Origin of the sequence: Celeribacter ethanolicus (assembly GCF_001550095.1) — a bacterium.
In the GTDB taxonomy this organism is placed as follows: domain Bacteria; phylum Pseudomonadota; class Alphaproteobacteria; order Rhodobacterales; family Rhodobacteraceae; genus Celeribacter; species Celeribacter ethanolicus.
Genome location: NZ_LRUC01000010.1, coordinates 165,982 through 222,033, shown reverse-complemented (window position 1 = coordinate 222,033; position 56,052 = coordinate 165,982). Strand labels below are relative to the sequence as shown.

Sequence of the window (56,052 nt, the reverse complement as noted above, 5' to 3'; positions counted from 1 at the left end):
GGATCGACGGCGGCCTGGATGGTGCGGCTTCTGGGCGATATGGTGCGCGAGGAAGGGCTCAACATCATCGGTGTGCCGACCTCGTCGCGCACGGCGGAACTGGCCCGGCAACAGGGTATCCGGGTGGTGTCTCTCGACGAGGCGAAATGGCTCGATCTGACGATCGACGGCGCCGACGAATTCGACCCGGAACTGAACCTGATCAAGGGCGGCGGCGGCGCGCTTTTGCAGGAAAAGATTGTCGCCACGGCGTCGGATCAGATGATCGTCATCTCGGACGTGTCGAAACGGGTGGAGACGCTCGGGCATTTCCCGCTTCCGGTCGAGGTGATCCCGTTTGGCTGGCAAACCACCAAGGCGCTGGTGGAGGAAACGCTGGTGGCGATGGATGTGCTGGGCCAGCAATCGACGCTTCGGATGAGCGGCGATGCGGCCTATGTGAGCGACGAGGGCAATCACATCATCGACTTGCACCTCCAGCGCATCGGCAACGCGCGGCAGCTCGCACTTGTGCTCAATCAAATCCCTGGCGTGGTGGAAAACGGGCTGTTCATCGACATTTGCGACAAGGTGATCATCGGCCATGGCGACGGACGGGTGACGGTGCGCGATATTATCTCCGGCGAGGAGAGCGAGGATCAGGTCGAATTTGAGGAGAGCGAAAACATTTTCGCCGATCTGGACTGAACCTGCCGTTCCTGTGATTTTGCAAAGACCCCGTGCAGCTTGCGCGGGGTTTTCCTTTGGCTCCAAAGCCCCTACATCTACCCACGACTTTAGAATTCTTCCAAAAAGGCGGGACAGATGGATTTCGACTATGATCTCTTCGTGATCGGTGGTGGCTCGGGCGGGGTGCGGGCGGCGCGTCTGACGGCGGCTGGCGGGCAGAAGGTCGCCATGGCGGAGGAATTCCGCATGGGCGGCACCTGTGTCATTCGCGGCTGTGTCCCGAAAAAGCTGATGGTCTTCGCCTCGCAATATGCCGCCGCCGCCGATGAGGCCGGGAAATACGGCTGGGACATCAAGCTCGGCAAGTTCGACTGGAAGAGCTTTCAGGCAAAGCTCAAGGCCGAACTGTCCCGTCTCGAAGGCATCTACACCAGGAACGCGGATGCGGCGGGTGTCGAGATTCTGCATCAGCGTGCCACCGTCAAGGATGCGCATACGGTCACTTTGGCCGATGGCACCGAGAAAACGGCGAAACATATCCTCGTGGCCGTGGGCGGTACGCCCTTCGTGCCGGAGCAGACGCCGGGGATCGAGCATGCGATCACCTCGAACGAGATTTTCGACATTCCCGAGTTGCCGAAGAAGATCCTGATCGTCGGAGGCGGTTATATCGCCTGTGAATTCGCATGTATTTTCAACGGTCTGGGCTCCGAAGTGACGCAGGTCTATCGCGGCGCGCAAATTCTGCGGGGCTTCGACGACGAGGCGCGCGGCCATATTGCCGAGTTGATCTCGGGGCAGGGGATCAACCTGCATGTCGGAACCGATATCGAGCGGCTTGAAAAGCGCAAGGACGGCATCTGGACCAAGACCACCGATGGGCGCGAGGCCACGTTCGACGTGGTGCTCTACGCCACCGGGCGCAAACCGGCGACGGCGGGGCTTGGTCTTGAAAACGCCGGTGTCGAGCTTGGTCGCCATGGCGAGATCAAGGTCGATGCGTACAGCCAGACCAACATTCCCTCGATCTTTGCCGTGGGCGATGTGACCGACCGCATTCAACTGACGCCGGTGGCGATCCGCGAGGCGGTGGCCTTCCACGAGACCGTGTTCAAGGGCAATCCGATGACGCCGGATCACAGCAATGTGCCTTCGGCAATCTTCACTCAGCCGGAATACGGCGCGGTGGGTCTGACCGAAGAGCAGGCGCGCGAAGAAGGCCCGGTCGAGGTCTATACCGCCGCTTTCCGCCCGATGCAGAACAGCTTCATCGACAAGAACGAGCGCGTGATGTTCAAGCTCATCGTGTGTCAGACGACGCGCAAGGTGCTTGGCTGTCACATCATTGCGCCGCATGCGGGCGAGATGATCCAGCTTGCCGGCGTGGCGGTGAAAATGGGCGCGACCAAGGAAGATTTCGACGCCACCGTGGCGGTGCACCCGACCATGGCGGAAGAGATTGTCCTGATGAAAACGCCGACCCGCGTTCATAACTGACCGGAACGGGCGAGAAAGGCGGGGTGCGACCCTCTCGCACCCTTGAAAATCCGCCCCGGAAGGAACAGGTTGAAACCGAGCCTCGACCCGACGGCATTTTGCCTGCCGGGTCGGACCCATACGTATAAAGAGGAAATGACCTTAATGGCCAGCAACAATGGCGGTCCCTGGGGCGGCGGCGGTGGCAACCGACCGACGGGACCCAGCGGAGGAGACAACCGCGGCGGTGACAACCGGGGCAACGGGCGGGACAACAACGGTCGCCGCCCCGGCGATCAGCCGCAAATTCCCGAGATCGACGAGATGCTCAACAAGGGCAACGAATACCTGAAGGTCCTGATGGGCGGCAAAGGTGGCGGCACGGGCCGTTCCGGCGGCTCTGGAGCCGGCGGTCCGGGGTTCAACAAGGGCACGATCGGTCTTGTCGTGCTGGGCGCCATCGGTCTTTGGGCCTTTTCCTCCTTCTATACCGTGAAACCGGAAGAACAGTCGGTCGAACTGTTCCTCGGTGAGTTCTACAAGATCGGTCAGCCGGGTCTGAACTTCGCCCCCTGGCCGCTTGTGAGCTACGAAAAAGTCATCGTTACGGGCGAACGCACCGAGAATGTCGGCTCCGCCGGTCAGGGCAGCACCGGCATGATGCTGACGACCGATGCCAATATCGTCGATATTGATTTTCAGGTGGTCTGGAACATCAACGATCCGGCGAAATACCTGTTTAACCTCAGCGATCCGCGCCAAACGGTGCAGGCGGTGTCCGAGGCTTCGATGCGCGAAATCATCGCGGCCTCGACCTTGGCGCCGATTCTGAACCGTGACCGGGGTCTGATCGCCGATAATGCGATGACCCTGATCCAGTCGACGCTCGACAGCTATGACAGCGGCATCACCGTGATCCGCGTCAACCTCGACAAAGCCGACCCGCCGGGTGAGGTGATTGATGCCTTCCGCGACGTGCAGGCTGCAGAGCAGGAACGGGATCGTCTCGAACGTCAGGCCGATGCTTACGCCAACCGGGTTCTCGCCGGTGCGCGCGGGACCGCGGCGCAGATTGTCGAAGAGGCCGAAGGTTATCGGGCGCAGGTGGTCAATGCCGCCGAAGGTGAGGCCAGCCGCTTTACCGCCGTGCTTGAGGAATACAAGAACGCGCCGGATGTGACCCGTAAACGTCTCTATCTCGAAGCCCTCGAAGAGGTCTATGGCGGGATGGACAAGATCATCCTCGACGAAAGCGGCAACGGTCAGGGCGTTGTGCCCTACCTGCCCTTGAACGAGTTGAAGAAATCGACTGAGGGGGCGAACTGATGAAGAAACTTCCCATTCTTTTCGCCGTCCTTTTTGTGGCGCTGGTTCTGGTGATGTCCTCGCTGTTCATCGTGGATGAACGCCAAAAGGCGCTGGTGCTGCAATTCGGCCAGATCAAATCCGTCAAGGAAGAGCCGGGTCTCGCCTTCAAAATCCCGTTCATTCAGGAAGTGGTCTATTACGACGACCGTATCCTGTCGCTCGAGACCCCGGAAATCGAGGTCACGCCTTCGGATGACCGTCGTCTTTTGGTCGATGCCTTCGCGCGTTACCGGATTGCCGACGTGGTGCGTTTCCGTCAGGCCGTGTCCACCGGCGGTGTGCGGTTTGCCGAAGATCGTCTGAAAGGCATCCTCAACGCGCAGCTTCGCGAAGTGCTCGGTGCGGATACGGTCACCTCGAACACGGTGATCTCCGCCGACCGTGCCGAACTGGCCCGTCGCATCCGCGATCAGGCCCGTGCAGAGGCCGCCTCTCTCGGCGTCGACATCGTGGACGTGCGTCTGAAACAGACCTTCCTGCCGGACCAGAACCTTGAGGCCACCTTTGCGCGGATGCGTGCGGAACGTGAACGCGAAGCTGCCGACGAGCGGGCGCGGGGGGAAGAGGCCGCGCAGCGCGTGCGGGCGCAGGCCGACCGGACCGTGGTCGAGCTTGAATCCGATGCGCGCCGGCAGGCCGAGATCACCCGCGGTGAGGCGGATGCGGAGAAAAACCGCATCTATGCCGAAGCTTACGGCGCGGATCCGGATTTCTTCGAGTTCTATCGTTCGCTCGACGCGTACCGTGCGGGTCTGCAAGGGTCCAACACTACCATGGTGATGTCGCCGGACAGCGAGTTCTTTGACTATCTTAAGTCCGATCAGGGCAAGTAAATGGCATTTCTGATCCTCGCTGTGGGATTGGTGCTTTGTGTGGAGGGGCTGGTGCTTGCACTGGCCCCTTCGCGTTTGGAGGACGTCGTGCGCGCGTTTGCGGAAGTGCCGCCCGCGACATGCCGCGCCATCGGCTTGGTGGCTTTGGCTCTGGGCGTGCTGCTGGTGGCGCTGGGGCGGCGCTGGCTCGGCCTTTGAGGGGCGGGCGTGTCATTCCCGTCTTCCGTCACCCTCCTGCCGGAATTCCCCGCAAACCGGAGGCCTTTCTCCTTGTCACACCCCGCTCACATGCTGTTGACTGGGCGCGACAGGGTTTGAGTTGTGCCGCATGGCCCCTATCTGTACCCCGAAAAGGCAGTTGTCGCGTGGGGCCGAGATCCTCGCGCATCCATACGGAGGACCGAATACCGATGACACAGGCTCGCGCCGTTTCCCTTCCCCTGGGCATGTCCCGCACCGATCTGCGAGCGCTTTTCCTCGCCCTGATCGCCACGGTTGCACTGATGTTCCAATCCGTCGCCGCAGAGGCGCGCGGGGCGCCGGAAACCTTTGCCGATCTCGCCGAAAAGGTCAGCCCCGCCGTGGTGAATATCACCACCACGACCGTGGTCGAGGCCTCCACCGATCAACAACCGATCGTGCCGGAAGGCTCACCGTTCGAAGATTTCTTCCGTGATTTCATGGATCGTAACGGTCAGGGTGGCCCGCGCCGGTCGCAGGCGCTGGGCTCCGGATTCGTCATTTCCGAAGACGGCTATATCGTCACGAACAACCACGTGATCGAAGGTGCCGACGAGATCGAGATCGAGTTCTTCGAAGGCTTCACCCTTCCGGCGAAACTGGTGGGCACCGATCCGAAAACCGACATTGCCGTGCTCAAGGTCGACAGCGACAAGCCGCTGAAATTCGTACCCTTCGGCGACAGTGATGTGGCCCGTGTGGGCGACTGGGTCATGGCCATGGGCAACCCGCTCGGTCAGGGCTTCTCCGTCTCCGCAGGCATCGTGTCGCAACGCGGTCGGGCTCTGTCGGGCGCTTATGACGATTACATCCAGACCGACGCCGCCATCAACCGCGGCAACTCCGGCGGGCCGCTGTTCAACATGGACGGTCAGGTGATCGGCGTGAACACCGCGATCCTCTCGCCCAATGGCGGCTCCATCGGCATCGGTTTCTCGATGGCCTCGAATGTGGTCTCCAAAGTGGTCGATCAGCTCAAGGAGTTCGGTGAGACCCGTCGCGGCTGGCTGGGCGTTCGCATTCAGGACGTGACCGACGATGTGGCCGAGGCCATGGGGCTCGACGCCGCCAAAGGGGCGCTGGTCACCGATGTGCCGGAAGGCCCGTCGAAAGAAGCTGGCATCGAAAGCGGCGACGTCATCCTGTCCTTCGATGGCAAGGATGTGAAAGACACCCGCGAGCTGGTGCGTACCGTGGGTGAGACCGAAGTGGGCAAGGCCGTGCGCATCGTGGTGTTCCGCGATGGCAAGACCCAGACCCTGATGGTCACATTGGGCCGTCGCGAAGAGGCCGAAAACACCGCTTTCCCGGAGGACAATCCCGCCGCAGAAGCGCCGGAAACCGTGCAGATGATGGGCATGACCCTGCAACCGCTCGACGACACGCTGCGTGAACAGCTTGGCGTCTCGGCGGGCACTGACGGTCTGGCCGTGGTCGAAGTGGACGAAACCTCCGAGGCCTATACCAAAGGGCTGCGTGCCGGTGACGTGATCACCGAGGCCGGTCAGCAGAAGGTGACGAGCCTCAGCGATCTCGAAGCGCGTGTCGACGAGGCCAAGGAAGCCGGGCGCAAGACCGTGCTGCTTCTGGTCCGCCGCGCCGGCGAGCCGCGTTTCGTGGCGCTGGGGGTTGGCGAGTAAACCCGCCTCTCATCTGTGAATGACAAAGGCGGCCCCCCGGGCCGCCTTTTCCTTTGTCGGATCTCCTTTGCCGTCTCGTGGCCGTGTCACTCCTCGCGGGGCACTTCCTTGAGGCCCAACTGACGCGCGGCGGCGATGGAAAGCACCTCGCTGTTCACCCCTTGCTCGAGCTGATAGGCGCGGATCGCGCGACGGGTGGCATGGTCCATCTTGCCGTTCACAGCCCCCTGGAAATACCCGCGCACCTGCAACGCGCGCTGGACCGAGGCAATGAATTCGGGCGTCCAGTCCTCCCGGCAGAGGGTCTCGAACCACAGCTCCTTGCGTTCCCGCACGATTTCCTGACGGGTTTCGGTGCGGTAAACTGCCGGGTAGGCGACTGCGCCCGAGCTGTCGATCTGCGGCGGCTGCACCATGACATGTTCGGTGACCGTTTCGATGATCGCTGGCGTCACATGACGGGCGTAACAGGCCTCCGGATCGGCCCCCGGCGGTGCGCCCGGCGTATCGGCGGCGCGCAGAATCTCGGTGTCGGGTGCACTCATCTGACAGGCCGACAAAAGGGCGCTCATCAGGACAAGCGTCAGGCGCAACGGGGGGCTCTTTCGGGACATGGCTCTGCTCTTGTGACGCCTCTCGTGGGCTTTCGGCAATGTTAACGCGGGTTTGCCGAATTCCAAAGGGGGAATGCGGTTGCATCCGGAGCCCTGTCCGCAGAGAGACTGCGATCCTGTGCCTGAAAATGCGCCGATGCGGGATTTTCTCCGTTGCGTGCCATCCGGACCGCTGGTCGCGACGGAATGCCCCTTTTCTCCGGGCAAGCCGCACGATAAGCCTGTGGCGACGCCAAAGCTGCGAAAAGAGGATGAGCCAATGGTCAAGATCACCTATGTCGAATTCGGCGGCACCGAACATGTCGTGGACGTGCCCGTGGGGCGCACCGTCATGGAAGGTGCGCGCGACAATGGCATTCCGGGCATTGACGCCGATTGCGGCGGTGCCTGCGCCTGTTCCACCTGTCATGTCTATGTGGCGCCCGACTGGGTCGAGAAACTCCCGGCGAAGGACGATATGGAAGAAGACATGCTCGATTTCGCCTTCGAACCCGATCCGGTGCGCTCGCGCCTGACCTGCCAGATCAAGGTCACGCCGGAGATCGACGGTCTCGTGGTGAACCTGCCTGAAAAGCAGATCTGATGCTGAGACTGGTCGCCTTGCTTATGCTGGCGGCCAGTCCGTTTGTTGCCAGTCCGCTTTGTGCCGCCCGGATTACCGGGGCGCATTACGCGGAGCCGACTACGGCCTATGGCCACGGTGCGGTGAAGAACGGTGAATATGCCCGCATGGTGGTCACGCTGGATGACGGCACCACGCGCGAAGCCTTTTTCAAAAAAAGCGTGTTCGAAGATACCGCGCCGCGCCTCCATGATTTCGATGGTGACGGGCGGCCCGAGGTCGTGTCCGTGGTCAGCGGCTTTGCGACGGGCGCCTGGGTTCAGGTTTGGACGCTCGACGGCCAAGACCGCCTCGTCCCCGCCAAGGCCAGCGCGCCGATCGGTCAGCCGCATCGCTGGCTCGCCATCGCCGGGATTGCTGATTTCGATGGCGACGGGGTGGATGAGGTGGCCTATGTCGACCGTCCGCATTTGTTCAAAGAGCTGGTGCTTTTGCCGGTCGATCTGACGGGGGAGGGGATGCTCGTGCCCACAGCCCGGCTGGGCGGGCTGACCAACCATCATCTCGGTTCTGACCGGATTGAGGGCGGTGTGCGCGCCTGTTCGGGGCAGGCGCCGGTGATCCTGACCGCCGATGCGGATTGGACGCAGATCATGGCAACCCGCTGGGAAAACGGCGGCTTGATGGCAACGCCTGTGGCCCGCTACGCGGGGGCTGCGAGCTTTGCGTCCCATATGGCGTGCAACTGACGCCTTTCGGAAACTTCCGCCGCTGATCGACCCGCGCCCTGGCTGGAAACCTGTCGTTTTGCCTCTGGCGCTGCGGCCTGCGACACGGCAAGACTTCGCGTCGGAACCAAGAAAAGGCCCGCTATGACCTCGCATGTCCTGACCGTCACCTGCCCTTCGAAACGCGGTATCGTCGCCGCCATTTCCGGCAAGCTCGCCGAACTGGGATGCAACATCACCGATTCCGCACAGTTCGACGATCCCGATACGGATCGGTTCTTCATGCGTGTCAGTTTCGTCTCCGAAAAGGGGCTGACGCGCGCGGATCTTGTCGCGGAATTCACCCCCGTTGCAGAGACTTTCGAGATGACATGGGCGGTGCATGACGAGGCGAAAAAGATGAAGGTCGTGATCATGGTGTCCCGTTTCGGGCATTGTCTCAACGATCTTCTCTACCGCTGGCGGATCGGCGCGCTGCCCATCGACATCGTCGCCGTGGTCTCCAATCACATGGAGTATCAAAAGCTTGTGGTGAACCATGACATCCCGTTTTATCAGGTGCGCGTGACCAAGGAGAACAAGCCGCAGGCCGAAGCGCGCCTTTTGGAGATCGTCGAGGAGAGCGGTGCGGAGCTTGTCGTTCTGGCGCGCTACATGCAGATCCTCTCTGATCGGCTTTGTCAGAGAATGTCCGGTCGGATCATCAATATCCACCACTCTTTCCTCCCAAGCTTCAAAGGCGCGAACCCGTATAAACAGGCGTTCGAGCGGGGCGTGAAACTGATCGGAGCAACGGCGCATTACGTGACCGCCGATCTCGATGAGGGGCCGATCATCGAACAGGACACGATCCGCGTGACCCATGCGCAATCGCCCGAGGATTACGTGTCTCTGGGCCGTGATGTGGAGGCGCAGGTGCTGTCGCGTGCGATCCATGCGCATATCCATCACCGGGCGTTTATCAACGGCAACAAGACGGTGGTGTTTCCGGCGTCTCCGGGCAGCTATGCCTCGGAGAGAATGGGGTGAGAGCCAGTCCGGCTTTGCCGGATTGAACGCCCGCGCGCACATGCGAGGGCCGGGTAAGAAGCACTTAAGCGTTGCGGTTGAGAAGAGGGCTGCCCCTCACTTGGCACGGGGTCCCCGCGCCAAGCTAACCCCGGGATATTGGGGGACAAAAGAAGCACGCGCCCTCATCCGTGCCAACGCTTTTCTGAGGCCTCGGCGTACCCCTTTGTCCCATGATCTGGAACAGAGGGCTTCTTCCGTCACGGTCATCGGCGTCCCCGCCTGTACCGTGGTTCCAGATAAAAGCACCAAGGTTAATTTGGGCTTAATGGGATTTCTTTTGTCCTCAAATATCCCGGGGGAGTGGGGGCCGGCCCCCACGGATAATGAGTGTGTGTGGGCGTGAGCGTTATGGCTGCGAAACGGCACAACAGAAAAGGCGCGCCGTTCGAGCGCGCCCCAATATCTGTCGCGACAGCCTTGCTCGGGCTTTTACACCGAAGTTCCAAACCGGAGGGCCATTCGAGCCTTTGGTGCAGTTCGCAGCATGGTTATGCCACGGGTAAGGTTAACATCGGTTTAACCGCGGCCAGATTATTTAACCGGATCACTTCAGCGCCCGCCAGCCGATGTCCGAGCGGTTGAACCCTTCGGGCCAGTCGATGCTCTCGATCATCGCATAGGCGCGATCCCGGGCTTCCTGCAAGCTGTCGCCGCGCGCGGTGACATTGAGGACACGCCCGCCGGAGGCGACGATCTGGCCGTCTTTCAGCGATGTTCCCGCATGGAAGACCATGTTTTTCGAATCCTCGGGCAGGGCATCCAGCCCCTTGATCATAGAGCCTTTTTCATAGCTGCCCGGATAACCGTTCGCGGCCATCACAACGGTCATCGCGTGATCGTCGGCCCAGTTCACCCTGGCCTGATCCAGCGTGCCTTCGGCGGTCGCGAGCATCAGGTCGAGCGCCTGCGCGCCCAGACGCATCATCAGCACCTGACATTCTGGATCGCCAAAACGGCAGTTGTATTCCACAAGGCGCGGCTGGCCGTCCTTGATCATGAAGCCGGCGTAGAGCACGCCCTGATAGGGCATGCCGCGCTTCGCCATCTCGGCGACGGTCGGTTTGACGATCTCGTCCATGGCTTTCTGAATGACGCTGTCGGTCATCACCGGCGCGGGGGAATAGGCGCCCATGCCGCCGGTGTTGAGGCCGGTATCACCGTCGCCCACGCGCTTGTGATCCTGCGCCGTGCCGATGGGCAAGACGTTTTCGCCGTCACACAGGATGAACCAGGAGGCCTCTTCGCCCTCCATGAATTCCTCGATCACGACCTCCGCACCTGCGCCACCGAAGGCACCGCCGAACATGTCGTCGATGGCCTCCAAGGCGGTCGACTCGTCCATTGCGACGATCACGCCTTTACCGGCGGCAAGACCGTCGGCCTTAACCACGATCGGCGCGCCTTGGTCGCGGATATAGGCCTTGGCGGCCTCGGCATCGTCAAAGCGCGCATAGCCAGCGGTCGGCGCGCCCGAAGCGTCGCAAATCTCTTTGGTGAAGCCTTTCGAGGCCTCAAGCTGGGCCGCCGCTTTGGACGGGCCAAAGGTCAGGATGCCCGCCGCGCGCAGATCGTCGGCGACGCCTGCGGCCAGGGGCGCTTCCGGGCCGATGATCACGAAATCAATCGCGTTTTCCTCGACGAAGGCCACCACAGCCGGACCATCGTTAATGTCAAAAGACGCGCATTCGGCGATTTTCGCGATGCCCGCATTGCCCGGCGCCACGATCAGCTTGTCGCATTTCGGGTTCTGCATCACCGCCCAGGCCAAGGCATGTTCACGCCCGCCGCTGCCAAGGATCAGAATGTTCATCGCGCCTCTCCGCTTCACCTTTGGTTGCGCGCGTTCTAAGGTCAGCGCGAGTTTGACACAAGCACGAGCAGCCGCCGGAGACAGAAGATGTCCGATCTTTTCGAGGATGACAGCCCGAAAGGCACTTCCAACGCCCCGGAGTTTACCGTTTCCGAGCTTTCGGGCGCGGTGAAGGCGATGATCGAGGGCGAGTTCGGCTATGTGCGGGTGCGCGCCGAGGTGGGGCGCGTGTCACGACCGCGCTCGGGGCATTTGTATTTCGATCTCAAGGACGAGAAATCGGTGATCAATGCGGTGAGCTGGAAAGGTCAGGTCGCGCGGATGGAGGTTCAGCCCGAAGAGGGGATGGAGGTGATCGCGACGGGGCGGATGACGACCTTCCCCGGCGGGTCGCGCTATCAGATCATCGTCGACAATGTGGAGCCTGCGGGGGCGGGCGCGCTGATGGCGATGCTGGAAAAGCGCAAAAAGGCGCTGGCTGCCGAGGGGCTTTTTGATGCGGCGCGCAAGAAACCCCTGCCGTGGCTGCCGGAGGTGATCGGGGTGGTGACTTCGCCCTCGGGGGCGGTGATCCGCGATATTTTGCACCGGCTGAGCGACCGGTTTCCGCGCCATGTTTTGATCTGGCCGGTGGCGGTTCAGGGGCAGAAATGCGCGGAAGAGGTTGCGAACGGGATCAGGGGGTTCAATGCTCTGCCGGTTGACGGCGACATCCCGCGCCCCGATCTTATCATCGTCGCGCGCGGCGGCGGATCGGTCGAGGACCTTTGGGGCTTCAACGAGGAAATCGTGGTGCGCGCCGCCGCCGCGTCCGAGATACCGCTGATCTCTGCGGTGGGCCACGAAACCGATACGACGCTGATCGACTTTGCCTCGGATCGTCGCGCGCCCACGCCCACCGCCGCCGCCGAACTGGCCGTGCCGGTGCGACGCGAATTGTGGGTGACGGTGCAGGAACTGCGTGCCCGGATGGAGCGGGCTTTGAACAGTGGTGTCGAGCTTCGGCGTCAACGGCTGCGCGATCTGAGCCGGGCTTTGCCGCCGAAAGAGCGCTTGCTCGATGGGCCACGGCAGCGGGTCGATCAGATGGATTTGCGGCTCACGCAGGCGCTGATTAACAGCGTGCGCAACCGGCGGCTCAAGCTTTCGGAAGCGGCGACGGTTCTGCGTCCCGCGATGTTGCAGAGCCGGATGCGGGCGCAAGGGGATCGGCTGACGTCTCTCTCGACACGTCTCGCTCCGGCTCTGGCGCGCGGGACGGGGCAACACCGGCGCGATCTCGATCGGCTCGCGGCACGACTCTCTCCCGCCACTATTTCGCGCAATACGGCTCAGGCGCGTCGCGATATGACGCAGCTTTCGGATCGCTTCGCCCGCGCAGCCCAAGGCCAGACGCATCGTTGGCGCGCGGCTCTCGATCAGCGGGCGGGGCTGCTCTCTGCGCTGTCCTATGAGGAAACCCTGAAACGCGGCTACGCGGTGGTGCGCGATGCGGAGGGGGGGGTCGTCACCTCGTCGAAAGACGCGGGCCGTATGCATGAGGTGCAGTTTGCCGACGGGCGTGTGCGGATCGGGAGCGGTGTTGCGACCCCGCCCAAACCCGCCAAACCGCGCGCCCCGAAGGGAGCGCCGAAGGACAAACCGGAGCAGGGCAGCCTGTTCTGAGAAGGGCGGGATCAGACCCCGATATGCGGTCCCATGCAGGCCAGCGGGCCGTCGGAGGTCCAGGCCTCGTAAAGCTCGGTGCCGCTTTCGCCCTGGAACACGGCCTTGAGCTTGTCGCTCTCGATGAAGAATTGCCAGCATTGCGGCATCAGCCCGTCCTCATAGACGAAACAGATGTTCTGATCCTGCTCGTACCAGATACCTTCCTTGCAGGTGTCCTGATCGAAGGCCCAACGCACCCGTTTGCCCGGCAGGTATTGCTCTGCGCCATAGGGCTGACCGTCCTCGGCGAAGGTCAGGGTCTTGCCGGTGGCATAGGCCTCGAATTCCGCACCGGACAGCGGATCGGCGATCAGGGGCGCGGCGCAGAGGCACAGGAGCGGGGCGAAGAGCAGGCGAGTCATCATGCGGTAACCATGTCATATCGGCGGGTTTTGCACCATTCACGTTCTTAACAAATGGTTAAGCCTCAGGGGGGCTCCCGCGCATTGGAACGAGCCGCGCCACACGCGGGTCCATCACCTTGCGCCACAAGGGCGGGATCAGCGCCAGCGTCGCCATCGCGGGAAGAGATCGTGGTAGTTGTGGCATCTCGTCGGTGATTTTAAGTGCCGGATAGGGCTTCATCGGGTGCGCATGGTGATCGGAATGACGCGGGGCATTGAGCATCAGAAGCGAGGTGAACCATTGCGGGCTGTTCCAGCTATGCTCCGGGCCAACGGGGTCGTATCTGCCCTCTGAAATTTCGCGCCGACGGAGGCCATAATGCTGCACGTAATCCGACAGCATGAGTTGGGCGGAGGCATATCCCGCCAGAAGGATGTATTTGAAAACGCCGGTCAAACCGCCAATGACGAAGGCCAGCCCCAGACAGGCGACAGCGCCCCCGAGATAGAGCGCATAGGGGTGCAGATCGGTCGATCCGGCGCGTTGGCGCATGGCGTTTTCGGCGCGCAGTCCGGCTTTGAAAGACCCGAACCAGGCGCGCGGCAGAAAGCGGTAATAGCTCATGCCCAGAGGCGCGGAATTGGGGTCCTCGGGCGAGGCGGCATAGCGATGATGGACCCGCACATGCGCGGTTGCGTGATGGCCGAACAGGAGTGTGATATAGACCCATGTGCCGAGACGGCGCAGCGTCCGGTCGGAGCGGTGAACCATCTCATGGGCATTGGAATTCGACACCTGTCCGAAGAACAGCCCCATGCCGAAGAACACGAAGACCCTTTCCCAAAATGCGAATTGCCCATTCGACAGCGCCCAGACCGCGAGCGGCAAAAGCGCGAAATGCGCGAGCGCCAGTATCGCGGACAGCGCGTTGGCGTCGGGAAATTCGGCCTCCGGGTTTTCCGGCTGCGTGGCCAGCGCGATGAGTTGATCCAGCGCATAGGCCAGCGCCGTCATGTAGAGAAATCCGGCCACGGCCCAAACCCCGCCGAACAGGGCCCCCAGCGTCAGAAGCACGACGGGCGCGAGCGTGGTGACGGCAAAAAAACGAACGATATGCGTGGTTTTCTGCATTCCGGCGGCTCCTGTCGGGTTAAAGTGACTATAGAACGGGGAATTTTTCGCTGCAAAAGCGAAAACAGTGAAAGGCAGGGGCGATATGGAGATGTGGCTTTGGGGTGTCGCGACGATTTTCGCGCTGAGTTACGTGCCCCTGTCGTCGCAGCCGCCCGCGCTCTGGCGCAGCGGGATCAAGACCCTGCCGGTTGCCCTGCTTGCCGTGATCGCGGGTCTGTCACATGCGCCGCTTTTGCTGATTGCCGGGCTGGCGCTCTCGGCCTTTGGCGACTGGGCGCTGTCGCGGCCCGGTGAGCGGGCGTTTCTCATCGGGCTGATCGGCTTCGCGCTTGGGCATCTCTGTTACCTCGGGCTGTTCGTCGGGCATGTGGAAAATCTTGCGCTCTGGACCGTGTTGCCCTTTGTCGCGCTGGCACTTTCGACGGAGGTCTGGCTCACGCCACACACCGGCGCGCTCAAGGCCCCGGTGCGCATCTATGTGCTGTTGATCTGCGCCATGGCGGTGGCGGCGGTGAACCTGCCCGCAGAACTGCGTTTCGCCAGTCTCGGCGCGGTGGCTTTCGTCGCCTCCGACCTGATCCTCGCGATTCAGATGTTCCGGCTGGGGAAGATGCGGGCGCTGAGCACATGGGCAGGATATGTGCTCTGGCTGCTCTATGTTGCGGCACAGGCGCTGATCCTTGGCGCCTTTGTCCTTTGAGCGTGCGCTGGGGGCTTTCTTCTTGGGGAGAGACTCATTAAGTGACGACAGGAACGGAGGCCCCATGTCGCTTTTTTCGAAACTCAAATCCCGTCTGATGAAATCCTCGTCGAAGATCGACGAGGGGTTGGAAGCCATTGTCGAGGATGGCGGCGCGGAAAGCGGTATCGAGGAGGCCTTTGTCGAGGAAACGTCCGGAACGCCGAAGGCCGAACCCGCACCGGTTCCTGAGCCTGAGCCGGAGGTTGTTCCTGAGCCGCACCCCGATCCGGAAATCGTGCCTCAGCCGCTTCCGGAGGACCAGCCTGTCGATGTGCCGCAGGAACTGCCGGTCACGCCGGAGCCGGATGTGAGGCCTGCGCCGGTCGAAATGCCTGCGGAGCAGCCGACTGAGGTGCCGTTTGAAATTCCGACCGAAATTCCCGTCGAGGATGTGATCGAAGCCCCGGCTGAGACGGTCAAACCGGGTTTCCTCGGGCGGCTCCTGGGCCGGAAAGAGCAAAAGACCGTCACCCGCCGGGTACTCGATGACGACATGCTGGAACAGCTCGAAGAGCTGTTGATCACCGCTGACATGGGGGTCGAGACCTCCATGCGCGTGACCGCCGCCATGGCGGAAGGTCGTTATGGCAAGAAGCTGTCGGTCGAGGAGATCAAGCGGCTGATGGCGCGCGAAGTGGCGCGGATCATGGAGCCTGTGGCGAAACCGATGCCGCTTTACCGGAAAACGCCGCAGGTGGTGCTTGTCGTGGGGGTCAATGGCTCCGGCAAGACGACGACCATCGGCAAGCTCGCCTCGCAGTTCAAGGCGGCGGGCAAGTCGGTTGTGATCGCGGCGGGCGATACCTTCCGCGCCGCCGCCGTCGAACAATTGCAGGTCTGGGGCGAGCGCGCCGGTGTGCCGGTTTTGACCGCGCCCGAGGGATCCGATCCGGCGAGCCTTGCCTTCGATGCGATGACGAAGGCGCAGGAAAGCGGCGCGGATCTTTTGATGATCGACACGGCGGGGCGGTTGCAGAACCGGCAGGATCTTATGGAGGAGCTGGCGAAAATCGTCCGGGTGATCCGCAAGAAGGACGAAACCGCGCCGCACAACACTCTGCTTGTGCTCGACGCCACGACAGGGCAGAACGCACTTTCGCAGGTCGAGACCTTCCAGAAACTCGCGGATGTCTCCGGCCTCGTGATGACGAAACTCGACGGGACCGCGCGGGGCGGCGTTCTGGTGAGCCTGGCCGATAAATTCGGTCTGCCGATCCATGCGATCGGGGTGGGCGAACAGATCGACGATCTTGCGCCCTTCGATCCCGAGGAATTTGCCGCGGCCCTGATGGGTCTGGAGGTTTGATGCTCGAAATTCTGCACGCAATCGGCCCGAACAGTTGGGTGTCGGGCGGCGATCCCGTGGCCCGGCGCGAGGCCATGCAGGAATTGTTCTTCGATTATCCGGTCTGCCCGGAGGAAACCGGCGAGGACTGGCCCGAGGATCGCGAACTCTATTCCGAGATGGTTGTGGTCGATGGGCCGCGCCTTGTCGGCACGGCGATGCTTGTCGTAGATCCGGAGCGCGAAGATCGCCCGGCGCGGATCTGGGGCATGGGCGTTTTGCCGGAATATCGCACCGATTTCGTGGTGCGCACGCTTGAAGAGGCGCTGATCAACGCGGGCTATCTCGATCCGGCCTATGCGTTTATCGAAGCGACCGACGGCATGCTGGTGCCCAACCCCTATTCCGATATGCCGGGGCTGATGCGCGGCGACGGCCCGCGCGCCGCCTGAATTTCGGGCAGCCCGAGCGGGGCCGTGCACCGGGGCGGGGCGATCCGTTGCCAAAGCGGGCGGAGAGGTTAAGCTCCGGGGAAACATCTCAGGGAGTCGTTCATGAAAATCCTTTCCGCTCTGGCGCTTGCCGCTGTCTCATTCTCCGCACCTCTGACCGCCGCCTTTGCCGCTGACCTGCCCGATCTGGGCGGACGCGAGATCGTCGTTGTGACGGAAAACGCCTATCCGCCCTTGCAATTCATCGACGGCTCGGGCGCGGCCGTGGGCTGGGAATACGATGCGATGGTGGAGATCGCCAAGCGGCTGAACGCGACTCTGGACTATGAGAACATTTCCTGGGACGCGATGATCCCGGCGGTCTCCGAAGGCCAGTACGACATGGGTATGACCGGCATCACCATCCGCGAGGATCGCGCCGAAATGGTCGATTTCTCAGATGCCTACATGCGTTCCGAGATGGTCATGCTGGTGCGGGGCGATGAGACGCGGTTCACCGATGCCGCCTCTTTTGCCGCCGATCCGGACCTGTTGTTTGCCGCCCAACCCGGCACCACGCCGTTTTACGTGGGCGTCTATGATGTGCTCGACGGCAACGAGGCGAACCCGCGGGTGAAGCTGTTCGAGACCTTCGGTGCCTGTGTGCAGGCGCTCCGTGCGGGGGATGTCGATCTGGTGCTGACCGATGGCACGGCGGGCCATGGTTATGTCGCGGCCTCGGACGGGGCGCTCAAGATCGTGGGCGAGAAACTCGGCACCGAGGATTTCGGCTTCATCTTCCCGAAAGGCTCCGATCTGGTCGATCCGATCAACGCGGCGATTGCCGCGATGAAGGACGACGGCACGCTCGACGCGCTCAATACCAAATGGTTCCTCGACTACAAGATGGGTGAATAAGGCGTGCGACCTGCGAAGACCCGATTGCGCAAACCGGCGGACGGGTCGAAAGACTTTCCCTATTGGCTTGTGGCGCTGATCCTCTTGGGCGGTTACCTGTTTTACCGGGTGATCGCCGATGATCTATACGCCAAAGTCCTGACAACATTGTCGAAAGGCATCTGGGTGACGGTCTTCGTCACGCTTGTGGCCTTTGCTCTGGCCATCGTTTTGGGACTGTTGCTCGCCACCGCCTCGCTGTCGCGTTTTATCGTTCTGCGCCAGATCGCGCGGTTTTACACCGAGGTGGTGCGCGGTGTGCCGATCCTTGTTTTGTTGCTCTATGTGGCCTTTGTGATTGCGCCGATGGTGGTCACGGCGGTGAATTCCATCACCGTGCCTTTGGGCTTCGATCCGCTCCGCACGCGGGATTTTTCCCTGATGTGGCGGGCGATCATTGCGCTGACCATCGGCTATTCCGCCTTCATCGCCGAGGTGTTTCGCGCCGGGCTTTTGTCCGTCGACAAGGGCCAGATCGAGGCCGCCGAGGCGCTCGGTCTCAACGGCTGGCTGCGCTTTCGCCTGATCATTTTCCCGCAGGCGCTGCGCACGGTGCTTCCACCATTGGGCAATGATTTCATCGCCATGATCAAGGACAGCTCACTCGTGTCCGTTCTGGGCGTGACCGACATCACGCAATTGGGCAAGGTGACCTCCGCGGGCAATTTTCGCTATTTCGAGACCTATAATGTGGTCGCGCTTCTCTATCTGATGATGACCATCTCGCTATCTCTGGCGCTCCGGCGACTGGAGCGACACCTGCGCGACCGGTCCTCCTGAGCGATGCGCAGGTTGCTGTGCAGTTTCACGCTCTGGACTTGTCAGGGGGCGAGGGATAGCAGGAAGGCATGAGCGATTTCATCCTGTCCCTCGAAGGCACCGAAACGGGCCATCACGCGGCGCTGATTCTGGCGCTGATGGCGGCGTTCCTGCATGCGCTGTTCGGTGCGTTGCAAAAGGGACGGCACGATCCCTGGCTGTCACGCGGCGCGATGGATTTCTTCTATTGCATCATGGCGGCGCCCTTCGCGCTGTTCGTCGTGCCATGGCCGGAACCGCATATGTGGATCATCTTTGCGGGCATGTTCCTGATCCATATGGGCTACAAGATCGCGCAGGGCTACACCTACACTAAGGGCGCCTATACGGTCGTTTACCCCGTGGTGCGCGGCTCCGGGCCGCTCTTTGCGGTGATCGGTGCGGGCTTCGTGTTCGGCGAACATTTCACGCTGGTGCAGTGGCTCGGCGTCTTGGTGCTGATCTCCGGCATCTTCGGGCTGGCGCTCTACAACCTGCGCACCATCACGGTCGGGCGCGATACCATGGTGCCCGCCCTGATGCTCGCGGTTCTGACCGGCGCTTTCGTGGCGCTTTACACCACCTATGACGCTTACGGCATCCGGTCCACCGCTGATCCGTTCACCTTCCTCGCGTGGTTCTTCTTCCTCGACGGGCTGGTGATGCCGGTGGTGGCCTTTCTGCGCTACAAGAATATGGAATACAAACCGGCGCTCGGCCCTCTGGCGGTCAAGGGCTTCTTCGGCGGCATCGTGGCCTATTTCTCCTTCGGCTGTATCATGTTGGCGACCCGGCTCGACAACGTGGGCGAGGCCGCCGTGCTGCGGGAAACCTCCACCGTCTTTGCCGCGCTCATCGGCTGGATTGTGCTGGGCGAAAAGGTGGGGCCGAGAAGATTGTCCCTCATGGCCTTGATTGCGCTCGGCGCGGTCATAGTTGAGATGGGTGGCTGAGAGGTAAACGCATGTCCGAGACTCCTGAGAAGCAGATGAAACCCTGGATCAAGCCGGCTCTGGAAATGGGGCCGATCCTTGCGTTTTTTGCGGGCTATATCGCACTCAGGGATCATACGTTCCTGATCGGAGGGGCGGACTATTCCGGTTTCGTTGTCATGACGGCCGTATTCATCCCGCTTCTGGCACTGTCGACCCTTGCGCTGTGGAAACTCACCGGCAAGCTGTCGGCGATGCAGATCATGACGCTGGTGCTGGTCGTGGTGTTCGGCGGGCTGACGATCTGGCTCAATGACGAGCGCTTCTTCAAGATGAAGCCGACGATGATCTACATCATGTTCGGCGCCATTCTGGGCCTCGGCCTGTTGCGCTCGAAAAGCTATCTCTCGCTGGTTCTGGGCGAGGTCATGCCCTTGGATGCCGAGGGGTGGCGCAAGCTCGAATTCCGCATGATGCTGTTCTTCTTTGGGCTGGCCGTCGCTAACGAGGCGATCTGGCGCACGATGACCACGGACGCTTGGGTCAAGTTCAAGACCTTCGGCCTGCCCATCGCCATGCTTGCGTTTTTCATGAGCCAGTCAGGGCTTATGGCACGGCATTCGACCGAAGAGAAAGCCGCCGACAAGGATGCGGCGGAATAGCTCTCAGCTTCCGGTCAGCGTATAGGGCAGGTACGCCACCGCCAGCGCTGCCTTGCCGGTGAGGCTCAGCCCGTCGATCAGGATGTCCTGCCCGGGCGCGCCCGAGACGATGCGTTCCACCAGTTCTCCCGAGGCGATCATCGCCAGAAGTGCGGGCGAGCGCATCAGGGCCATATGGCCGAGCGGATCGCCTTTCGGTGCGTGGGACGTGTCGATCACCACCACGCCAAGCCGTCGCAGCTCTTCGATATTCTCTGCTTCGCCGACCCGTGGATGCCCACCGGTCAGCACCGCCGAAAGCTTGAGTGCGCGGTCCCGGCGCGAGGCAAAGACCGCCAGATCCACATCATGGGGGCGCAGATCCATCACCTGACGGCGGAAAAGATCGACGTCGATGTCGGGCTGCACCAGAACCACGCCATTGAGCCGCGACAGTGTGCGCCGGTCATTTTCGAGCGCCAGCCGTTTCACCGCCTCCATCGCCAGAAGCCCGCCCATGGAATGCGCGAGCAACATGACATTCTCGGCGCGGCTCCGGCTCAGCAGGCGCAGGGTCTCGGCCAGCGCCGTGCGGGCGTAGAGCACGGAATCGCGGTCGTAGGCATAGCGCGACAGCCGCCCGGCGGAGGGCCATGAGAACAGGACCATCGGTTGGGTCAGGTTGAAATCCGTGGCGATCTGTGCCGCGCGAAACACCGCGCCGGGATAGGAGACGTTGTAGCCATGCACGAAAAGCACGACATTGCGCTCTCCCTGTGGGAGGCTGGCGAGCCGGGTGTCGAGGCGGTCGAGAAACGCGCGCTCCGCATCGAAATGCGTGCTCTCGGTGACGAAGAACTCGCGTTTCGGGTCGAGCCGGGTTCTCGGAAATGAAAACTCTCCCGGCTTGCGGTCCTCCGGGACGGAAATCCCGTAGTCGCAATAGAACATCTTGTCCGACCTCTGGCTGTCGAACTCGATGCCTTGCGTGGCGGAGACCTGCCGGTTGGTCACCACCAAAAGCTCCCGCTGCCGCGCGACGGGGATTTCTGCGAGATCCGGTGGGATGGTCATCTTCGGGGGGGAACAGCCGCTCAACGCGAGCGCGCCGCCCCCCAGAACCATCTCCCGCCGGGTGAGAATCACTTTTGTCCCCCTTGGCCGAACAGCACCTTCTGCGCATCCTTGTCCTGCGCCGCGTCCGTGCGTTTTTCCGCGGCCAGAGCGCGCCCGCGCTGCACGGCGGGACGCGAGGCGATGCGCGCGATCCAGCGTTTCAGATGCGGTTTGTCATCGAGCGTCTGTTCCTGTTTCTCCCACAGAGAGGCCCAGGGCCAGATCGCCATATCGGCAATGGAATAGAAGTCGCCCGCCACGAATTCCTCTTCGGCCAGCCGCCGGTCGAGCACGCCGTAAAGCCGGGCGACCTCGCTGCGATAGCGGGTCTTGGCATAGGGCAGATCGTTCGGAGGCTCCATATTGGGCGCATAGCTCAGGAAGTGGTGTGCCTGGCCGGCCATCGGGCCAAGCCCGCCCATCTGCCACATCAGCCATTGATCGACCACGGTGCGGTCGCGTTCGCCGCCGCCATAGAACTTGTCATGCTTGCGCGCGAGATATTGCAGGATCGCGCCGCTCTCGAAAATCGAGATCGGCCGCCCGTCGGGGCCTTCCGGGTCGACAATTGCGGGCATACGGTTGTTCGGCGCGATCTTGAGAAACGCGGGGTCGAATTGTTCGCCCTTGCCGATGTTCACGAGTTTCACCTCGTAAGGCAGGTCCATCTCCTCGAGTGCGATGGAGATTTTCCAGCCGTTCGGCGTCGGCCAGTAGTAAAGCGTGATGGGGGTTTCGATCATCTGTCAGGGCCCGTGCAGTCATCCGGTTGTTGGATGCGCGTCAGGATGACGCTTTGCGCGAAAAGGACAAGGGCGAAGCGACAGATTCTTGCGCACGCCATCGTGATCGGGGCGGGGCCTGGAGTGTGAGCGACTGCAATTCGTCCTGCAACAGCGCGAGCGGCAGACGCTCTGGCGTGCGCAGGGCCACACGGTAGAGGTCGAACAGCCCCGCGCGCAGATAGGGCGACCAATGGCACACGCGCCGGTCGGGGGCGGGAATCGGATAGCCGAGCCGGTCGAGCACAGCGCGTGCCCGGACATTGTCGATGGCCAGATCGCACCAGTTGCGCCGCAGCGCGCCAAGCCCGGCCCCGAGCGCACGCGACGCTCCGTGATCGGGCCGCAGGGCCATCTCGAACATCAGGTCGTAGAGCCGGTTTTCCCGTGAGGTGACATTGAGGATTTCCACCGTGCGCCCGGCCTCGCTGTCCAGAGCATGGTACGCGACGGAACGGAATTCTGCCCCGGCCAGCAGGATCGCGCGCCGTACTGCCACGGCGGGCAGACGGGGCAGGGCGGAAAGGATCACCCGCGCGCCGAGCGAATGGCCGATGAGTTGCACGGGGCGGTCCATCTTCCAGATCAGACGGGCCAGCGCCTCCCCGGTCTGACGCGCCATGTCATAGGCCTGCCAGATCGTGCCGCGCGCCTCCCAGCCGAGCGCGATGCACAGGCCTTCCTGTGCCGTCCCGGTGCCAAAGCCAAGCGCGCGCGGCCAGCTCAGCACCTTGCGGGAGGTGAGCCCGGGGTCGAGGGCGAGGATGTGGTCGTGCGGATCATGCGCCGGCACATGGGGAGAGAACTTGTAACCATGGATACAGATCACCACAGGCGCGCCCGCAGGCGTGGCGTCGAGGGCCTGACGCAACCGCTCACGGGTGTCGGGCGGCAAGAAGGGACCGTCGGCATTGATCTTCACAAGGGGCATGGGACCCGCCTTTGATGGCTCTGCTCGCGCGCGAAGATGCGCCGGGAGTGTCACGATGCTGCGACAGGGCGGTGAATCTTTGTTAACGGGGGCGGGCGCAGTTGACAGAATGTCGCAGGATTTGTACCCCACGCCCCATGTGGCGATTTGTTCTCCGGATTGCGGGCCACGTTAAAAACTCCGCTAAAGAGGTCAGGACGAGACGCCGGGTTGGTCAGAACCCGCCGTGCCCCAGCCCTTGATCGAATGGGGATTAGGAATGGCGAAAGGGATCACATGACCAAGGCAGACCAGTCGAAATCGAACCAGTTCAAAGACACTTGGAAGACCCGGACCAAACTCATCCACGATGGCGTCCGTCGTTCGCAATATGGGGAAGTGTCGGAGGCGTTGTTTCTGACGCAGGGCTTTGTCTACGACACGGCGGAGGCGGCGGAAGCGCGTTTTGTCGATCAGGGCGAGGACGAATTCATCTACGCCCGTTACGGCAATCCGACGACGCGGATGTTCGAGGACCGGATGGCCTCGATCGAGGGCTGCGAGGACGCCTTTGCCACCGCTTCGGGCATGGCCGCCGTCGCGGGCGCACTGATGTCGGTCCTGAAGGCGGGCGATCATTTGGTGTCCTCGAAGGCGCTGTTTGGTTCTTGCCTCTACATCGTCACCGAAGTGCTGCCGAAATTCGGGGTGGAGACCACGTTGGTCGATGGCAAGAACCTCGACGAATGGAAGGCGGCGATCCGGCCCGACACCAAAGCGGTGTTCTGCGAGAGCATTTCGAACCCGACGCTTGAGGTCATCGACCTCAAGGCGGTGTCTGAACTGGCCCATGCGGTGGGGGCGCTGGTCGTGGTGGACAACGCCATGTGCACGCCGATTTTCTCCTACGCCAAGGAGAGCGGAGCGGATCTGATCATCTATTCGACCACGAAACATGTGGACGGGCAGGGGCGCTGTCTGGGCGGCATCATCGCCGGTGACAAGGAACTGATCCGCGGCCCGGTGGAGATGTATATCAAACACACCGGCGGGGCGATTTCGCCCTTCAACGCCTGGATTCAGCTTAAGTCCCTCGACACGCTCGACCTGCGCGTGCGGCAACAGGCCGCGACGGCGATGAAGCTCTGTGAGGCGCTCGACGGCCATCCCGCGCTCGCTTCCGTGCGCTATCCGGCCTATAAGTCCCATCCGCAATACGATCTCGCGATTTCGCAATCGGAGGCCGCCGGGACCGTGATCACCGTCGATCTCAAGGGCGGCAAGGACGCGGCGTTCAGATTTCTCAATGCGCTCGAGGTGTTTACGCTCTCGAACAACTTCGCCGATGCGAAATCCATTGCAACCCACCCCTGCACCACCACGCACAAGAACGTGCCGGTGGAAAAACGGCCGGAGCTCGGCCTCACGGACGGGCTGGTGCGGCTGTCGATGGGGCTCGAGGATACGGATGACATCATCGCGGATATCCTGAACGCGCTCGAAGCGGTTTGAGGTAGGGTTTGATCCTGGCGCAAGTTTCCTTCGTATTGGTAAATCCTTGAGAACCTCCTATATGAGGGCCAAATGGAAGGGGTTTGCGGATGAACATGCAGACGAGCGATCTCGAAAAGAACGACAGGGCGGCCGCCGAGGCCGCTCTTGCGATCCTGCGCGACTGGGCCAAGGGCGCGTCGCCGACCGAAGTGGCAGAGCTCGACCCGGCCATTGCACGGCTTCTGCCCGAGGCTGACGATTTCGCCAATTACCCGGCGCTGCGCCGCGCCTACCCCGAAGATTTCGAGGTCTCGGAGGCCTATAAGGAAGGCCTGCCGGATTTGCAGAACGGGCCGGAAAGCCTGATCAAAGGGGCAAAACGGCAGATCCAGCATGTCGGCATCTCGAATTTCCGCCTGCCGATCCGGTTCAAGACCCGCGACGACGGAGATTTGACGCTCGAAACTTCCGTCACCGGCACCGTGTCCCTGGAGGCGGAGAAAAAGGGCATCAACATGTCCCGGATCATGCGCTCGTTCTACAAACACGCGGAGCGGAGCTTTTCTTTCGATGTGATCGAGGCGGCGCTCAGGGATTATCAGAGCGATCTCGAAAGCTTCGATGCGCGTATCCAGATGCGGTTTTCCTTCCCGGTGAAACGCCGCTCTTTGCGCTCGGGTCTTGCGGGCTACCAGTATTACGACATTGCCCTAGAACTGGTGGAGCAGGGCGGGAAAATGAAAGAAATCATGCACCTGGACTATGTCTACAGCTCCACTTGCCCCTGTTCGCTTGAACTTTCCGAACATGCCCGCCGCACGCGGCATCAACTGGCCACACCGCATTCGCAGCGCTCCGTGGCGCGGATTTCGGTCGAGGTGAAGAACCGGCAGGACACACTCTGGTTCGAGGATCTGATCGACCTGTGTCGCCGTGCGATCCCGACCGAGACCCAGGTCATGGTCAAGCGCGAGGATGAACAGGCCTTTGCCGAGTTGAACGCCGCCAATCCGATCTTTGTCGAGGATGCCGCGCGGCTGTTTTCCGAAGTGCTCGAAAACGACCGGCGCATCGGAGACTTCCGGGTGATCGCTTCGCATCAGGAAAGCCTGCATTCCCACGATGCGGTGTCGGTGCTGACGGAGGGCGAGACTTTCGCCGCGCAAAGTCTCGACCCGAAGCTGTTTTCGACCCTGTTCCACATCGGCTGAGTCGCAAACACGGGCCTGCGACCTCTTTACGTGACGGGTGCGCTTGACTTGCCGGCCAAGCCCGGCCAAGCCTTGGCGCCATGACGGATTTGAGGCCAGTGGGATATGTGATCGGAACGCTCGTCGGCCTTCTCGGCCTGACGATGGCGATTCCCATGGCGGTGGACCTCTCGACAGGGTCGGGCGAATGGCATGTGTTCTTTCGTGCCGGTGTCATCACCTTCGTGGTCGGCGCGGCCCTGGCGCTTGCCACCCAGAACGGGCAGCAACAGGGCCTGTCGATCCAGCAGATGTTCCTTTTGACCACGCTGATCTGGCTCATCCTGCCGCTGTTCGGTGGTATTCCCTTCATGCTCGGCGCGACCGAGGCGAACCTGACAGATGCGTTTTTCGAGGCGATGTCGGGCATGACCACCACCGGTTCCACGGTGTTCTCCGGCCTCGACGACCTGCCAGCGGGCATCCTGTTGTGGCGCTCGATGCTGCAATGGTTCGGCGGCGTCGGCATCATCGTCGTCGCCATGGTGTTCCTGCCGGAACTCAAGGTCGGCGGCATGCAGGTGTTCCGCTCCGAAGCCTTCGACACCGACGGCAAGGTCCTGCCGCGCGCGGGGGAGATCGCGGCGCGGATCTCGGTCATCTACATTGCCCTGACGGTGGCCTGTTTCCTTGGCTATGTGCTTGTGGGGATGAACATTTTCGATGCGCTCAACCATGCGCTGACGACGCTTTCGACCGGCGGGTTCTCCACCCGGGACGCCTCTTTCGGGGCCTTTCAGGGACCGGCCGAATATGTGTCTTCCTTCTTCATGATCCTCGCTTCTCTGCCCTTTGTGCGGTATGTTCAGTTGATCGCGGGCACGGCCAAACCCTTTTGGCGCGACACGCAGATTCATGCTTACCTGATCATCATTTTCGGTCTGACCATCGCGTTCGCCGTCTACCGTCTGGTGGTGAATCAGGACCATTTCGAGCATTCCTTCCGCGAAGGTCTGTTCAACGTCACCTCGATCATTTCCGGCACGGGCTATGCCTCGACCGACTATCAGCTCTGGGGGGCTTTCCCGGCGGTGGCGTTCTTCTTCATCGGCCTGATCGGGGGCTGCGCGGGTTCGACCGCCTGTTCGGTCAAGGTCTTCCGCTATCAGCTCCTCTGGGCCTCGATGCGGGCGCAAATCCGCAAGATCCACAGCCCCAACGGCGTCTTTACCCCGCGCTATCAGGGCCACCCGGTGACCGAGGACGTGCTGTCCTCCGTCATGGCGTTCTTTTCGTTTTTCATCGTCACGCTGGGCATCACCTCGGTGCTGCTGGCCGCCACCGGGCTGGATTTCATCACCGCCGTTTCAGGCGCTGCGACCGCACTGGCTTGTGTGGGCCCCGGGCTTGGCGACATCATCGGACCCTCGGGGAATTTCGAGACGGTGAACGATCCGGCGAAATGGATCCTGGCCGTCGCCATGCTGATCGGACGGCTCGAAGTCATGTCGGTTTTCGCTCTTTTCACGATCCGGTTCTGGCGGGCATAATCCGTTCAACCGCGCGTTGAAAGGGATGGCCATGGGTGACGACAGTGATCCGCATGTGATGAGCTTCTACCGGGTGCGGCAGGCGCTGGGCGTGATCGCCTTGTTTCTGCCGGCCGTGCTGATCGTCGGAGGCATGGGGCTCGAACATGCTTTGCGTGACAGCGTGTCGAATTTCTTCTTCTCGCCTCTGCGCGAGGTGTTCACCGGATCGCTCGCCGCTATTGGCGTGTTCCTGATCACCTACAAAGGCTATCCGCGCCGCTCGGACGAGACCTTCTCCGATCAGGTGCTGGCCTCGGTCGCGGGGATGTCCGCGCTGCTCGTGGCCTTCTTCCCATCGCTGGCCGATTGCATCCCGCCGGAGGGCATGGCGCAGTGTATGCCGCCGGAGGAAACGGTGACACAAAAGCTGATCGGTGTTGGCGGGTCCTCCTGGGTGCATAATATCTCGGCGCTGGTGTTTTTCCTCTGCCTAGTCGTCTTCTGCCTCGTGCAATTCCCCAAGACCGAAAGCCGCGTGCGTCCCTATATCTACAAGGCCTGCGGCTATGGCATTCTCGTGGCTCTGGCAGGGATCGCCGGAGCTTTTGCCATGGCGCGCTGGGGCGGGGCGGAGGCGTTTGTCGCGGCGCATAATCTGGTGTTCTGGGGCGAGGCCTTGGGGATCTGGATCTTTGCGCTCGCCTGGCTGACCAAGGGCAAGGCGGATCAGGCGGCGCTCAACCTGTTGCGGCGTGCGGTGGCCTCAGAAAAATGAAACCCCGCCGGAGGAGGCGGGGTTTCGTGGATCGTTTCAGTGGACCGTTTTGCCGGGGCTCAGTTCCAGCAGCTTACCAGAACCGTGAGGTCCCGTCCGATGCGCACCAGATCGGTGTCGGAGGTGGCGCTGTCGGAGGCCGAGACGGTGACGCCATGACCCGACAGGAAGCCCGCGATCTTTTCCATGTCATAGGCAAAGGCCACATCCTCGGGCAGGCTGCGGGCCTGGGCCTCGGGGATGGCGTCTTTGGCCGCGAGCATTCCGATCACAGCCCCGGAGGAGTTCAGAAGCGGCCCACCGGCCTCGCCCGGAAGCGTGGTCATCGCCAGACGCAGAAGGTCCTCTTCGCCCGACAGGCCTTTGTGTTCGGCCATGAGGCCATAATTGAGCGTCGGCGCATCGAGGCGACCGGCATAGGCATAGCCCGACACCGAGACCTCGGATTGCAGACGCGGCAATTGGCTGTCGAACTTGGCGACGCTCAGGGGGGCAAGGGTTTCGACCGGGGTCAAAAGCGCCATGCCGTCCTCGGTCGCGGTGACGGTGGCCTCATAGCCGTCGTCAATGGTGATCTTGGCGCAGGAGGCGACAAGTTCGGCGGAGGTGAGAACCGCGCCCTTGTCATCGACGTAAAAGCCGGAGCCTGCCTTTTCGGGGCGGCGAATGTCGAGCCCGGCCAGAAGGTCGATGTCCTGCGCGGCCCCTTCGCCGTAAGCGTCGGGCAGAACGCCGTCGAGCGTGGCGAAGCTGGATTTCATCGCGTCCAGCGCCATCTGGTGCCGGGTTTGATCATCGGTGGTCTTCGGCGTCGGCCAGATCAGGGTCCAGCCCTTGACCGCGCCGTTCACCAGACGCGCCTCGGTGTGCGACGTGATCTCTGCATTGGTGCCGGTGAGGCTGAAAGAGCGGTTGTCACGCGTGCGCGGTCCGTCCATGGGCACGATTTCAAGCGTTTGCATGATTTCGTAAAGCCCGCCCAAAGTGGCCTCGTCGCCGGTTTGCGAAATCAGCATGACCTGAACGCCGGAGCCGTCCTTGGATTTGTATTTCGCAAAGGGCGGTGCGTAGGCGTCGAATTCCACAAGCCCCAGAGGCAGGGAAATCGTCACCCCCGCCACCTCGTCGGCCACCGGCGCCATGCCGAGGCTGTCGATCACGGCCTGATAGGCCCCGAGGGCCTCGGCACGTTGCTGCGTGGTCAGCACGCCGGTGATGTCATAGCCCTTCATCGCCTGCCAGTCGGACATGGCGCGGCGCGTGCCGGGGCCAAAAGCGCCGTCGATGCCGGAATTGTAAACGCCCGCGAATTTCAGCGCGGTCTGAAGCGCCTCGCGGTCTTCGCGGCTGAGCGCGCGTTCGGAGGCTCGGGCCTGGGCCGGGGTCTCGTCGGGGAGGGCCATGGGCAATGCTTCCGTGGGCATCTCTTCGGCGGGCATGGCGGTCTCGGTCGCTCCGGGGGCTGAGACTTCCGGTGTCGTCGCAGGGGGCAGGGTGGAAAGCGTCGCGCCCACCGGCCAGAACGGCTGGCGATACTGGCCGCCGTCGGTCAGGTAGCTGTCGCCGGGGATCAGCCCCTGCGCGCGCAGCGTCAGACGGGCCGCTTCGGCCTCGGCCTCGGTCGCATAGGGACCAAGCGCGATGGCGTTCCAACGACCCGGAAGCTCGAAGCCCACGACATTCGGCAGACGTCCGGCATAGCCGCGCGCGGCCTCGGTGGCCTCGGTGAGGGAGGGTTGCGCTTCGATCTGAATCCATTGTTCGGCATGAAGAGCCGTGGACAGCAATAGCGTGGCGGCGAGCCCCAGCGGGGCAACGGCGAGAGACCTTTTCATGAAAACCCTTTACATGTCTTGCGGGCCCTTCGGCCCTTATATTGCGGCTTAAGAAAACAGGTTTGACGTGAAGGTCAACATGCTGTGGGGCGGCAAGAGGGCAAATGGCGGGCTTGTGATGTAAAACTGCCGGGAAATTGGCGCTCGGGGGCGTCGCGGCCCGCCTTGTCATTGACGCCCCCGCCGGGCCTCGCTAGGGATGAGCCCGCGTTTGAACAGCAGAATTGGCGAAAGACCCCATGTCCCTGTCCCCCTCCGAAAATGTCGAGAAACCGCGGTCGTTTCAGGAGATCATCCTGAGGCTCCAGAGCTACTGGGCCTCGCGAGGTTGCGCGATCCTGCAACCCTATGACATGGAGGTCGGTGCGGGGACGTTCCACCCGGCGACGACGCTGCGCTCTCTGGGCTCGAACGCCTGGGCGGCGGCCTATGTGCAGCCGTCGCGCCGCCCGACCGACGGGCGCTATGGCGAGAACCCGAACCGCTTGCAGCATTACTATCAGTACCAGGTGCTGATCAAACCGTCGCCGCCGGATTTGCAGGATCTCTATCTCGGGTCCCTTAAGGCCATCGGCATCGACACCGATCTGCATGACATCCGTTTCGTGGAAGACGATTGGGAAAGCCCGACGCTGGGCGCCTGGGGGCTTGGCTGGGAAGTGTGGTGCGATGGCATGGAAGTGTCGCAGTTCACCTATTTCCAACAGGTCGGCGGACATGATTGCAAACCGGTTTCGGGCGAGCTGACCTATGGTCTGGAACGCTTGGCGATGTACGTTCTCGGCATCGACCATGTGATGAACATGCCGTTCAACGATCCGCAATCGCCGATCCCGCTGACCTATGGCGATGTGTTCAAACAGACCGAGGAAGAATATTCCCGGCACAATTTCGACGTGGCCAACACCGAGAAACTGCTGTCGGATTTCGTCAATGCCGAGAAGGAATGCCACGCCATTCTGGATCAGGCGCAGATTGATCCGAAGACCGGCAAGCGCATCGTCATGGCGCATCCGGCCTATGATCAATGCATCAAGGCGTCGCATATCTTCAACCTGCTGGACGCGCGCGGCGTGATTTCGGTGACCGAACGGCAGGCCTATATCGGGCGCGTGCGGGCCCTGGCCAAGGCCTGTGCCGACGCCTTCGTGCAGACCACGGCGGGCGGCTGGACGCCGGACACCGCGCCCGAGGTCGAGAGCGCATGAATGGCAAGCTGATCGCAGGGTTCATCGTCGTGCTCGCACTCGTGTTCGGAGCGGGTCTGTATTACACGCAGGTCTATGCATATTACGACCGGCTGGATGCCTCGGCGCCTGCCGCCGCGATCCGTGCGACCAGCTTTGAAGGCCTGTCCGAGGACATTCTGGCCGAGGATTTCGAAGGGATCGACGCCGACACCTCGCCGCTCAAGTTCCGGGCCTGTTTCACCACGCCGCTTTCCGTGGCGATGATGACCGAGACCTTCCAGCCCTACGACCGCCCGTCGCCGCTGATCGCGCCCTCGTGGTTTTCGTGTTTCGACGCGAAACGTATCGGGGCCGATCTCGAGGCGGGGCGTGCCATCGCCTTTCTGGGCGAAGAGAATATCACCTATGGCTTCGACCGTGTGATTGCCGTTTATCCCGACGGCCACGGCTATGCCTGGACCCAAGCTAACCGTTGCGGGGAGGCCGTATTCGACGGCAAACCCGCGCCTGCGGGCTGTCCGCCCGCCCCTGAAGGAAACTGACCCATGGCTGACTTGCTGATCGAGCTTTTCTCCGAAGAAATCCCGGCCCGGATGCAGAAACGTGCCTCCGAGGACCTGAAATCTCTGGTGACGAACGGTCTTGTCGAGGCCGGTCTGACCTATGCCTCCGCCGGCGCGTTTGCGACGCCGCGTCGTCTGGCGCTGTCCGTCGAGGGGCTTCTGGACGCCTCGCCCACCACGGTCGAAGAGCGCAAAGGTCCGCGTGTGGACGCACCCGAAAAAGCGTTGGAAGGCTTCCTGCGCGGGGCCGGGGTGACGAAAGACGATCTTGAAATTCGCGACGAGAAAAAAGGTCAGGTCTATTTCGCCAAGATCACCAAGCCGGGGCGTCCGGCCGCCGAGATCGTGGCCGAGGTGCTTGAGGCCACCGTGCGCAATTTCCCTTGGCCAAAATCCATGCGCTGGGGCGCGGGCAGCCTCAAATGGGTGCGTCCGCTGCATTCGATTGTCTGCCTGATGACCCGCGAAGATGGCGCCGAGGTTGTGCCCCTCGACATCGACGGCATCACCTCCGGCAACACCGTCTGGGGCCATCGTTTCATGTCCGCAGGCAGCTTCAAGGTGACGTCTTTCGACGATTACGCTGCCAAGCTGAAACAGAATTTTGTCGTGCTCGATCCGCAAGAGCGCGCCGATCACATCTGGCACGATGCCACCAACCAGGCCTTTGCGCAGGGGCTGGAGGTCGTTGAAGACAAAGGGCTTCTTTCTGAGGTGGCCGGTCTGGTCGAATGGCCTGTTGTGCTGATGGGCGAGATTGGTGAAGATTTCCTCGGCTTGCCGCCGGAGGTTTTGCAGACGAGTATGCGCGAGCACCAGAAATTCTTCTCCGTGAAGAACCCGAAAACCGGACGGATCGAGAAATTCGTCACCGTCGCCAACCGCGAGACCGCCGACAATGGCGCGACCATTCTGGCAGGGAACCAAAAGGTGCTGTCCGCGCGTCTGTCGGATGCGAAATTCTTCTGGGAAAACGACGTGCGCACGGTCGAACGCGAAGGCATGGAAGCCATGTCCGCGCCGCTCGCCAACGTGACCTTCCACAACAAACTCGGTTCTGAGGCCGAGCGCATCGCCCGCATCGCCGCTCTGGCTGCCGACATCGCGCCCATCGTCGGCGCCGAGGCCGGTGAGGCGGAACTGACCGCGAAAGTGGCCAAGGCCGATCTCTCCTCCGAGATGGTCTACGAATTCCCCGAGTTGCAGGGTGTCATGGGCCGCTATTACGCCAAGAAAGCGGGTCTGTCCGACGCCGTGGCAGACGCCTGCCGCGACCATTATTCTCCGCTTGGTCCAAGTGACGATGTGCCGACCGAACCGGTGTCCGTGGCGGTCGCTCTGGCCGACAAACTCGACAAGCTGACCGGCTTCTGGGCCATCGACGAGAAGCCCACGGGCTCGAAAGACCCGTTTGCGCTGCGTCGCGCGGCGCTTGGGGTAATCCGGTTGTTGATCACCAATGACGTGCGCATGAGCCTTGATCGTTTTATTGATGCCCAGCTTCTGGCACATAAAATCGCCGCGGCGGATGAGAATGACGGTATCATCGACACGCTGAAAGAAATCCTCGACGAGATCGCCGAACATGGCGTCTTTGGCGCGGCCTTTGACGCGATTTCCGACAAGCTCACGGAAACGCAGAAAGACGAGGTCAAAACCGTCGCGGGCTCCGTGCCGGACACGTCCGACGATCTCCTTTCTTTCTTCCACGACCGTCTCAAGGTCTTCCTGCGCGACGAGGGCATTCGCCACGACGTGATCGACGCCTGTCTGGCGATGCCGGGCAATGACGACATCACGCTGCTGGTGAAACGCGCCCGTGCGTTGCAGGCGATGCTCGACACCGAGGATGGCACCAACCTGATCCAGGGCTTCAAACGCGCCAACAACATCCTGACACAGGCCGAGGAAAAAGACGGTGTCGAATATTCCTTCGGCCCGGATGTGAAATTTGCCGAAACGGACGAAGAAAAAGCGCTGTTCGCCGCTTTGGATACCGCGTCCGAGGAGATCAAACCGGCGATGAAGGCAGAAGATTTCACCGCCGCCATGTCCGCCATGGCCGATATGCGCCCCTCCGTTGATGCGTTCTTCGAGGCGGTGCAGATCAACACCGACAGTGACATCGTGCGGCGCAACCGGCTCAACCTTCTGGGCCGGATTCGCGAGATCTGCCTGTCGGTGGCCGATCTGACCCGGATCGAGAGCTGATCCGTTCACAGATCCTCCGTTGTCGTGTTAACCTAGCGGCAACGGTTTCCCGCGAATTCTGAGGACCGTTAAGGTTAACGGTTGCGCTCACGTCCTCTTGGGGCGTAGCGTGCCGCCAAAGGGAGGTGCCGCAGTGCAGCAAGAGAGCGACATCCTCGGGTTCACCCGCATTCGCCGCGTCGCTCCGATCGCGGTCAATACCCATGGCGGGCGGGCGAAATGCCTGCAACGGCTCATTCGTCTCGATCTCCCTGTGCCGGAAACCGTCGCCCTGTCCTTCGATGCGGTACATCGCCTTGCGGAGGGGCAAGCCTTTGACAAAAAGGCGCTTTTGCGTGTCTTCGGTGATACACCCCTGTTGTCCGTGCGGCCTTCGTCTGAGGACCCGGATTGGGGCGGACCGGGCGCGATCCTCAATATCGGGATGAATGACGCCCGTCACGCGGAGCTCACCGAAAGCCATGGGGCGGAAGCGGCGGATGCGCTGTATCTGCGGTTCGTGCAGGCCTTTGCCGTGCATGTCGAACGTCTCGACCCGGAACTCTTCGAATTCGACGCCTCCGTGCCGGTGCATGAGGCGCTGAAATCCGCGCTCGAGGCGCATGAGGACGAGACCGGCGATCCGTTTCCACAAGACCCGGCTCATCAGCTCGGCCAGGTGCTGCGCTCCATGGCGCGGGCCTGGGAGGGCACGACCGCGCGGCTTCTGCGTCAGGCGAAAGGCGCGCCCGCCGATGCCGGGCTCGGGCTGATCGTGCAAAGTATGGCGCTGGGCCTTGGACCGGGGGAGAGCGGTGCGGGCGTGGTGCAACTTGTCGACGAGCAGACCGGCGCACCGGTGATCAAGGGGCGCTACCTGCGTCAGGCCCAGGGGCGCGCCGCGCTCGGCAAGGGGGCCAGCGGCGTGCTCTATCTCTCGAAGGACGAGCGGGGCGAGTCTCTCGAGGAGGCGCAGCCGGACCTGTTCGCCAAGCTCGTGGAGATGACACGGCTCTGCCGGGTGCGTCTGCGCGAGGAGATGCAGGTCGAGTTCACCATTTCCGAGGGCAAGCTTTTCGTGCTCGACGCCGTGCGTGTGCCGCGTTCATCGCGCGCGGCGTTGCGGATCGCCGTGCAACTGGCCGAGGACGGGATCATTCCGTGTGAAGAGGCGATCCTGCGTGTGCCGGCGCGGTCGCTGACCGAATTGTTGCACCAGCAGGTCGATCCCACGGACAGCCGTGATGTGCTGGCCAAAGGGATCGCCGCCTCACCGGGCGGGGCGGTCGGGCGGATCGTGTTCAACTCCACCGATGCGCAGACCTATGAAGCGCGCGGGGAGCCCTGTATCATGGTGCGGCGTGAAACCACGCCGGAAGACATTCGCGGCATGCATTCCTCGGTCGGAATCCTGACCGAGCGCGGTGGGGTGACCTCGCATGCGGCGGTGATCGCGCGGGGCATTGGCATGCCCTGTGTGGTTGGCGCCTCAATCCGGATCAATTCCCGCGAACGCACGCTGACGCTCGAAGACGGGCGCAAGCTTGAAGAGGGCGATGTGATCACGCTCGACGGGTCCGCAGGCGAGGCGTTGCTGGGGGCGGTGCGGCTTTTGCCGCCGGTGAAGGACCACTGGTATGTGACGCTGATGGACTGGGCCGATGCGATCCGCGATATCGGGGTCCGCGCCAATGCCGACACGCCGTCGGACGCTGCGGTGGCGCGTAATTTCAAGGCCCAGGGCATCGGGCTCTGCCGGACCGAGCACATGTTTTTCGAAGGCGACCGTCTGACCGTGATGCGGGAGATGATCTTTGCCGCGAAACATGAGGATCGGGCGGAGGCGATCGCACGGCTTTTGCCGATGCAAAGGTCTGACTTCATTGAGCTTTTTCGTATCATGGAAGGCTTGCCGGTCTGCATTCGCCTGTTCGATCCGCCGTTGCACGAATTCCTGCCTTCGGACCGCGAAGGGGCCAAGGAACTGGCCGAGGCGCTCGACTTGCCGCTCTCCGACGTGACCCGCCGGATCGAATGGCTGTCGGAATTCAACCCGATGCTGGGGATGCGGGGCGTTCGGCTTGGCATCACCTTCCCTGAGATTTACGAGATGCAGGCCCGCGCGATTTTCGAGGCCACCATCGAGGCGTCGAAACACGGCGCGCCCGTGGTGCCGGAGATCATGATCCCGCTGGTCTCCGCGAAACGCGAAGTCGAACTGGTGAAAACCCAGATCGACGGGGTGGCCGCTGCCGTGCGCAACGAGACCGGGGCGGAGTTCACCTATCGGCTCGGCGTCATGGTCGAGACCCCGCGTGCGGCTCTGCGGGCCGGTGACATTGCTCAGAACGCGGCTTTCCTGTCTTTCGGCACCAACGACCTGACGCAGATGGCCTACGGCCTGTCACGCGACGATGCCGGGCGCTTCATGAACGCCTATGTGCAACAGGGCGTGTTCCCGGAGGATCCGTTCCACACGCTCGATTTCGAAGGTGTCGGCGAGCTGTTGAAAATCGGCGCTGAACGGGGGCGCAAGGTGCGTCCGGAGCTGACCGTGGCGGTCTGTGGCGAACATGGCGGCAACCCCGAATCAATCGCCTTTTGCCGGGCGGCGGGGTTCGATTACGTGTCCTGTTCGCCTTTCCGGGTGCCCGTCGCCCGCCTTGCTGCGGCGCAGCTTGTCGCCGCAGATGCAAAATAATCACAGTCTTTTGACAAAGTGCTGAAAATAAAGGCGAAGCCCCGCCTATTTCTGGCGAGGTGAAGGCCGGTTTCTGCCTTTGGCTTGACGCTCTGGAAACCGCTCGGGACGCCCTGGGGTGGACCTCTGGGCGTTTTCCCCCTATGTCCGCCCCTCGAAACCACCCGTGAGGCCCCGCTTTCGGGGCGCAATGGAGGGATAGCCCTTATGACATTCTCAGCTCGGCTCAAGGCGTTCGCGCTTCTGGCCTCGCTCGGTTTTTGCGCGCTGACCGGCGCGGCGCAGGCCGAAGTGACGGTGAGCCACTCGAACGATCCGAACCCTGTGCTCGGCATGGAACTGAACGCGCTTCTCGATCAGGAGCGCGACGGTCTCGAAACGGCAGGCACGGACGCGATCCAGCGGCTCCTGCAAAGCTTCAAGCCGAAATCCTCCATCCCTGCGGTCGACTATAGCAAGGCTTTCCTCGACAGTCGTCCGGTCGCCACCGGCGACACTGAATGGCAATGCCTCTCCGAGGCGCTGTATTTCGAAGCGCGCGGCGAAAGCGTTAAGGGCCAGTTCGCCGTGGCCGAAGTTATCCTCAACCGCGTGTCCTCCCCTGCCTTCCCGAACACGGTCTGCGGCGTGGTGCATCAGGGCACGGGCAAGAAATACCAATGCCAGTTCACCTATACCTGTGACGGCTATTCCGACGTGATCCGCGAGAAAGCCGCCTATGAGCAGGTCGGCAAGGTGGCCCGGCTCATGCTCGACGGCGCGCCGCGCGCGCTGACGCAGGGCGCGACCCATTATCATACGCGCGCGGTGAGCCCGCGTTGGGCGCGCAGCTTCGCGAAGACCGCGCAAATCGGTGTCCACATGTTCTATCGGATGCCGCGAGCGTAACGTTCAACGCGCAAAATCACGGAATTGTTTCAGACCCCGCCCGTAAAACGGCGGGGTTTTGCCGTTGGACGTCGGGGCATCTGCCGAAGGCAATTCGGTCTTGGCCCGCCGCCGTCAAAACGGTAGCAAGGGCCGAACTTACAAAAGGGACCGTCAATGTCCGAAATTCGACAGGCTTTCGAGCACCCCGAAGCCCGCGCCCTGGCCACCTCCGATGCCGTCCCTTTGGACCGTATCTCTCTGCGCGATCATGTGGTGGAGGTGGAAATCGGCGCATTTCAGGCCGAGCGTGGCGTGCGCCAGCGGGTGTCCTTCAACATCGTGGTCGAGCTGACGCCGGTCACCGGGCCGATCGACGACGACGTGGATCGCATCCTGTCCTATGACCGGCTGACCGAGGCGATCCATACCGAGCTTGAGGCCGAGCGTCTCAACCTCCTGGAAACCCTCGCCGAGCGGATCGCCGAGCGTATTCTGACGGAGCCGCGGGCCTTCCGGGTGTTCGTGCGGGTCGAAAAACTGGATCGTGGCCCCGGTGCGCTTGGCGTCGAGATCGTGCGCAGCGTCGATCAGATCGGCCGTGCCGTGGCGATGGATGCCCCGGTGCCGCATCCGCTGATCGTGCATCTCGGGCCGGAGGCTCTGGCAAGTGCACGGCTTTCCGCATGGATCGACGCGCTCGAGGTCGATCCGCGTCCGGTGATCCTGACCGTGGGGCTGCCGTCGGGCGACTGGCCGACAGCGGCACATAAGGCGGCGCAACGCCGGATCGACCTTTTGGCGATGGAGCAGAATGCCTGGGTTCTGGCCGGGCGCGATGCCCGCTGCGTGGTGCGGGCCACCCGCACGGAGCTCGACTGGGCGATGAAACACGATCAGATTTCCGTCTGGGCGCCCTCGAAACTGGTGCTTGATGCGGTACATGGGCCGAAGGGCGGCATCGCGGAAATGGTCGCCTGGCTGGCTGAGGAATTGTCCGCGACCGAGGTGCTGAGCCTCGGGTCGGTGGGCATCGAGGGGGCGCAGCTCCGCGACCCCGATGCGGCGGTGGAGCTGTCCTGAGATGGCACAGGCGTTTTATGACCGACCGATCCCGAGCTGCGATCCGGCCCGGCCCGAGGTGGCGTTGACGCTGGCGGGGGGCTGGTGCTGGTTCAGCCATGTCGAACGGCTGCGCCGGGACGCGCCGTCGGAGATTTTGCCGGTGTCCGAACTTTCAGACGAGGCCCGGGCACGGCTGACGGCGCCGCGCACTGTGCTGGCCGGGCTCGATCTGACTGCCCCGTCCGTGATGAGTATTCTCAACGTCACCCCCGACAGTTTCTCCGACGGCGGCAAGTTCAATCGTCCCGAAGCGGCTTTGGCACAGGTGCAGGAGATGATTGCGGCAGGGGTCGAGATCATCGACATCGGCGGCGAAAGCACGCGGCCCGGCGCGGATTACATCCCAGTTGACGAGGAAATCAGCCGCACTGCGCCGGTGATTTCTGCAATTCGGCAGATCAGTCCGGTGCCGATCTCCATCGACACGCGCAAGGCGCCTGTGGCGGAAGCGGCGCTCAGGGCGGGCGCGAGTCTCGTGAACGATGTCTACGCTTTTACGCATGATCCCGATCTGGCGCGGGTCAGCGCGGAGGCCGGCGCGCCGGTCTGTCTCATGCATGCGCAGGGCGATCCAGAGGTGATGCAGGACGATCCGCAGTACGACAACGTGCTGCTCGACGTCTACGATTTCCTTGAAGACCGCATCCGTTTGGCCGAGGCGGCGGGCATTGCGCGCGCGCAGGTTCTCGTCGATCCGGGCATAGGGTTTGGCAAGACGGTGGCGCATAATCTGGCGCTTCTGGAGCGAATCTCGCTGTTTCACGGTCTTGGGTGCGGCATCCTTCTGGGCGTGTCGCGCAAGGGGTTCATCGGCAAGATCGGCAAGGCTCCCGTGGCCCAGGAGCGCGCGCCCGGCACGATTGCGGTGTCGCTTGCGGCCCTCGGGCAGGGCGTTCAGATCCACCGGGTGCATGATTTTAAAGAGACGAAACAGGCGCTTGCGCTTTGGCAGGCGGCGACAGGGACAGGGGAGCGCCATGACGCGTAAATTCTTTGGCACGGATGGGGTGCGCGGGCGCGCCAACAGCCATCCGATGACCGCCGAAATGGCGCTGAAACTCGGGGCCGCCGCCGGGCGGTATTTCCGCCGGGGCAGCGGGCGTGAGCACCGGGTGGTGATCGGCAAGGACACGCGTCTGTCGGGCTATATGTTCGAAACCGCGATGACGGCGGGGTTCACCTCGACGGGCATGAACGTGTTCCTGCTGGGGCCGGTGCCGACGCCTGCGGTCGGGATGCTGACCACCTCGATGCGCGCGGATGTCGGTGTGATGATTTCCGCCTCGCACAACCCGGCCGAGGACAATGGCATCAAGTTTTTCGGCCCCGACGGGTTCAAGCTTTCGGACGAGGCGGAAAGCGAGATCGAGCGGCTGATGGAAGAGGGTGTCGAACCGGCGCAGGCCGACAATATCGGGCGGGCCAAACGCATCGACGACGGGCGGTTCCGCTATAACGAGCGGGTGAAATCGACCCTGCCGCGCGGCATGAGCCTTCAGGGGCTGAAAGTGGTGATCGACTGTGCCCATGGCGCGGCTTATCGCACCGCGCCGGAGGTGCTTTGGGAACTGGGGGCGGAGGTGATCCCCGTCGGCACCGCACCGAATGGCAAGAATATCAACGATCACTGCGGTTCCACCTATGTGCAGACCGCCGCCGAGGCCGTGGTGGCCCATGGGGCGGATGTCGGCATCTGCCTCGATGGCGATGCGGACCGGGTGATGATCCTGGACGAGCGCGGGCAGGTGGCCGATGGCGATCAGCTCATGGGGCTGATGGCGAAAACCTGGGCCGATCAGGGGCGGCTTGCGGGCGGGGCGCTGGTCGCGACGGTGATGTCGAATCTCGGGCTTGAGCGGTTTCTGGAGGCCGAGGGCTTGCGGCTTGAACGCACTGCCGTCGGCGACCGCTATGTGGTCGAACGGATGCGTGCGGGTGGGTTCAACCTTGGGGGAGAGCAATCCGGCCATATCGTGATGACTGATTACGCGACCACGGGGGATGGCTTGCTGGCGGGGCTTCAGTTCCTTGCCGCCATGGTGGAGAGCGGTCGCAAGGCCTCTGAATTGGCGCAGGTCTTCGAACCGGTGCCGCAGCTTTTGAAGAACGTGCGCTATGCGACCGGGCAACTGCCCCTGGAAGAAACGCAGGTCAAGGCGGCGATTGCCGATGCAGAGGCCAAACTCAGCGGAAACGGTCGGTTGCTCATTCGCAAATCCGGAACCGAGCCGCTGATCCGGGTGATGGCGGAAAGTGTCGATGAGGCGGTTCTGAACGCAGCAGTGGACAGTGTCGTGGCCGCAGTCGAAGCAGCAACACAATAAGCGCCAATGTTCGAATTGGACAAGAAAGGCGGCTTATGGGGCCGCCTTTTTCATGTTGTGACAGGGTTCGTGCTGGCTTAGCGACCGAGCGGGATGATGATCCCGGTTGAAATCACGCCGTAGATCCCATCGTCATAGCCGGTCGCGGCATTGAGGAAGACGGATTTGTAGCTCACCTGTAGAGAGGGGGCGAAGCCCGTGTAGCCGTCGCCGAAGGAGTGGATATAGGCCCCGACGATCCCGGCCTGCGCCTGCGGGCCGATGTCCCACATTTTCGCGGCGGACAGATGCAGAGAGGTGTCCGAGCGGCTGTCGCGGTAGGCGCCGAAGGTGTAGTTCAGCCCATAGGCACGCTCGGCCCAAGTGAACATCAGGCCGGGGTTGAATTCATTGAAATCGTCACCGTCCTCCTCGCCCCAGTCGCCGTAATGATGCGAGGCAAGAGGGAGGACAGCGTAATCGGGAGCCAGATCGCCTGCGACGGCGGGGCTGGTCATCAGGAACAAGGCGGCAAGGAGCGGTTTGATCTGCATCGGTCTCGTGGATTTGATGTGTGTCTTGGCCTTTTGTACGAAGACCGGACCCGAATTAAGGCCCTGTTAAGGCTTTTACGAGGTCAGGAGCCGCCGGTGAAGGGGGTGTAGGCGAGCGACATGGCGGCGTTCATCAGGGTCCAGATCACGCCTGCGATCTTCCACCCCTTGCCCGCGTCACCTTTGGGCTTGGCGAGCCAGACTGCGCGGGCGACGAACAGCAGGTAGATGCCGAACAGAGCAAAGACCACAGGGATCAGCCCGTAAAGCGGCGGGATCGCGATCAGAAGCACATAGACCGGCACGAAAAACAGCGCGGCCAGGTAATTGCCTGCCCAGAACGTGTCGCCCAGACCCTCACGACCCGCCAGAAGGCTTTTCCAGAAGCCGAGCGTGAACATGCGGGCGCGTTCTGCCTCGATCTCGCTCTCATTGGCAGGGGTGAGATCGGCGGGGATATGGTCGTCGTGTTCGGGTGTGGTCATCGCAATCTCCTTTGGCTCATCTGGTCACGATTGCCTGCGCGCCGCAAGTCAACGCCGCGCAAAAAGACGTTTCACCACCGGCCATTGCGAGATCGCCACGCCTCCGAGGATCAGCGTCAAGGCGATGATCAGAGAGGGCGGCAGCGGTTCGCCCAGAAGTTTCGACCCCAGGACGACGGACCAGACCGGGACCTGATAATTCACCAGCGTCATGAAGGTCGGCCCGGCGGAGCGGATCACCAGGACACGCAACTGGTTCATCGCGGCGGTGGAGATCACGCCGAGGAAAATGAGCGCGACAAAGGCTTTGAGCGGCGGCAGACCGGGCGTGCCTTCGGCTATGAGAGAGAAGGGCAGGGTGATCAGCGCGCCGCTGGCCATCATGATCGTGGTCAGTGCGGTGGAGTTGATCGGAGGCAGGCGACGAATGGTGATCGAGTTGAGCGCATAGCAAAGCGCCACCGTGAGACAGGCCATGCGCCCCCAGAATTCGAGATCGGCACCGGAACTGTGCAGCGCATCCTGACCGACCAGAAGAAAGACGCCGAGAAAGCCGAGCGCGACGCCGATCACGGAACGGATTGTCAGCCGTTCTCCGGCCACCATGAAATGCGCCATGGGAAGGACCACCAGCGGCACGGCGGCCATGGAGGTGCCTGCGAAACCGGAGGTGACATATTGCTGTCCCCAGTTCAGAAGCAGAAACGGTACGCCGGAGGAAATCGCCCCGGCCCAGATCAGCGCAACCGGGTGTGGCGGGTTCTCCGGGTCCGTGCCCATTTTGAACCCGTCCACGCCCCAGAACGCCGCCATGATGATGGCCGCGATGGCGAGGCGGAACGTGGCCAGCCAGAAGGGGGAGATGCCGGTGAGGGCAATCTCGATCACCATGAAGGTGGAGCCCCAGACAAAGCCGAGGATGCCGACCATGATCCAACTGGCCGGGGTGATATTGGGGAGCGGAGACATTCTGAGCCTTTTCAAATGCAAAAGACCCCGACGCATGCGCCGGGGCCTTTCGTCTCGGATGACGTAGCGCTTAGTTGCGCGACTTGTCCACCATCTTGCCGGCGGTGATCCACGGCATCATGCCGCGCAGTTTCGCACCGGTTTCCTCGATGAGGTGTTCGTCATTGGCGCGACGCGAGGCTTTGATCGTCGGCTGACCGACGGCGTTTTCAAGCATGAAGTCACGCACGAATTTGCCTTGCTGGATGTCGGAGAGAACCTCTTTCATCGCCTTCTTGGTCTGCTCGTAGGGCAGGATGCGCGGGCCGGTGACGTACTGGCCGTATTCGGCGGTGTTGGAGATGGAGTAATCCATGTTCGCGATGCCGCCTTCGTAGATCAGGTCCACGATGAGTTTCACTTCGTGCAGACATTCGAAATAGGCCATTTCCGGCGCGTAACCGGCTTCGACCAGGGTTTCGAACCCGCAACGGATCAGCTCGACAAGACCGCCGCAGAGCACGGCCTGCTCGCCGAAGAGGTCGGTTTCGCATTCTTCGCGGAAGTTGGTCTCGATGATGCCGGAGCGGCCGCCGCCGATGGCGGAGCAATAGGACAGACCGATCTCAAGCGCTTTGCCGGTGGCGTCGGTGTCGACAGCCACGAGGCAGGGCACGCCGCCGCCTTTGGTGTATTCGCCGCGCACGGTGTGACCCGGGCCTTTCGGCGCCATCATGATCACGTCGATGCCCGGTTTCGGCTCGATCAGGCCGAAATGCACGTTCAGACCGTGGGCGAAGGCGATCGCGGAGCCTTCTTTGAGGTTGTCGTGGACGTATTTCTTGTAGGTCTCGGCCTGAAGTTCGTCGGGCATGGTGAACATGATCACGTCACACCAGGCGGCGGCTTCGGCGATGCCCATCACGGTCAGGCCTTCGGCTTCGGCTTTCTTCGCGGAGGGGGAGCCTTCACGCAGTGCGACGACAAGGTTTTTCGCACCGGAATCGCGCAGGTTCAGCGCGTGGGCGTGGCCTTGCGAGCCGTAGCCCAGAATGGCGACTTTCTTGTCCTTGATGATGTTCACATCGCAATCGCGATCATAATAGACGCGCATGGGGCGTTCCTTTTTCTGTCTTGTCCAAGTCACTTGCGTGGCTGAGGCTTTATTGCGCATGAAAAGACGTTTTTGACAACAAAGTTTGATCTAATTTGCAATTTGTGTAATAAAATCATTCTCAATAAATCGACATAATGAAAATATCATGCAAGTTGACGATGCCGACCGCAGAATTCTGCGCCAGATTCAGGCCGAACCGGAGGCACAGGCCTCCGATCTGGCCGAGCGCGCGGGCGTGACGCCTGCCACCTTTGCCCGCCGCCTCGACCGGATGCGCGAGGCGGGCGTCGTCAAGGCGATCCGCGAGGAGGTCGACTGGCGTGCCTTGGGCTATGCGGTGGAGGTGAGCCTTCGGATCACCCTCGACAAGACCGAACCACGGGCCTTTGACGAATTCATTCAGGCGGCGCGTGAGGTGCCGGAGGTCATCAACATTGGCACTTTCCTCGGTCGGGTCGATGCGCGGCTTCTGGTGATCGCACGCACCATGGCGGATTACCAACGGATTTACCGCGACAAGATCCTGACCCTGCCGCATATGACCGACATTGAGGCGCTGATGCAGGTGGCGACGATCAAGGACAGCCAATCGGTGCCGCTATGATCGAGCTCGACGACATCGACCGCAAGCTGATCCGGGCGCTCTGTGAGGATGCGACGCAATCGGCGGGCGCTCTGGGGCGCGAGTTGGGTCTCAGCCAGCCCGCGACCTGGCGGCGGATCAGGCGGTTGCGAGAGGGCGGTGTGTTTGGGCCGCGCCGGGTGGACCTCGATCTCGAGGCGCTGGGCTTTGGCGTCACCGTGTTTCTGGGGGTGAAACTGGCGACGAAGGGACGGGTGAGCCTCGAAGATTTCGAACGCGGCGTGCGCGCGATCCCGGAGGTGCAGACGGTGCAGCACGTCTTGGGAGTTTTCGATTACCGCCTCAAGGTCGTGGCGCAGGACCTGCCGGATTTCGAACGCGTGCTCCGGCGCCGGATCATGACCCTGCCGGGGGTGGGGAATGTTGAGGCCAATGTGGTGCTTTCCGACGAACGCCGGCCCGGACCGCTTTGATGCATGAGTTTGACGCATGAAAAAGGCACCCGAAGGTGCCTTGCAGATCATGTCCGGTGCTGGATTTCCTCCGGTGGAAGTTCGGCATAGCCGGTGATCATCGGCGTCACGAGGTTCTCACTTTTGCGCTTCTTGTACCAGAAGATCGCAGCGATATGGCCCAGAACCATGAGCAGCAGCAGGAAGGACAGCGGCTCGTGATAGGACAGCGCTTTGCGTGCGGTCTCGATCGGCACGTATTGCGCGAGAGGACCGACGTTGATGTAATCCTCCGGGTCCGACAGCATGCCGGTGAGGACCTGCATGGCCAGCACGATCAGCACGCCGACGACGAACAGCGCTCCGACCGGGTTGTGCCCGTAACTGCGCGAGGGCGTCGCGGAGGGGAGTGTCCGGGCATAGGCGATGACCTTGCCCGGACCTTTGACGAATGTAGCGAAACGTGCGGTGTAAAAGCCGAAAAAGCCCCAGAGCACACGCAGCACCACGATCGCGGCCACGGCGTAGCCCGCGTAGAAATGCAGTGTCATCTGGTCGGGGCCGAATTTTCCAAGCCCGAAGGCGGTGAAAAACGCGATCACCAATGCCCAGTGCAGTACACGCACCACCGGGTCCCAGACATAGGTTTTTTCAAGCTGTTCCGTCATATCCCGCCGCGCCCCGATCAGAAATCGGCCGCGCGATAGTCGTCGTGGCAGGCCTTGCAGGTGCCGCCAAGTTTGCCCACCGCCGGGCGCAGCGCGTCGAGACCGGTGCCGGCCACGTCATTGAGTTCGACCACGGCCTGATAGAAGGCCATGCCTTTTTCCTGAACGCCGGCCATGTCGGACCAGATCGCGGCCTTGGCGCGGGTTTCGCCCGGCAGGTCCTCGCTCGAGGTGCCCGGCACGTAGAGATCGGCGGTGTGATAGCCGGTGAGCGTCAGGATGTCCTTGGCGGACTGGCTGGCGGTTTCGGCGTCGTAATCGATCTTGCCCTGAGCCATGCCGCCGAGCGTGGCCATTTCATAGCCGACAAGCGTGTAGAAGGCGCGACGGGCCTTTGCCACGTCAGAGGGGGCCTGCGCGACGGCGCCGGTTGCGGCGGTGGCCGCGATCACGGTGGAAATGAGAAGTTTACGCATTGGATAGGGGTCCCTGTCTGGTCACAAAATAAAAAGCGTACAATCCGCACGATGGCAGAGATCATGTCACAGCATTGCGTAATTTGAATGTGACAATCTATCCTTAGCTCTCGGGAGGGGCTCCAAAAGCGGGTCAACTTTTTGTTATGATTGAAAATGTTTGCGCAAACACAGACTGTTTGCGCAAACGAAGCGGGGTGCCGACGGTCAGGCGGAAAGAATCCGGCTGACCATCTCGGTGGTGTCGCGCGACAGGTTCGGAGTGGCCAGAATGCGCTCCAGTTCGGTACGGATCATGCCTTGCCGGTCGGCGTCGTAGCGTTTCCATGTCTCGAAAGCGCCACTCATCCGGGCGGTGATTTGCGGGTTTAGGGAATCGAGTCTAATCAATTGATCCGCAAGCAATTTATAGGCTCTCCCGCTGTCATGATGGAACCCGGCGTGGTTCGCGGACAGCGCGCCGAACACCGCGCGGAAGCGGTTCGGGTTCTTGTTGGTGAAGGCCGGATGGTGGCTCAGCGCCTCGGCCACCTCGGCGGCTTTCTCGGGGGCGGCGGAAGCGACCTGCATGGTGAACCATTTGTCCAGCACGAGACGATCATCTTTCCATTGCGTTTCAAAGGTTTGCAGCTCGTTCGTGCCTAGCCCGGCGGAGAGGAGCGCCTGAAGGGCTCCGGCCTGTTCGGTCATGTTGTCGGCCTGCGCAAAGAGCGATGTCGCGGCGGCGCCACCGTCCAGAAGCGCCAGATAGGACAGGGCGGCAAGGCTCAGAGAGCGGCGACCGGAGCCCTCGGCATCCGGCGTGAACGTGCCGGGTTCCGTCGGTCGGAACAGCGTCGGCAAAGCGTCGGACAAGTGTCGGGCAACGGTGTGGCGCAGGCTTTCGCGTGCGTCGTAGATTTTCTGCGGATCGGGGGTGATCCCGGCGTCGAACAGGGTCTGCGCCAGATCGTCCTGAGACGGCAGGCCAAAGACCAGAGCGCGGAACGCGGGGTCCTGCGTCTCGTCGGTGAGCACCGCCCGGATCGCGTCGAGATAGGCCGGGGCGGGGGCCGCATCCCGGACAATCATCGCGATCAACGTGTCCTTGGCGAGCATCCGGCCCATTTCCCATGTCTGGAACGGGTCGGTGTCATGCGCCAGAAGGAAGGCGCGGGTGGCGTCGTCAATCTCGCGCTCCAGAATCACCGGCGCGGAGAAATCCCGCAGCACGGAGGCCACTGGACGCGCGCCCAGGCCCTCGAAGGTGAAACTTTGCTCAGCCTCGGTCATCTCGAGCACGGTGGTCGGTACCACCTCGTCACCATTGGGGCCGATGAGGCCGACGGCGATCGGAATCACCTGCGGGTTTTTGGCGGTCTGACCGGGCGTCGGCGGCGTGGTTTGCGTGAAGCTCAGCGTCAAGGTGCCATCGTCCCAAGCCTCGCTCATTTTCAGGCGCGGTGTGCCCGCTTGCGAATACCATTGTTTGAATTGTGCAAGATCACGACCCGTCACCTCTTCGAAGGACGCCAGCCAATCCTCGATGGTCACGGCCTCGCCGTCGTGGCGGTCGAAATAGAGATCGCAGCCCTTGCGATAGGCCTCGTCACCAATAAGGCGACGCAGCATGCCGATGATTTCCGCACCCTTCTCGTAGACGGTGGCGGTGTAGAAATTGTTGATCTCGACAAAGCTTTCGGGGCGCACCGGATGGGCCAGCGGGCCGTTGTCTTCACGGAACTGGCGGGCGCGCAAAATCATAACCTCTTCAATGCGTTTCACCGCGTGAGAGCGCATGTCGCCGGAGAACATCTGGTCGCGGTAGACCGTCAGACCTTCTTTCAGGCAAAGCTGGAACCAGTCGCGACAGGTGATGCGGTTGCCGGTCCAGTTGTGGAAATACTCATGCGCGATGATGCCTTCGATGCGTTCGAAATTGGCATCGGTCGAGGTCTCTTTCGAGGCCAGCACACAGGAGGAGTTGAAAATGTTCAGCCCCTTGTTTTCCATCGCGCCCATGTTGAAGTCATCGACGGCCACGATGTTGAAAATGTCCAAATCGTATTCGCGCCCGTAGGTGTCTTCGTCCCATTTCATCGACTTTTTGAGGGCTTCCATGCCGAAGGCGCATTTGTCCTCGTCGCCGGGGCGAACCCAGATGTTCAGCTCGACCTCTTTGCCGGATTTTGTGGTGAAACTGTCGGGATGGTTGATCAACTCGCCCGCCACGAGGGCGAAGAGATAGGAGGGTTTCGGCCATGGATCGTGCCAGACAGCGACCCCGTCGCCGCGCTCCACCGGGTTGCCGTTCGACAAGAGTACGGGCTGGTCGCCCTCGATGCGCACCGTGAAGACCGCCATCACATCGGGGCGGTCGGGGTAGAAGGTGATCTTGCGAAACCCTTCGGCTTCGCATTGGGTCGAATACATGCCGTTCGACATGTAAAGCCCTTCGAGCGCGGTGTTGGTTTCGGGGGAAATCTCCACCTCGGCCTCCCAGACAAAGGGCGCGTCGGGCACGTCCGCCTCGATGCCCCCCTCGACCTTGCGTGGGGTGACGGGCGCGCCGTCAATCGCGGCGGAGATCAGCTCAAGCTCTTCGCCATGCAGAAAGAAGCGCGTGTCGGAGGCCGCCGGGTTGGGCGCAAAGGCGATTTTCGAAATCACGCGCGTCGCGGTCGGATGAAGCTTGAAGGTCAACTCCACACTGTCGATCCGATAGCCGAAGGGGGTGTAATCTTTGAGGTGAATCGTTTGGGGGGCGGCGTCTTTCATCGGGCGACTCTTTCTGACTGTGATCCGCAGAAGGTAGGCCGCACGGGGCGGGGCTGCAACGCCGGACAGGGGAATTTGCGGCCAGAGCGCCGCGTGTCCATGCGGCAAGACGGCGGCCTTTGGCTTGTGTCCCGGGGGCAGCCGGGTAGTCTGCGCAATGAAATCCTACAAATTCAGGTGATTCCCATATGACGCGCGTCGATAAAGCTGGCCTCAAGGTCACTCAGGAGCTTGCCCAATTCATCGAGACCGAGGCTCTGCCGGGTACGGGCGTGACGGCGGAGGCGTTCTGGGACGGTCTGGCGGGGATGGTGCGCGATCTGGGGCCGAAAAACCGGGCGCTGTTGGAAAAGCGCGAGGAGATTCAGGCGAAGATCGACGACTGGCATCTGGCCCGCAAGGGGCAGGACCATGACGCGGCGGCCTATACGGCATTCCTGAAAGAGATCGGCTATCTGGTGCCCGAGGGGCCGGATTTCGAGATCGAGACCACGAAGATCGACCCGGAATTCGCGACCAAACCGGGGCCGCAGCTTGTGGTGCCGATCACCAATGCGCGTTACGCTTTGAACGCGGCGAACGCCCGTTGGGGGTCTTTGTACGATGCGCTTTACGGCACGGATGCGCTGGGCGATGTGCCGTCTGGTAAGGGCTATGACGCGAGCCGTGGGGCGCGGGTGATTGCCTGGGCCAAGGCGCATCTCGACGCGGTGGTGCCGCTGGCGGGGGGCTCTTGGGCGGACGTGACGGGGCTGACCGTCAAGGGCGATCTGTTGCTTGTGGAGGGCGCGATGGGTGAGACGGGTCTGGCCGACCCGGCGCAATTCGCGGGATCGAGCGCGGGCCATGTCCTGTTGCAAAAGAACGGGCTTTATATCGACATCGTGATTGATCCTTCGACGCCTGTGGGCGAGCAGGACAAGGCGGGGATTTCCGACATTTTGCTGGAGGCCGCCGTCTCCGCCATCATGGATTGCGAGGATTCCGTGGCTGCAGTGGACGCCGAGGAAAAGGTTGGCGCCTATCGCAACTGGCTTGGCCTGATGAAGGGCGATCTGACCGAGGAGGTTACGAAAGGCGGCAAGACCTTCACCCGTGCGCTGCATGGCGACCGGGTGTTCACCGCGCCCGACGGGGCGGAGATCACCCTGCAAGGCCGTGCCATGATGTTGGTGCGCAATGTCGGGCATCTGATGACCAACCCGGCGATTGTCGACCCGGAGGGGCATGAGATCGGCGAGGGGATCATGGACGCGCTGGTGACCGCGATGATCGCCATGCACGACCTGCAAAAAACCACCGGCCCGCGCAATTCGCGCGAGGGCTCTGTCTATGTAGTGAAGCCGAAAATGCACGGGCCGGAAGAGGTCGCTTTTGCGGATGAGATCTTCACTCGCGTCGAGGAGATCCTCGGGTTGGAGGCGAATACCGTCAAGCTCGGCATCATGGATGAAGAGCGCCGCACCTCGGCGAACCTCAAGGAATGCATCCGCGCCGCTAAGCATCGTGTGGCGTTCATCAACACCGGGTTCCTCGATCGCACCGGCGACGAGATTCACACCTCGATGGAAGCCGGTCCGATGATCCGCAAAGGCGAGATGAAAGATCAGCCGTGGATCAAGAGCTATGAAGAGCGCAACGTCGATATTGGGCTGGCCTGTGGCCTCAAAGGCCGCGCGCAGATCGGTAAGGGCATGTGGGCCATGCCGGACCTGATGCAGGCGATGCTGGCGGCCAAGATCGCGCATCCGAAAGCGGGGGCGACGACGGCCTGGGTGCCCAGCCCGACGGCGGCGACACTGCACGCGACGCATTATCATAAGGTCGATGTCTTTGCGGTGCAGGACGAGATCGCGAAAGGCGGCGCGCGTGGCACGCTTGAGGATCTTTTGACCATTCCGGTCGCCAAAGGCGTCAACTGGTCCAACGACGAAATCACCGCCGAGATCGAGAACAACGCGCAGGGCATCCTTGGCTATGTGGTGCGCTGGGTCGATCAGGGTGTCGGCTGTTCGAAAGTGCCGGACATTCACGACATTGGCCTGATGGAAGACCGCGCCACCTGCCGGATTTCGTCGCAGGGGCTGGCGAACTGGCTGCACCATGGCGTTGTCTCCGAGGCGCAAGTCATGGCTGCGATGCAGAAAATGGCCGCCGTCGTGGACCGTCAGAACGCGGACGATCCGCTCTATGTGCCGATGGCGCCGTCGTTTGATACAATCGCGTTCAAGGCGGCTTGCGATCTGGTATTCAAGGGCCGGGTGCAGCCCTCGGGCTACACGGAACCGGTGCTTCATGCGCGGCGTCTGGAACTGAAAGCGAAGGCCTGACAAGCTTTGTCTTGAATTCTGAGAAAATGGAAAGGGCGGCGCGGGGAGCCGCCCTTTCCAACTCTTGGATCAGTGCGCGTGGGCCGGGGCCGGTTTGACAAGCGTGGTGATCTGATAGAGCGCGCTCAGCCCCACAAGGGTGTATACGATGCGCGAGAGCGCGGACATCTCGCCGAAAATGGCCGCGACGAGGTCGAAGCCGAACAGGCCGACGAGACCCCAGTTGAGGCCGCCGACGATCAGCAGCACGCGGGTCAGGATATTCAGTGCAGTCATGGTGGTTTTTCCTATGAAACAGGTGTTGCGTGAGACGGCAAGGCGGGCCGTAGGGTCACATGTCCGACGGCAGGATCACCTTGTCGATCACGTGAATGACGCCATTGTCGGCGGCCACATCCGCCGCGATCACGGTGGCGTCGTTGATCATCACCTTGCCCTCCATGGTCTTGATCATGACGTCGCCTCCCTCGACCGTCGTGGCGCTGTCGAGCTTGACCACATCACCGCTCATGACTTTGCCGGGCACGACATGATAGGTCAGGATCTGCACAAGCTTGTCCTTATTCTCGGGCATGAGCAGCGTTTCGAGTGTGCCCTCGGGCAGGGCGGCGAAGGCGGCATCGGTCGGGGCGAAGACGGTGAACGGGCCATCGCCTTTGAGCGTCTCGACAAGGCCCGTTTCGGTGAGCGCGGTTGCCAGGGTGGTGAAATCGCCTGCGGCGACGGCGGTGTCGACGATGTCATCGGCGAAGGCCGGGGCGGAGAAGCCCAGAGACAGGCCCAGCGACAGAGCGGTCAGGGCGGCGGCAAAGGTGCGTTTCGGGGTCGGCATGTTTTCCTCCTAAAGTCGTCCCGCACCGGGTACGGTAGCAGGGCTGTGTTTTTCGATGATTTTATTTTGGTGCAAAATGTTTTTCACAACATGCACATTTGCGTGATGATATAAACTTTATACCTGTGGTAAAAATTATCTGCTAAGGTCGACACCGCAGGTCAAACAAACACGACTTTGGGGGGCGCGCATGCTGTCCGACACACTGACGGAAAACCTCGAACAGTATCGAATCGGGGAAAAGATCAACCGGTTGCGCCGGGAAAAGGGGCTCGGATTGACCCAGCTCGGCGCGCATACCGGCCTGTCCGCCGGGATGTTGTCCCGGCTGGAGCGCGGGCAGGCGGTGCCGACCCTGCCGACGCTCATGCGCATTGCGCTTGTGTTCGGCGTCGGGCTGGATCACTTCTTTGCCGATCCCGCTCAGGCGCCGGTCTGCGCGGTGGTTCCGAAAAGCGACCGGATCGCGATGCGGGTCGAGATCGGCGAGAAGCTGTCGCATCTGTTCGAAAGCCTCGATTACCCGGTGCGCAATGCGCCGCTCTCGGCCTACACGGCGGAATTTCCGCCCGGCGGCCCGGCCAGTGCGCCGCATCGTCATCCGGGAATGGAGCTTTTGTTTGTGCTCGAAGGTCGGCTGGGGTTGACCGTTCACGGTCGACGCCACACGCTCGGACCCGAAGACGCCATGTGTTTCGAGGCGGATCATGATCATTTCTATGAGAATTTGGGCGAAATCCCGGCGCGGGTGATCGTTGCGGTGGCGAAATGATTGCGCAGCGCCCCTGTGCAGGGGAACACATGTGCGCGGCTTTTCTCCTGCTTCGATTCTCCTTAGAGTAAGAAAAAAAGGATGCAGAGGCGTTATGACCAGACCCATCGTTGGTATCATCGGCAATTCGAACCTGCTGGACGGCAGCTACCCGGCCTTCACCGGCGGGCGGATGAATGCCGAGGCGGTGTCCGATGTGGCGGGCTGCATGCCGCTTCTGATCCCGCCGCATCCGGGGTTTGTCTCCGTCGAGGAGCTGATGGCGGCCTGTGACGGGTTCGTCTTCACCGGCGGGCGCCCGAATGTGCACCCGGAGGAATATGGCGAAGAGGAAACCGCGGCGCATGGGGCGTTCGACCGCTGCCGCGATGCGGTGACCCTGCCGCTGATCCGGGCCTGCGTCGAGAAAGGCCAACCGATCTTCGGCATCTGCCGCGGGTTTCAGGAGGTCAATGTCGCCATGGGTGGCACGCTTTACCCGGAGATTCGCGAATTGCCCGGGCGGATGAACCACCGGATGCCGCCGGAGGGGACTTTGGAGGAGAAATTCGCTCTGCGCCACCCGGTGAAGTTTTCGAAAGGCGGGGTGTTCGAGGCGCTTTTGGGCGCGGACGAGGTGATGACCAACACACTCCATGGTCAGGGGATCAAGAAACCCGGCGCGCGCATCGTGATCGACGGCTATGCACCGGATGGCACGCCGGAGGCGATCTATGTGAAAGATGCGCCGGGGTTCACTTTGGCGGTGCAATGGCACCCGGAATATCGCGCCGGTGAAGATCCGGTGTCACGCCCGCTGTTCGAAGCGTTCGGCAAGGCGGTGCATGCCTTTGCCGAGGCGCGGCGCAAGAAGGTGGCGGAAGAGGCCTAAGGCGCGGCGGGTTTACAGCCGTTTTTCCATTCGGAAGTTTTCGATCCCGACCGACTGGTGCGTCGCGGTATGGCGGATCACGGTCTGGCGCGCCACCACGCGCCAGCCGCGTTTTTCAAAAAAACGGCGCGCCAGGTGCGACGCCTCGGTGTCCATCTGCGTGAGCCCAAGGCGCCGGGCCTCCGCTTCGCAGGCCTCATAGAGTTTGAGCGCGGTGCCCTTACCCATTTCTTCGAGCGCGACATAGGCGAAGTCGATATGACCATCGTGCCCCATGGTGAAAAAGCCGACGATCCGACCCCATCGGGTGGCGCAGATCGCATAGCCTTCGGTCAGGCGGTCGGGCCAGCTTTCAGGGGCATGCTCACGGGGCGGGGCCCAGGCGGCGCGTTGCTCCGCAGCGTAGAACGCGCCTGTGCCGCCATGGATGGTGCGATGAAACAGCGCATAGCAGGCATCGGCATCTTTTCTTTGCACGGGACGTAGCTTTGTGGCGCGCAGTTTCACGACATTTTCCTCGCCTGAACGGTTTCGGTTCAGTAGGTCTTTTCACGGCTGTGCGAAAAAGGCGATGCGTTTGCGATGAAATATCTCGATTATCCGCCGATCTGGTTGCTGGGCTTCATCGGGCTGACATGGGCTTTGGCGCAGGTCGGCCTGACAATTGCGCTGCCGCTCTGGCTGAAGGCTCTGGGCGGGGTTCTGATCGCCCTCGGGCTGGGGCTCATGGCGTTGGCGGCCTTCGCGATGTGGCGGCATCATACCACCGTGGTGCCGCATCGCATTCCCTCCGAGATTGTCACCGACGGGGTCTTTCGCCTGACAAGAAACCCGATTTACCTCGGCGATGCCTTTACACTTGCTGGCTTTGCTTTACTGTTCGGCAGCCCGGCAGGGGTGGTTTTTGTTCCCGTTTTCATGGCGGTGATCCAGAGCCGGTTCATAGCCGAGGAAGAAGCATGGCTCGGGACGAAATTTTCGGAAGAGTTTCAAACCTGGGCGAAAAAGACACGGCGCTGGCTGTGACCTCCCGTCACAGTTTCGGTAATGTTTGCGCAATAATGTTGCGCTGCATTGCCGCGATTGGGTAAGGAAGGTGCCAGCGATTGAAGACTGGGGAAAAAGAGGATCAACACGTGAAATTCGGTGTTCCTAAGGAAGTGTTCGAGGGCGAGGCGCGTGTCGCGTTGACGCCTGAGAGTGCCAAGCAACTGCAAAAGCTTGGCTATGACTGCGCAATCGAAGCCGGGGCGGGTGCCGCCGCCGGGTTCTCGGACAAGGTCTATGCAGAGGCCGGTGTCGAGGTGATCGAGGGGGCGAAAGCGCTCTGGGATGCCTGTGACATCGTCGCCAAGGTGCGTCAGCCGGACGAGACCGAGATGGGCTATCTGCGCGAAGGCCAGACGCTCATTTCGTTCTTCAACCCGGGCGGCAATGCCGAGGGCATGGAAAAGGCGAAAGAGACGGGTGCGAACGTCATCGCCATGGAAATGGTGCCGCGGATTTCGCGCGCGCAGAAGATGGACGCGCTGTCGTCGATGGCGAACATCGCGGGCTATCGCGCCGTGATCGAGGCGGGCAACAACTTCGGCCGGTTCTTCACCGGTCAGGTGACTGCCGCCGGCAAGGTGCCGCCCGCCAAGGTGCTGATCGTCGGCGCCGGTGTGGCCGGTCTTGCCGCCATCGGGACCTCGACCTCGCTGGGCGCGATCACCTATGCGTTCGACGTCCGGCCGGAAGTGGCCGAACAGGTCGAATCCATGGGCGCCGAATTCGTCTATCTGGACTTCAAGGAAGAACAGCAGGACGGCGCGGCCACCGGTGGCTATGCCTCCGTGTCTTCCCCGGAGTTCCGCGAAGCCCAGCTTGCCAAGTTCCGCGAATTGGCCCCCGAGATGGACATCGTGATCACCACGGCCCTCATTCCGAACCGCGAAGCGCCGGAATTGTGGACCGAGGACATGGTGGCCGCGATGAAGCCCGGCTCCGTGATCGTCGATCTTGCGGCGGAAAAAGGCGGCAACTGTAAGCTGACAGTCAAGGATGAGAAAATCGTCACCGAGAATGGCGTGACCATCATCGGCTATACCGATTTCCCGTCCCGTATGGCGACTCAGGCCTCGACGCTTTACGCGACGAACATCCGTCACATGATGACCGACCTGACGCCGGAGAAAGACGGCAAGCTCGTGCACAACATGGAAGACGACGTGATCCGCGGCGCGACCGTGACCTATGATCACGCGATCACCTTCCCGCCGCCGCCGCCGAAAGTGGCTGCGATTGCCGCGAAACCGAAGGAAAAGGTCAAGGAACTGACGCCGGAGGAAAAACGTGCCGCAGAAGTGGCCGCGTTCAAGAAACAGACCCGCAATCAGGTGACGCTGATCGCCGTGGGGGCGATCCTGCTTCTGGGCGTGGGTCTTGTGGCACCTGCCTCCTTCATGCAGCACTTCATCGTCTTCGTGCTCTCGGTCTTCATCGGCTTCCAGGTGATCTGGAACGTGTCGCATTCGCTGCACACGCCCTTGATGGCGGTGACCAACGCGATCTCCTCGATCATCATTCTGGGGGCGCTGATGCAGATCGGCTCCGGCTCCTGGCTTGTGATCCTTCTCGCCGCGCTTTCGGTCTTTATGGCCGGGATCAAC

Annotated in this window: 54 protein-coding genes and 1 riboswitch (2 of these 55 cut by a window edge); of the genes, 36 read left to right on the top strand and 18 right to left on the bottom strand. The window is 62.1% G+C overall.

Translation table 11 applies throughout. The features are described 5' to 3' along the window. The 6 genes from rpiA to NH195_RS05490 all read left to right on the top strand — a co-directional run. Positions 1 to 687: the 3' portion of a ribose-5-phosphate isomerase RpiA gene (rpiA, locus tag NH195_RS05515; protein WP_066704329.1), read on the top strand. It extends 99 nt beyond the left edge of the window; 687 of the gene's 786 nt are visible here — the last part of the coding sequence; the start codon falls outside the window, past its left edge; it ends in the stop codon at positions 685 to 687. A gap of 117 nt (positions 688 to 804) precedes the next feature. Next, positions 805 to 2,166, top strand: coding sequence for a glutathione-disulfide reductase (gene gor / locus NH195_RS05510; protein ID WP_066704327.1), 1,362 nt, complete (start codon positions 805 to 807; stop codon positions 2,164 to 2,166). A gap of 144 nt (positions 2,167 to 2,310) precedes the next feature. Further along, on the top strand, positions 2,311 to 3,471 hold the full coding sequence (gene hflK, locus NH195_RS05505; RefSeq protein WP_066704325.1) for an FtsH protease activity modulator HflK: 1,161 nt from the start codon (positions 2,311 to 2,313) through the stop codon (positions 3,469 to 3,471). After that, positions 3,471 to 4,346, top strand: a complete 876-nt coding sequence (hflC, locus tag NH195_RS05500; protein WP_066704322.1) for a protease modulator HflC — start codon at positions 3,471 to 3,473, stop codon at positions 4,344 to 4,346. Before hflK ends, hflC begins: the two co-directional genes overlap by 1 nt. Then, on the top strand, positions 4,347 to 4,544 hold the full coding sequence (locus NH195_RS05495) for a DUF2065 family protein (protein WP_066704319.1): 198 nt from the start codon (positions 4,347 to 4,349) through the stop codon (positions 4,542 to 4,544). Positions 4,545 to 4,756: 212 nt separating this feature from the next. Beyond that, entirely contained in the window at positions 4,757 to 6,226 is a 1,470-nt protein-coding gene (locus NH195_RS05490) for a Do family serine endopeptidase (protein WP_066704316.1), read from the top strand. A gap of 86 nt (positions 6,227 to 6,312) precedes the next feature. On the opposite strand, the gene NH195_RS05485 is transcribed toward NH195_RS05490, so the two are convergent. Then, positions 6,313 to 6,840, bottom strand: a complete 528-nt coding sequence (locus NH195_RS05485; protein ID WP_066704313.1) for a peptidoglycan-binding domain-containing protein — start codon at positions 6,838 to 6,840, stop codon at positions 6,313 to 6,315. A 259-nt stretch (positions 6,841 to 7,099) separates the two neighbouring features. Here NH195_RS05485 and NH195_RS05480 point away from each other — a divergent pair, with 259 nt between their 5' ends. The 3 genes from NH195_RS05480 (at position 7,100) to purU (ending at position 9,159) form a co-directional block, all read left to right on the top strand. Beyond that, entirely contained in the window at positions 7,100 to 7,423 is a 324-nt protein-coding gene (locus NH195_RS05480) for a 2Fe-2S iron-sulfur cluster-binding protein (RefSeq protein ID WP_066704311.1), read from the top strand. After that, positions 7,423 to 8,151: an FG-GAP repeat domain-containing protein gene (locus NH195_RS05475; RefSeq protein WP_066704308.1), complete on the top strand. Its 729-nt coding sequence runs from the start codon at positions 7,423 to 7,425 to the stop codon at positions 8,149 to 8,151. Before NH195_RS05480 ends, NH195_RS05475 begins: the two co-directional genes overlap by 1 nt. Positions 8,152 to 8,274: 123 nt before the next feature. Continuing rightward, positions 8,275 to 9,159, top strand: a complete 885-nt coding sequence (gene purU, locus NH195_RS05470) for a formyltetrahydrofolate deformylase (RefSeq protein WP_066704307.1) — start codon at positions 8,275 to 8,277, stop codon at positions 9,157 to 9,159. A gap of 586 nt (positions 9,160 to 9,745) precedes the next feature. Here the strand turns inward: purU and purD are convergent. Beyond that, positions 9,746 to 11,011, bottom strand: coding sequence for a phosphoribosylamine--glycine ligase (gene purD, locus NH195_RS05465; protein ID WP_066704305.1), 1,266 nt, complete (start codon positions 11,009 to 11,011; stop codon positions 9,746 to 9,748). A gap of 87 nt (positions 11,012 to 11,098) precedes the next feature. On the opposite strand from purD, the gene xseA reads away from it, so the two are divergent. Then, positions 11,099 to 12,676 carry an exodeoxyribonuclease VII large subunit gene (xseA, locus tag NH195_RS05460; protein ID WP_066704302.1) on the top strand — a complete coding sequence of 526 codons (1,578 nt, stop codon included), beginning with the start codon at positions 11,099 to 11,101 and terminating at the stop codon, positions 12,674 to 12,676. An 11-nt stretch (positions 12,677 to 12,687) separates the two neighbouring features. Here the strand turns inward: xseA and NH195_RS05455 are convergent, their stop codons facing one another. After that, positions 12,688 to 13,083, bottom strand: coding sequence for a hypothetical protein (locus NH195_RS05455; RefSeq protein WP_420795659.1), 396 nt, complete (start codon positions 13,081 to 13,083; stop codon positions 12,688 to 12,690). A 55-nt stretch (positions 13,084 to 13,138) separates the two neighbouring features. Then, positions 13,139 to 14,194, bottom strand: coding sequence for an alkane 1-monooxygenase (locus NH195_RS05450; protein WP_066704299.1), 1,056 nt, complete (start codon positions 14,192 to 14,194; stop codon positions 13,139 to 13,141). Between the two features lie 85 nt (positions 14,195 to 14,279). Here NH195_RS05450 and NH195_RS05445 point away from each other — a divergent pair, with 85 nt between their 5' ends. The 7 genes from NH195_RS05445 (at position 14,280) to NH195_RS05415 (ending at position 20,004) form a co-directional block, all read left to right on the top strand. Next, the gene (locus tag NH195_RS05445) at positions 14,280 to 14,897 is read left to right on the top strand and encodes a lysoplasmalogenase (RefSeq protein WP_066704296.1); all 618 of its coding nucleotides are present in this window, start codon (positions 14,280 to 14,282) and stop codon (positions 14,895 to 14,897) included. 64 nt (positions 14,898 to 14,961) lie between these two features. Then, positions 14,962 to 16,245 (top strand): signal recognition particle-docking protein FtsY, encoded by a 1,284-nt coding sequence (ftsY, locus tag NH195_RS05440; RefSeq protein ID WP_066704293.1) that lies wholly within the window; start codon positions 14,962 to 14,964, stop codon positions 16,243 to 16,245. Further along, positions 16,245 to 16,676 (top strand): GNAT family N-acetyltransferase, encoded by a 432-nt coding sequence (locus NH195_RS05435; RefSeq protein ID WP_066704290.1) that lies wholly within the window; start codon positions 16,245 to 16,247, stop codon positions 16,674 to 16,676. Before ftsY ends, NH195_RS05435 begins: the two co-directional genes overlap by 1 nt. 102 nt (positions 16,677 to 16,778) lie before the next feature. Next, the gene (locus NH195_RS05430) at positions 16,779 to 17,573 is read left to right on the top strand and encodes a transporter substrate-binding domain-containing protein (protein WP_066704287.1); all 795 of its coding nucleotides are present in this window, start codon (positions 16,779 to 16,781) and stop codon (positions 17,571 to 17,573) included. A 3-nt stretch (positions 17,574 to 17,576) separates the two neighbouring features. Beyond that, positions 17,577 to 18,392: an amino acid ABC transporter permease gene (locus tag NH195_RS05425; protein WP_066704284.1), complete on the top strand. Its 816-nt coding sequence runs from the start codon at positions 17,577 to 17,579 to the stop codon at positions 18,390 to 18,392. 68 nt (positions 18,393 to 18,460) lie between these two features. Next, positions 18,461 to 19,363, top strand: a complete 903-nt coding sequence (locus tag NH195_RS05420; RefSeq protein WP_066704280.1) for a DMT family transporter — start codon at positions 18,461 to 18,463, stop codon at positions 19,361 to 19,363. Between the two features lie 11 nt (positions 19,364 to 19,374). Beyond that, entirely contained in the window at positions 19,375 to 20,004 is a 630-nt protein-coding gene (locus NH195_RS05415) for an inner membrane-spanning protein YciB (protein ID WP_066704277.1), read from the top strand. Positions 20,005 to 20,007: 3 nt separating this feature from the next. On the opposite strand, the gene NH195_RS05410 is transcribed toward NH195_RS05415, so the two are convergent. From NH195_RS05410 to NH195_RS05400, 3 genes are read right to left on the bottom strand one after another with little or no spacing between them, the layout of a single operon-like run. Beyond that, positions 20,008 to 21,129, bottom strand: a complete 1,122-nt coding sequence (locus NH195_RS05410) for an alpha/beta hydrolase (RefSeq protein WP_066704274.1) — start codon at positions 21,127 to 21,129, stop codon at positions 20,008 to 20,010. Beyond that, complete coding sequence (locus tag NH195_RS05405; RefSeq protein WP_066704271.1) at positions 21,126 to 21,842, bottom strand: glutathione S-transferase family protein; 717 nt, start codon at positions 21,840 to 21,842, stop codon at positions 21,126 to 21,128. Before NH195_RS05405 ends, NH195_RS05410 begins: the two co-directional genes overlap by 4 nt. A gap of 40 nt (positions 21,843 to 21,882) precedes the next feature. After that, positions 21,883 to 22,812 carry a DUF726 domain-containing protein gene (locus NH195_RS05400; RefSeq protein WP_066704268.1) on the bottom strand — a complete coding sequence of 310 codons (930 nt, stop codon included), beginning with the start codon at positions 22,810 to 22,812 and terminating at the stop codon, positions 21,883 to 21,885. Positions 22,813 to 22,941: 129 nt separating this feature from the next. Next, positions 22,942 to 23,020, top strand: a riboswitch (SAM riboswitch). A gap of 68 nt (positions 23,021 to 23,088) precedes the next feature. Between NH195_RS05400 and metZ the strand changes: the two genes are divergently transcribed. The 4 genes from metZ to NH195_RS05380 all read left to right on the top strand — a co-directional run bounded on the left by metZ (position 23,089) and on the right by NH195_RS05380 (position 27,782). Then, on the top strand, positions 23,089 to 24,303 hold the full coding sequence (gene metZ, locus NH195_RS05395) for an O-succinylhomoserine sulfhydrylase (protein ID WP_066704265.1): 1,215 nt from the start codon (positions 23,089 to 23,091) through the stop codon (positions 24,301 to 24,303). An 89-nt stretch (positions 24,304 to 24,392) separates the two neighbouring features. Beyond that, positions 24,393 to 25,496, top strand: a complete 1,104-nt coding sequence (gene folE2, locus NH195_RS05390) for a GTP cyclohydrolase FolE2 (protein ID WP_066704262.1) — start codon at positions 24,393 to 24,395, stop codon at positions 25,494 to 25,496. A gap of 80 nt (positions 25,497 to 25,576) precedes the next feature. Beyond that, a complete protein-coding gene (locus tag NH195_RS05385) occupies positions 25,577 to 27,025 on the top strand; it encodes a TrkH family potassium uptake protein (protein WP_066704258.1) in 1,449 nt (482 codons plus the stop codon). A gap of 31 nt (positions 27,026 to 27,056) precedes the next feature. Next, the gene (locus NH195_RS05380) at positions 27,057 to 27,782 is read left to right on the top strand and encodes a hypothetical protein (RefSeq protein ID WP_066704255.1); all 726 of its coding nucleotides are present in this window, start codon (positions 27,057 to 27,059) and stop codon (positions 27,780 to 27,782) included. A gap of 59 nt (positions 27,783 to 27,841) precedes the next feature. Here the strand turns inward: NH195_RS05380 and NH195_RS05375 are convergent, their stop codons facing one another. Beyond that, positions 27,842 to 29,617, bottom strand: a complete 1,776-nt coding sequence (locus NH195_RS05375; protein WP_066704252.1) for a serine protease — start codon at positions 29,615 to 29,617, stop codon at positions 27,842 to 27,844. Positions 29,618 to 29,856: 239 nt separating this feature from the next. Between NH195_RS05375 and NH195_RS05370 the strand changes: the two genes are divergently transcribed. The 8 genes from NH195_RS05370 (at position 29,857) to glmM (ending at position 40,577) form a co-directional block, all read left to right on the top strand. Beyond that, positions 29,857 to 30,825, top strand: coding sequence for a glycine--tRNA ligase subunit alpha (locus tag NH195_RS05370; RefSeq protein WP_066704249.1), 969 nt, complete (start codon positions 29,857 to 29,859; stop codon positions 30,823 to 30,825). After that, complete coding sequence (locus NH195_RS05365; protein WP_066704240.1) at positions 30,822 to 31,349, top strand: DUF6446 family protein; 528 nt, start codon at positions 30,822 to 30,824, stop codon at positions 31,347 to 31,349. Before NH195_RS05370 ends, NH195_RS05365 begins: the two co-directional genes overlap by 4 nt. Positions 31,350 to 31,352: 3 nt before the next feature. Continuing rightward, positions 31,353 to 33,581 carry a glycine--tRNA ligase subunit beta gene (gene glyS, locus NH195_RS05360; protein ID WP_066704235.1) on the top strand — a complete coding sequence of 743 codons (2,229 nt, stop codon included), beginning with the start codon at positions 31,353 to 31,355 and terminating at the stop codon, positions 33,579 to 33,581. A gap of 133 nt (positions 33,582 to 33,714) precedes the next feature. Beyond that, positions 33,715 to 36,261, top strand: a complete 2,547-nt coding sequence (locus NH195_RS05355; protein WP_081423790.1) for a putative PEP-binding protein — start codon at positions 33,715 to 33,717, stop codon at positions 36,259 to 36,261. Positions 36,262 to 36,468: 207 nt separating this feature from the next. Further along, the gene (locus tag NH195_RS05350) at positions 36,469 to 37,149 is read left to right on the top strand and encodes a cell wall hydrolase (protein ID WP_066704233.1); all 681 of its coding nucleotides are present in this window, start codon (positions 36,469 to 36,471) and stop codon (positions 37,147 to 37,149) included. Positions 37,150 to 37,305: 156 nt separating this feature from the next. Next, on the top strand, positions 37,306 to 38,211 hold the full coding sequence (locus tag NH195_RS05345; protein ID WP_066704231.1) for a dihydroneopterin aldolase: 906 nt from the start codon (positions 37,306 to 37,308) through the stop codon (positions 38,209 to 38,211). Position 38,212: 1 nt separating this feature from the next. Further along, a complete protein-coding gene (folP, locus tag NH195_RS05340; protein ID WP_066704228.1) occupies positions 38,213 to 39,241 on the top strand; it encodes a dihydropteroate synthase in 1,029 nt (342 codons plus the stop codon). Further along, complete coding sequence (gene glmM / locus NH195_RS05335) at positions 39,231 to 40,577, top strand: phosphoglucosamine mutase (protein ID WP_066704226.1); 1,347 nt, start codon at positions 39,231 to 39,233, stop codon at positions 40,575 to 40,577. Before folP ends, glmM begins: the two co-directional genes overlap by 11 nt. A 77-nt stretch (positions 40,578 to 40,654) precedes the next feature. Here the strand turns inward: glmM and NH195_RS05330 are convergent, their stop codons facing one another. The 4 genes from NH195_RS05330 to ilvC form a co-directional block, all read right to left on the bottom strand. Further along, positions 40,655 to 41,110 carry a hypothetical protein gene (locus NH195_RS05330; RefSeq protein WP_066704223.1) on the bottom strand — a complete coding sequence of 152 codons (456 nt, stop codon included), beginning with the start codon at positions 41,108 to 41,110 and terminating at the stop codon, positions 40,655 to 40,657. 83 nt (positions 41,111 to 41,193) lie between these two features. Further along, entirely contained in the window at positions 41,194 to 41,595 is a 402-nt protein-coding gene (locus tag NH195_RS05325; protein WP_066704220.1) for a hypothetical protein, read from the bottom strand. A 48-nt stretch (positions 41,596 to 41,643) separates the two neighbouring features. After that, a complete protein-coding gene (locus tag NH195_RS05320) occupies positions 41,644 to 42,564 on the bottom strand; it encodes a DMT family transporter (RefSeq protein ID WP_066704214.1) in 921 nt (306 codons plus the stop codon). A gap of 70 nt (positions 42,565 to 42,634) precedes the next feature. Further along, the gene (gene ilvC, locus NH195_RS05315) at positions 42,635 to 43,657 is read right to left on the bottom strand and encodes a ketol-acid reductoisomerase (RefSeq protein ID WP_066704210.1); all 1,023 of its coding nucleotides are present in this window, start codon (positions 43,655 to 43,657) and stop codon (positions 42,635 to 42,637) included. 148 nt (positions 43,658 to 43,805) lie between these two features. Here ilvC and NH195_RS05310 point away from each other — a divergent pair, with 148 nt between their 5' ends. After that, positions 43,806 to 44,264, top strand: a complete 459-nt coding sequence (locus NH195_RS05310) for an Lrp/AsnC family transcriptional regulator (protein ID WP_066704207.1) — start codon at positions 43,806 to 43,808, stop codon at positions 44,262 to 44,264. Continuing rightward, on the top strand, positions 44,261 to 44,716 hold the full coding sequence (locus NH195_RS05305) for an Lrp/AsnC family transcriptional regulator (RefSeq protein ID WP_066704205.1): 456 nt from the start codon (positions 44,261 to 44,263) through the stop codon (positions 44,714 to 44,716). The genes NH195_RS05310 and NH195_RS05305 overlap by 4 nt, the downstream gene beginning before the upstream one ends. Positions 44,717 to 44,763: 47 nt before the next feature. Here NH195_RS05305 and NH195_RS05300 read toward each other — a convergent pair whose 3' ends face one another. The 3 genes from NH195_RS05300 to pepN all read right to left on the bottom strand — a co-directional run bounded on the left by NH195_RS05300 (position 44,764) and on the right by pepN (position 48,596). Beyond that, positions 44,764 to 45,363, bottom strand: a complete 600-nt coding sequence (locus tag NH195_RS05300; RefSeq protein ID WP_066704203.1) for a cytochrome b/b6 domain-containing protein — start codon at positions 45,361 to 45,363, stop codon at positions 44,764 to 44,766. Positions 45,364 to 45,380: 17 nt separating this feature from the next. After that, a complete protein-coding gene (locus NH195_RS05295) occupies positions 45,381 to 45,839 on the bottom strand; it encodes a c-type cytochrome (protein ID WP_066704199.1) in 459 nt (152 codons plus the stop codon). A gap of 207 nt (positions 45,840 to 46,046) precedes the next feature. Next, positions 46,047 to 48,596: an aminopeptidase N gene (gene pepN, locus NH195_RS05290; RefSeq protein WP_066704198.1), complete on the bottom strand. Its 2,550-nt coding sequence runs from the start codon at positions 48,594 to 48,596 to the stop codon at positions 46,047 to 46,049. A gap of 188 nt (positions 48,597 to 48,784) precedes the next feature. Here pepN and NH195_RS05285 point away from each other — a divergent pair, with 188 nt between their 5' ends. Further along, positions 48,785 to 50,926, top strand: coding sequence for a malate synthase G (locus tag NH195_RS05285; protein ID WP_066704196.1), 2,142 nt, complete (start codon positions 48,785 to 48,787; stop codon positions 50,924 to 50,926). Positions 50,927 to 50,995: 69 nt separating this feature from the next. On the opposite strand, the gene NH195_RS05280 is transcribed toward NH195_RS05285, so the two are convergent. Together NH195_RS05280 and NH195_RS05275 are read right to left on the bottom strand one after the other, a co-directional pair. Then, positions 50,996 to 51,202: a DUF378 domain-containing protein gene (locus tag NH195_RS05280; protein ID WP_066704194.1), complete on the bottom strand. Its 207-nt coding sequence runs from the start codon at positions 51,200 to 51,202 to the stop codon at positions 50,996 to 50,998. 55 nt (positions 51,203 to 51,257) lie between these two features. Then, on the bottom strand, positions 51,258 to 51,758 hold the full coding sequence (locus NH195_RS05275) for a fasciclin domain-containing protein (RefSeq protein ID WP_066704191.1): 501 nt from the start codon (positions 51,756 to 51,758) through the stop codon (positions 51,258 to 51,260). Between the two features lie 190 nt (positions 51,759 to 51,948). Between NH195_RS05275 and NH195_RS05270 the strand changes: the two genes are divergently transcribed. Both NH195_RS05270 and NH195_RS05265 read left to right on the top strand, forming a co-directional pair. Continuing rightward, positions 51,949 to 52,530 carry a helix-turn-helix domain-containing protein gene (locus NH195_RS05270; RefSeq protein WP_066704189.1) on the top strand — a complete coding sequence of 194 codons (582 nt, stop codon included), beginning with the start codon at positions 51,949 to 51,951 and terminating at the stop codon, positions 52,528 to 52,530. A gap of 94 nt (positions 52,531 to 52,624) precedes the next feature. After that, positions 52,625 to 53,401: a gamma-glutamyl-gamma-aminobutyrate hydrolase family protein gene (locus NH195_RS05265; protein ID WP_066704187.1), complete on the top strand. Its 777-nt coding sequence runs from the start codon at positions 52,625 to 52,627 to the stop codon at positions 53,399 to 53,401. A gap of 12 nt (positions 53,402 to 53,413) precedes the next feature. On the opposite strand, the gene NH195_RS05260 is transcribed toward NH195_RS05265, so the two are convergent. Then, positions 53,414 to 53,908, bottom strand: a complete 495-nt coding sequence (locus NH195_RS05260; protein ID WP_157779782.1) for a GNAT family N-acetyltransferase — start codon at positions 53,906 to 53,908, stop codon at positions 53,414 to 53,416. A gap of 75 nt (positions 53,909 to 53,983) precedes the next feature. Here NH195_RS05260 and NH195_RS05255 point away from each other — a divergent pair, with 75 nt between their 5' ends. Further along, positions 53,984 to 54,427, top strand: a complete 444-nt coding sequence (locus NH195_RS05255) for a methyltransferase family protein (RefSeq protein WP_066704184.1) — start codon at positions 53,984 to 53,986, stop codon at positions 54,425 to 54,427. Between the two features lie 110 nt (positions 54,428 to 54,537). Beyond that, positions 54,538 to 56,052: the 5' portion of a Re/Si-specific NAD(P)(+) transhydrogenase subunit alpha gene (locus tag NH195_RS05250; RefSeq protein ID WP_066704183.1), read on the top strand. Its footprint extends 57 nt past the window's final position; the window shows 1,515 of its 1,572 coding nt (coding positions 1–1,515); its start codon is at positions 54,538 to 54,540; its stop codon lies beyond the right edge, outside the window.

Excerpts from the sequence above, each read along its gene's own strand:
- gor (WP_066704327.1), top strand. The coding sequence starts at position 805 with ATGGATTTCGACTATGATCTCTTCGTGATCGGTGGTGGCTCGGGCGGG.
- hflK (WP_066704325.1), top strand. The coding sequence starts at position 2,311 with ATGGCCAGCAACAATGGCGGTCCCTGGGGCGGCGGCGGTGGCAACCGA.
- hflC (WP_066704322.1), top strand. The coding sequence starts at position 3,471 with ATGAAGAAACTTCCCATTCTTTTCGCCGTCCTTTTTGTGGCGCTGGTT.
- NH195_RS05495 (WP_066704319.1), top strand. The coding sequence starts at position 4,347 with ATGGCATTTCTGATCCTCGCTGTGGGATTGGTGCTTTGTGTGGAGGGG.
- NH195_RS05490 (WP_066704316.1), top strand. The coding sequence starts at position 4,757 with ATGACACAGGCTCGCGCCGTTTCCCTTCCCCTGGGCATGTCCCGCACC.
- NH195_RS05485 (WP_066704313.1), bottom strand. The coding sequence starts at position 6,840 with ATGTCCCGAAAGAGCCCCCCGTTGCGCCTGACGCTTGTCCTGATGAGC.
- NH195_RS05480 (WP_066704311.1), top strand. The coding sequence starts at position 7,100 with ATGGTCAAGATCACCTATGTCGAATTCGGCGGCACCGAACATGTCGTG.
- NH195_RS05475 (WP_066704308.1), top strand. The coding sequence starts at position 7,423 with ATGCTGAGACTGGTCGCCTTGCTTATGCTGGCGGCCAGTCCGTTTGTT.
- purU (WP_066704307.1), top strand. The coding sequence starts at position 8,275 with ATGACCTCGCATGTCCTGACCGTCACCTGCCCTTCGAAACGCGGTATC.
- purD (WP_066704305.1), bottom strand. The coding sequence starts at position 11,011 with ATGAACATTCTGATCCTTGGCAGCGGCGGGCGTGAACATGCCTTGGCC.
- xseA (WP_066704302.1), top strand. The coding sequence starts at position 11,099 with ATGTCCGATCTTTTCGAGGATGACAGCCCGAAAGGCACTTCCAACGCC.
- NH195_RS05455 (WP_420795659.1), bottom strand. The coding sequence starts at position 13,083 with ATGATGACTCGCCTGCTCTTCGCCCCGCTCCTGTGCCTCTGCGCCGCG.
- NH195_RS05450 (WP_066704299.1), bottom strand. The coding sequence starts at position 14,194 with ATGCAGAAAACCACGCATATCGTTCGTTTTTTTGCCGTCACCACGCTC.
- NH195_RS05445 (WP_066704296.1), top strand. The coding sequence starts at position 14,280 with ATGGAGATGTGGCTTTGGGGTGTCGCGACGATTTTCGCGCTGAGTTAC.
- ftsY (WP_066704293.1), top strand. The coding sequence starts at position 14,962 with ATGTCGCTTTTTTCGAAACTCAAATCCCGTCTGATGAAATCCTCGTCG.
- NH195_RS05435 (WP_066704290.1), top strand. The coding sequence starts at position 16,245 with ATGCTCGAAATTCTGCACGCAATCGGCCCGAACAGTTGGGTGTCGGGC.
- NH195_RS05430 (WP_066704287.1), top strand. The coding sequence starts at position 16,779 with ATGAAAATCCTTTCCGCTCTGGCGCTTGCCGCTGTCTCATTCTCCGCA.
- NH195_RS05420 (WP_066704280.1), top strand. The coding sequence starts at position 18,461 with ATGAGCGATTTCATCCTGTCCCTCGAAGGCACCGAAACGGGCCATCAC.
- NH195_RS05415 (WP_066704277.1), top strand. The coding sequence starts at position 19,375 with ATGTCCGAGACTCCTGAGAAGCAGATGAAACCCTGGATCAAGCCGGCT.
- NH195_RS05405 (WP_066704271.1), bottom strand. The coding sequence starts at position 21,842 with ATGATCGAAACCCCCATCACGCTTTACTACTGGCCGACGCCGAACGGC.
- NH195_RS05400 (WP_066704268.1), bottom strand. The coding sequence starts at position 22,812 with ATGCCCCTTGTGAAGATCAATGCCGACGGTCCCTTCTTGCCGCCCGAC.
- metZ (WP_066704265.1), top strand. The coding sequence starts at position 23,089 with ATGACCAAGGCAGACCAGTCGAAATCGAACCAGTTCAAAGACACTTGG.
- folE2 (WP_066704262.1), top strand. The coding sequence starts at position 24,393 with ATGAACATGCAGACGAGCGATCTCGAAAAGAACGACAGGGCGGCCGCC.
- NH195_RS05385 (WP_066704258.1), top strand. The coding sequence starts at position 25,577 with ATGACGGATTTGAGGCCAGTGGGATATGTGATCGGAACGCTCGTCGGC.
- NH195_RS05380 (WP_066704255.1), top strand. The coding sequence starts at position 27,057 with ATGGGTGACGACAGTGATCCGCATGTGATGAGCTTCTACCGGGTGCGG.
- NH195_RS05375 (WP_066704252.1), bottom strand. The coding sequence starts at position 29,617 with ATGAAAAGGTCTCTCGCCGTTGCCCCGCTGGGGCTCGCCGCCACGCTA.
- NH195_RS05370 (WP_066704249.1), top strand. The coding sequence starts at position 29,857 with ATGTCCCTGTCCCCCTCCGAAAATGTCGAGAAACCGCGGTCGTTTCAG.
- NH195_RS05365 (WP_066704240.1), top strand. The coding sequence starts at position 30,822 with ATGAATGGCAAGCTGATCGCAGGGTTCATCGTCGTGCTCGCACTCGTG.
- glyS (WP_066704235.1), top strand. The coding sequence starts at position 31,353 with ATGGCTGACTTGCTGATCGAGCTTTTCTCCGAAGAAATCCCGGCCCGG.
- NH195_RS05350 (WP_066704233.1), top strand. The coding sequence starts at position 36,469 with ATGACATTCTCAGCTCGGCTCAAGGCGTTCGCGCTTCTGGCCTCGCTC.
- NH195_RS05345 (WP_066704231.1), top strand. The coding sequence starts at position 37,306 with ATGTCCGAAATTCGACAGGCTTTCGAGCACCCCGAAGCCCGCGCCCTG.
- folP (WP_066704228.1), top strand. The coding sequence starts at position 38,213 with ATGGCACAGGCGTTTTATGACCGACCGATCCCGAGCTGCGATCCGGCC.
- glmM (WP_066704226.1), top strand. The coding sequence starts at position 39,231 with ATGACGCGTAAATTCTTTGGCACGGATGGGGTGCGCGGGCGCGCCAAC.
- NH195_RS05330 (WP_066704223.1), bottom strand. The coding sequence starts at position 41,110 with ATGCAGATCAAACCGCTCCTTGCCGCCTTGTTCCTGATGACCAGCCCC.
- NH195_RS05325 (WP_066704220.1), bottom strand. The coding sequence starts at position 41,595 with ATGACCACACCCGAACACGACGACCATATCCCCGCCGATCTCACCCCT.
- NH195_RS05320 (WP_066704214.1), bottom strand. The coding sequence starts at position 42,564 with ATGTCTCCGCTCCCCAATATCACCCCGGCCAGTTGGATCATGGTCGGC.
- ilvC (WP_066704210.1), bottom strand. The coding sequence starts at position 43,657 with ATGCGCGTCTATTATGATCGCGATTGCGATGTGAACATCATCAAGGAC.
- NH195_RS05310 (WP_066704207.1), top strand. The coding sequence starts at position 43,806 with ATGCAAGTTGACGATGCCGACCGCAGAATTCTGCGCCAGATTCAGGCC.
- NH195_RS05305 (WP_066704205.1), top strand. The coding sequence starts at position 44,261 with ATGATCGAGCTCGACGACATCGACCGCAAGCTGATCCGGGCGCTCTGT.
- NH195_RS05300 (WP_066704203.1), bottom strand. The coding sequence starts at position 45,363 with ATGACGGAACAGCTTGAAAAAACCTATGTCTGGGACCCGGTGGTGCGT.
- NH195_RS05295 (WP_066704199.1), bottom strand. The coding sequence starts at position 45,839 with ATGCGTAAACTTCTCATTTCCACCGTGATCGCGGCCACCGCCGCAACC.
- pepN (WP_066704198.1), bottom strand. The coding sequence starts at position 48,596 with ATGAAAGACGCCGCCCCCCAAACGATTCACCTCAAAGATTACACCCCC.
- NH195_RS05285 (WP_066704196.1), top strand. The coding sequence starts at position 48,785 with ATGACGCGCGTCGATAAAGCTGGCCTCAAGGTCACTCAGGAGCTTGCC.
- NH195_RS05280 (WP_066704194.1), bottom strand. The coding sequence starts at position 51,202 with ATGACTGCACTGAATATCCTGACCCGCGTGCTGCTGATCGTCGGCGGC.
- NH195_RS05275 (WP_066704191.1), bottom strand. The coding sequence starts at position 51,758 with ATGCCGACCCCGAAACGCACCTTTGCCGCCGCCCTGACCGCTCTGTCG.
- NH195_RS05270 (WP_066704189.1), top strand. The coding sequence starts at position 51,949 with ATGCTGTCCGACACACTGACGGAAAACCTCGAACAGTATCGAATCGGG.
- NH195_RS05265 (WP_066704187.1), top strand. The coding sequence starts at position 52,625 with ATGACCAGACCCATCGTTGGTATCATCGGCAATTCGAACCTGCTGGAC.
- NH195_RS05255 (WP_066704184.1), top strand. The coding sequence starts at position 53,984 with ATGAAATATCTCGATTATCCGCCGATCTGGTTGCTGGGCTTCATCGGG.